Consider the following 54,998-nt stretch of genomic DNA (forward strand, 5'->3'; position numbering starts at 1 on the left):
TTCCATTGTTCATGGAGATTATCGATTAGATAATGTGGTTTTTGATAACAACGACAATAATATTGCGATTTTAGACTGGGAGCTTTCGACAATTGGAGATCCTCTTGCTGACTTTGGATATCATTGTCTGTTGTGGCATATAGGGAAAATTGATAATGATGTTGCCAAAGGGTTAGGAATACCAAATGAGGATGAATATCTGAAAAAATATCTTTCCAGAACGAAAATGCAGTGAATATTGATTTACTCTTAGACAAAATGTGGAAAATGTATACAAGCTATACTCCATCAGCGAACCAAATCTCAAAACTATTTAATGAAGAAGTTACAAATGATCACATAGCTTTCAGAACTTTCAATACCGAGCATCTCAGTATAAACAGACAAGCAAAATTTCTTGAACAATATGGTTATTATCATGGAGGTGACTATGACTTTAAAGTTAAAAAACTTAAGGCAATTCATCTTGAAAATGATGACGAGAATAGACCTAAAATATTCTTATCTGAGCTCTTATGTGAAGAGTTTTCTAATGAACTGCAAAACGTAGTAGTTGAAATTTCAGAAAAAACTAAGGATATATCTCCAGAAGAACTTTTGCTTGGTGGAAGAAAGTGGAATATTGATTTAGATACATATAATAGTTTGGCTAAAGAGTCAGAATATGCTTCTTGGCTATATATTTGGGGTTTTTGTCCAAATCATTTTACTATTTCAGTAAATCACCTAGAAAATTTCTCCAGTTTGATTGAAGTAAACAATCTTCTTAAAAAAAATAATTTCAAATTAAATATATCAGGAGGGGAAATAAAGGGATCAAAAGAGGAGCTTCTTGAGCAATCATCAATACTCGCAGATGAGATGCCAGTATTTTTTGGAAACTCAAAACAAATTCTTCCAAGCTGTTATTACGAATTTGCAAAAAGGTATCCTGGTAAAGATGGCAAAATCTATCAAGGTTTTGTAGCAAAGTCAGCTGATAAGATTTTTGAAAGTACGAATAAAAAAAATTAGTCTTTTATCTCTGAATAAGGAATTTTAATAAAATCATGATTCTTTATATCTGGGTCGGGCATTTGATACCCTTCAATTATCGCTTCTTCACTGTTCCAATCAATAATATCTAAATCTAGAGTTCTAGGTGTAAATTTATTATTGGGATCTCTTACCCTTCCGCAATGTAACTCTATTTTTTTTAATTCAGAAAGAGTTTCTCTAAATGATGATTTAGTTTTGCATTTGAGCACCATATTTATAAAGCTATTTCCGTCCATTCCAACCGGATCAGAATAATACTCTTTGCTCATTGAATCAATTTCAATAATCTTTGATTTATGAATTAAATCGATTCCTTTCTCAATATTTATTTGTGGCTTGATATTTGAACCAACTAATACATAAAACTTATTCATATGATTTAGAGTCTCTCTCTATAATCACTCCGACATCTTTTGAAAATCTTAATGCACCAGGTTTTGAAACTCTTAGCTTAATCCATTTAACTTTATACTGTTTAATGACCATCTCTGCTATTTTTTCAGCAAAAGTTTCAACAAGTTCAAATTTATTCTCTTCGACAAAGGAAATAATAGCTTTAGTTATAGATTTATAATCAGTGGCGGCTTCAATAGTATCTTTTTTAGCAGCAGCTGAGTTATCTTGGTTTATTTCATAGGAGATGCTAATTTTTTGTTTGATTTTTTTTTCCCAATCAAAAATTCCAATTGTGCCCATTACTTCTAAGTCTTTTACGTAAATTTTATCCATGGTTATTAAATTTCCTCCACTGCCCATCTTGGCCTAGGAAAAATATTCTTTTCAATTAATAGATTATATTTCTTTCTAATAAAACCTGCATATGCAATCATTGCTGCGTTATCGGTGCAATATTCGAATTTTGGATAAAAAACTTCAATACCCTCCTCATCTGCAATTTGTTTTAAAACTTGCCTAAGGTTTTTGTTTGCAGCAACACCCCCAGAGCAAATAATTTTTTTTATTCCTGTTTTCTTCGATGCTTTAAAAAGTTTAAAAGCTAAAATATCTATAACTGCTTCTTGAAATGATGCGGCTACATCAGGATAATCACTAACTTGTAATTCTTCTAGTTGATATAAGACTGAGGTTTTTAAACCACTAAAGCTAAAATCCAGATTATCTTCAGATTTTAATGCTCTTGGAAAGTTAAATCTTTTTGAATCACCGTTTTCAGCAAGTTTTGAAACTTTTGGACCGCCTGGATACTCTAAACCAAGCAATTTACCTACTTTATCAAATGCTTCTCCACATGCATCATCAATTGTTTCACCAATAACCTTATATGTCCCAAAACTTTCACAGACAATAATTTGTGTATGTCCTCCTGAAACTAAAAGACAGATATATGGTGGTTTCAGTTCACTATATTCCATACATGGAGCAAGTATATGTCCCTCCAGATGGTTTATAGGAATTAGACCGACATCTAATAACTTCGACAATGTCTTTGCTACAGTATCACCAATTAGAAGTGATCCAATTAACCCTGGCCCAGCGGTATATGAAATGAAATTTATATTTTTCAGCTTTTCACCAGACTCATTTAAGAGATTTTCTAAAAGTGGAATTATCTTTAAACTATGGTCTCTAGCAGCAATTTCAGGCACAACACCCCCATATTCTTTAAATAGATCTACTTGTGAGTGTACAGAATTAGCTACAAGTCCATTTTCCTCTGAGTAAATAGCAAGTGCAGTTTCATCACACGATGTTTCAATGCCTAATATATTCATTGTTGATTCTCATCAAATAACCCTTAAAATACTCTCTACATTATGCCAAGTATAAAAATTAAAGAAACTGAATCATTTGATGTTGGTTTAAGAAAATTCAGAAGAGCTTGCGAAAGAGCAGGTGTCGTTAATGAAATAAGAAAAAGAGAATTCTATGAAAAGCCAACAGAAGAGAGAAAAAGAAAAGCTGCTGCGGCTCTAAAAAGAAACTATAAAAGAGTTATGAAAGACTCCTTCTCTAAGCTTAAATAACTTGGAATCTTTAAAAGATAAAATCAATTCAAAATTAAAAGAAGCAATGTTGGCAAAAAACGTTTTTGTCCGCGACACGCTTAGACTCATAACTTCTGAAATTAAAAGATTTGAGGTAGATAACAGATCTGAAGTGAAAGACGAAGATGTAATCTCTATTCTTAAGAAAATGTCGAAGCAAAGAAAAGATTCAATAGAACAATATTCAAAAGGAGGTAGACCAGACCTTGAAAAAATTGAGTCTGATGAATTAAAAATAATCGATGAATATTTACCTGTGGCAGTTCAAGGTGAGGAACTTCAGGCAATCATTAAAGAAATTATTGCTGAAAAGGGTCTTGAAGGTATGCAAGGAATGGGCATCTTAATGAAAGAACTAAAAAGCTTGCATCCTAATGCTGACATGTCCCAAGCCAGCAATTATGCCAAAGAGTTTTTATCTTGATCTATAAGAATTAGGTAATTCCTCTTCTTTTGTATATCTCTCAGTCAATTCATCATACCTATTAGATAAATCTTGTTTTGAACCGTCTATAAAAACTGTTTCCACTTGTGTCATAAGTTCTAGTGGATCATTATCCCAAATAGCCAAATCAGCATCATAACCAATTGCTATAACTCCAACATTTTTAATATCAAAAATTTCTGCAGGGTTTGATGTTACTGATGCAAGCGCCTCATTATAACTAACTCCTAATGCAACTGCATTGCCTGCTGATTGTGTAGCTAAATATGCATTATGAGCACCTGATGATTGATCATAATAAAAGGCCAATTTAACTCCGGCACTATGAAGACGTGAAACATTTTCATAAGTAGCATTTAATGAATCAAATGACCCTGGTATGTTATTTAAAGGATCCATAATTACAGGAACTTCTGCTTTCGAAATTTCTTCAGCTACCATATGTCCCTCATTTGCTTCCCATAAGACAAGATTTATATTTTCTGATTTTGCCATTTCCAAAACTTTTAAAATATCTGTAGCTTTGTTAACTCGTACAACCAATGGCATCTCTTTATTAATAACTTTCTGAATTGCTTCTAAATCTCTTTTTGTAAATCTATATTCGTTATCAGTCCCATAAAAAAATTGGATTTGATCTGCTTTCGTAGAGTCATATCCATTTCTTACATAGGAAAATAAATCTTCTATAAACATTAAATTTGCAGCTCTAGAATCGTCGTATGACTGGCCATAACTTGTAAGCAACCCAAGAGGTCCTTGTTTTTTTTGTTTGAGGCCATTGTTTATTTTTGTATATGACAACAATCCAGCAAAGTATCCAGAAGCGCTTGGTATATTTACAGTTGACGTGACACCTTTTGATCTATTTAGTCTAATTGCTTGTGAAAAGGGATTGAAAGCATCGCTTGGATCAAACCCAGCATTATATGTTTCAGAACGTATATCAATAGTTTCTGGTAAAGCTCCAATTTCAATTAAACCTAATGCAGAAAAAACAATTAATCCAGGTGTAATGTATTTACCGTCAGAATTTATTACATTTTCTGAAACGCTTGAATCGATTTCATCCTCAATGGAAATTATTAAACCCTCATCAACTAAGATATCTTTTTTTACAAACCCTACGTTTGGAAGAAATACATTTCCTCCTTTTAATAAATACATATCATCAGCATGAGGAAAAAGAAAAAACGGAAATAAAATTAAAAATCTTATTAATCTCATTATTTTTCCTCCCACTCTTTTATACCAATATCAAAATCTGTATGCGGCATGAAATTAGATGCTTTATCGAATGTTAGAGCTCCATCGATATATACTTGTTCAGCTTTTGTGTAAACGCTAAATGGATTACCGCTCCAAATTACTAAATCAGCATCTTTTCCTAAATCCAAAGTTCCTGTCTTATCTAATATTCCAAGTGATTTCGCAGGATTTTTTGTGAGCCAAGTCATTGCTCTAGCTTCTGAAATTTCAAATCCTGCTCTTCTTCCTGCTGCTAATGCTTTAGCTGCTTCCTGATTAAGTCTTTGTATTCCGCTTGCACTATCTGAGTGCACTATTGCACAACCCGCACCACCTCGAGCCTGATCAACTATTGCAATGTTGGCGATAGTCATATCATATGCTTCATGTTTAAACCCCCACCAATCTGCCCAAAGAGCTGCACATATTCCCTCATCGGCAAGGAGATCAGCAATTTTATAGGCTTCTACACCATGGTGAAATGTTGAAACTTTGTATCCAAACTCTTGAGATATATTGATCATAGTAGCCATTTCGTCAGCTCTATAACAGTGATTATGAACAAGAATTTTCCCATCTAACACACCTACTAGAGTCTCGTTTTTTATATCTCTGTATTCTGGATCTCTTTCTAAACGTTTTTTATGATTTTCTGCTCCTATCCATGCTTTTCTATAACCAGCAACATTTCCCATTCTTGTTGATGGTCCTCTTGATCTATAAACTCTTTTGGGGTTTTCTCCACATGCCATTTTAAGTGAATGAGGTGCATCAGGAAATTTCATATCAGGAACAGTATTTGCGGAAACATTTTTAAGGGTAACCCCTCTTCCACCAAATAAATTTGCTGAGCCAGGCAAAACATGGAAAGTAGTTACTCCTCCAGCTAAAGCAAGTTTATATTGTGGATCTTGAGACCAAACACTATGCTCTGCCCAAACTTCAGCTGTTACTGGATTTGTTGCTTCATTACCATCACTACTAGTTCTTACACCTGGAGCAGGATAGACTCCCATATGCGAATGGTTATCAACTATTCCTGGAGTTACATATTTTCCAGTTGCATCAATCTCTCTCGCACCCTCTACCTCCAAATCAACTCCAAGATTTTTAATTTTTCCATCAGAAAAATGCACATCAAAATCAAGAAATTTGTTCCCGTTACCATCAAAAATGGTCGCATTTCTAATTACTACATTTTCAGATTTAAGGGGGGTATACGTGGAAGCATAGGTTCCATGAATATCATCTTCAAAATTTTTTGCTGAGCCCTCAATCTCAGATTTAAAAATTGATGGAGCATCGGAACCACATCCATATAAAACAGCTAATGTAAGCAGTACAATTAATTTTTTTATCATGACTTTTTCCTTAGATGTACCTCCAAATCAACTCCAAGATTTTTAATTTTTCCATCAGAAAAATGCACATCAAAATCAAGAAATTTGTTCCCGTTACCATCAAAAATGGTCGCATTTCTAATTACTACATTTTCAGATTTAAGGGGGGTATACGTGGAAGCATAGGTTCCATGAATATCATCTTCAAAATTTTTTGCTGAGCCCTCAATCTCAGATTTAAAAATTGATGGAGCATCGGAACCACATCCATATAAAACAGCTAATGTAAGCAGTACAATTAATTTTTTTATCATGACTTTTTCCTTAGATGTATAATAGTAAACAACTATTACACCTATGCAAAGAACTGATAAACGTAACTTTGATCAACTCAGAGAAATAAGCATAACTCCTACATTTAATATTCATGCAGAAGGTTCTGCTCTGACTAAATTTGGAAATACACATGTGATCTGTAATGCAACTATAGAAAAGGCAATTCCTAGATGGATGACAGATGTGAAAACAGGATGGGTTACTGCTGAATACGGGATGTTACCAAGATCAACTAATGAAAGAATGAACAGAGAAGCACAGAGAGGCAAGCAGTCTGGAAGGACTCTTGAAATACAAAGACTAATAGGCAGATCTCTGAGGCAAGTAGTAGATTTAAAAAAACTTACAGGCTACACAATAACTGTAGATTGTGATGTTATTCAGGCAGATGGTGGAACTAGAACAGCTTCTATAACTGGTGGCACCGTTGCATTATGTCTTGCTCTTAAAAAAATAAATATGGAAGATGCAATAAATAATTTAGTTGCAGCAGTAAGTGTTGGAGTAAATAATAAAACCTGTCTTCTAGATTTGAACTATGAGGAAGATAGTAGTGCAGATTCAGATATTAATATTGTCATGAATGAAAATCTTGATTTAATCGAAGTTCAAGGAACTGCTGAAGAAAAACCATTCTCTAAAGAAGAATTTAGTACTTTGATAAATTTAGCGGAAAATGGGATAAAAGATCTTATTTCCCTTCAAAGAGAGATCATAGAGGATAAGTGAAAAAATATCAGAAGAAATTCATCGAACTATCATTAAAAGCAAAAGCATTGAAATTCGGGGATTTTACGCTCAAATCTGGAAGACAAAGTCCATACTTTTTTAATGCAGCATCATTAATTGAATACGGAGAATTATCAATATTAGCTGATTGTTTAAAGGCAAAGGTTAAAGAAGATGGTCTTAAATTTGACATGATTTTTGGACCTGCATATAAGGGTATTTTTTTAGCTACTCTACTAGCAAATAAAATGAGTGAGAAAAAAAGAATGCCAGTTTGTTTCAATAGAAAGGAGATTAAGGATTATGGAGAGGGTGGAATGCTCATTGGAGCAAAACCAAAAGGCAAGGTTTTAATTATTGATGATGTCCTATCATCAGGACTAGCAATAAGTGAGAGTGTAAATTTTCTTTCCTTCTATGATGTGGAGATAGTAGGTGCTTTGGTAACCCTTAATAGACTTGAAAAAGGACTGAATACAGATAACACAGCCTCAGGCGAATTGGAGCTTAAAGGAATAAATATTTTCCAGATTATATCTTTGGACGACTTATTGGAAGCAGATGAATTGATTAGTAAAGAAAATGCAAAAAAAATGAAAGAATACAGAGAGAACTATAGAGGTAATGATGTTTAGTGGAATAGTTCAAACTGTAGGAAAGATTGAATCGATTAAGGATAAAAACCACATTAAAACAATAAGAATTGAAACACATGGCAACTATCCTGAAGATATTGCTATAGGGCAAAGTGTGTCAGTTGATGGGGTTTGCCTGTCTTTGGTTAAAAAAAATAAAGAATACTGTGAATTTGAAGCAGTTGAAGAAACAATAAATAGGACCACTTTAGGAAGTTATAAGCAAGGCACAAAAGTAAATTTAGAGAAATCTCTTAAATTCGGTGATACTGTTGGCGGACATTTTGTTTCAGGACATATTCATACCAAAGGCAGGATAGTTGAAGTAGAGTTAATTGGGGAATCTAAAAATATTCTTGTTGAAATCGAAGAAAAATGGATAAAGTATTTAACTGAAAAAGGTTACATTTCTGTTAACGGTGCCAGCATAACAATAGGAAAGGTTTCAAAAAACACCTTTTATGTTCATCTTATTCCTGAAACATTAAAGACAACAAATCTTGACGAACTTATTTACGACAACTATGTAAATTTAGAGTTTGATCAAACAACAATAGCTATTGTTGATACAACTGAGAGACTAATCAATCAAAAGAGATAAAATTCCTGCTCTAAGATAAAGACCATTTTCAACTTGATCCAAAATAATAGAATTATTTGAATTAGAAACTGATTTTGTTATTTCATAATCAAGATTTACAGGGCCAGGATGCATAATCTTTCCATCGAAATTGGTAAATTCAAGAAATTTATCATTAACTTGATAATTTTTTATGTAATTTTGTAAGTCTAAATTTTCGTCTTCGAGAAATCTTTCATTTTGAATTCTAAGCACATATAGAAAGTCAAAGCCCTCAAGACAATTTTCAGTAATATCATTTTTCTGAGGTGTAAAATTTGATGGTATTAATTCTTTTGGACCGAAAAATTCTATTTGTGTGCAGTCCATTTTTTTAAGTCCTGAAAAAAGAGACGGAATTACTCTGGAATGTTTAACATCTCCTATAATTGCTACTTTTGCATCAGATATATTCTTTAATTTTGAAATTGTAAATGCATCAAGAAGCCCCTGTGTTGGATGCGCATGATTACCATCTCCGGCATTTATAAAAAGAACTTCTTTTGGTAATAATTTTGCTATTTGTTCCGATATTTTATTTTCTGGGTGTCTCATCACAAGCCCATCAATCTTTAATGATATTAATGTATTTAATGTATCTTCTAATGACTCCCCTTTTTGAACTGATGAAAGGGATGGTGAAAAATCTAAAACATTAAAACCTAAAGCTTTAGCTGCATGTTCAAAGGAAAGTTTTGTTCTGGTACTAGGCTCCCAAAAAAAGAGACAAATTGTTTTGTTTTCTCCAACTTTTTTTAAATTAGGCCAAGTTTTTTCAATATTTAAAGCCTCAGAAAAAAAACCCTCAATTTGTTTTTTATCAAGCTTTTCAACTGTTGTTAATTTATTCATGCCATTCTTCTCTTTACTTCAGTAACAGTTTTGTTTTTTCTCAATAGGTTTGTAATTTTGCTGAGATGTTTAGTATTTTTTACTGTATATTTTATGTTAAGTTCAATAAAGTTCTCATCTAATTGTTGTGTAGCAACACCTTGAATATTTGAATCGTTCTGTGAAATAATTTTTGAAATCTCTGCAAGTACTCCTGGCTCGTTTTTGAGAGTAAGTTTGAGTGTTGATGTAAATTCTGCATCAGGATCTTGTTCCCAAATAACATCTGAACAGCTTCCTTGTTTGTTAATAAGAAATTTTAAATTTTTGCATCCGTTTCGATGAACAGATATTCCTAATTCATTATGTACGGCCAGGCATGGGTCTCCTGAGACTGGATAGCAACATTCTGGGAAGCTTATAGCGCCGTATTTTTTTGCGGAACCTATTTTTATTTTTGATGTAATTTCTGCTTGCCTTTTAAATCCTCTCAAACCCTCTGCAAAACTTTGCAAAACAATATTACTTGTTCTTTTTCCTGAACCAATATCAACCAAGAGTTGGTTAAGGTTTCTTACTCCTAAGAGCTTAAAAACTCCTTTTAGATTTTCATCAGGGTATTCTTTTAGTTCTATCCCAGCGTCTTCCAATGAATTTTCTAGCAAATCTTTCCCAAGAACTCTTAGATCAGCTAGCCGCATATTTTTTAACTGTCTTTTTATCGAATGAATTGCTTTTGGAGTAACTACATAGTTAAGCCAATCAGGATTAACCGTCTTCTTCTTGCCTTTGATGATCTCAATTGTTTGTCCACTTTCAAGGATTGTTGTAACAGGTGATAGTTTTTTATCTATTTCACATGATAAACAGTAATTTCCTAGCTCGTTGTGTATAGCATAGGCAAAATCGATTGGAGTTGCGCCCTGATTTAGGGAAAAGATTCTCCCATTTGGAGAGAAGACATAAACCTCTTTCCCTTTTAGATCAGTTTTTAGGTTTTGTAAAAATTCTTGAGATGAAGAACTACTCTTAGACATTTCTGTTAATCTTTGAACTAACTGTCTAGATTTTGCCTGTATCAAATCATCACTAACATTAGTTTTATAGAGCCCATGTGAAGCTATTCCATAGTTTGCGAAAGTTTCCATTGCTGAACTTTGAATTTGAACTTCCATAGGAACACCATCGAAAGTCATCACTACAGTATGTAATGCTTGATATCCATTAGCTTTTGGCACCGCAACATAATCTTTGAATTTCCCAACTAGTGGAGTAAAAATACTATGTATAAGGCCTAATGATCTGTAACAATCTCCAGCATTTTTCACAACGACTCTAAAAGCAAAAACATCATAAATATCTGAAAAAGATGTCTTTTTAGCTTTCATTTTTTGATAAATACTAAAAATTCTTTTTTCTCTTCCTGTAATTTTGACAACTATATTATTTTCACGAAATTTTGTCTTTAGAACTTTCTTGACTTTTGAAATCATACTTTTTCTACTTAGATCACTTTTCTTCAGCGCATCTTTTATTAGCTGATACCTAATTGGATGTAAGGTTTTAAAAGATATATCTTCAAGATCTGTAGCCATTTTGTGCATTCCAATCTGATGAGCTAGTGGTGCGTAAAGTTCTAAAGTCTCTTTGGATTTTTTTATTTGTTTATCTCTAGGTAAGTGCTCGATTGTTTTTAAGTTATGTAATCTATCTGCCAATTTGATTATTACTACTCTTACATCTTCTGCTGTAGCTAAAGCCATTTTTTGAAAATATTCTGCCTGTCCTTGATCAATTAATTTTTCATCTAACTGAAGGAGCTTTGTAACTCCATTCACTAAATTGCTTACATTTTTGCCAAATAATTTTTTTACTTCTTTAAGAGATATTTCGCAGTCTTCTACAACATCATGAAGAAGGCCTGCAACAATCGTATCCCCATCCATTTTTAACCCTGCTAGAATTATTCCTACATTTATAGGGTGTATGAGGAATGGCTCTCCACTTTTTCTGAATTGGCCGTCATGGGCCTTATCAGCAAAATCAACTGCCTTTTGTATATTTTTTCTTGCGCTTGTTGCTAGATATTTTTTGGATAAGTCGTCTAACTCATAGCTAAGCTTTGAGGTTTTAGGTTTTTTAAAGATATTTAAAGACTCAAGCAAATAAAACTCCTACTCATCATTTTCATTATCAAGAATTTCAGCTTCAGTGTCACTAACGTCTTCAGAAGAAATATTCTCCTCATCTAGCAACCCCTCTTCAATCTCTCTTAATGCAATGATAGTAGGTTTATCTTCTTCAGGATCTACCAAAGGTTCAGAACTTGTTGAAATAAGATCTCGCGCCCTTTGCGCAGCTTTGAGAACAAGTTCGAATCTACTTTCAACTTGTTTTAAACAATCTTCTACTGTAACTCTAGCCATGGTTTTCTCTGAAGATGATATTAATAAGCTTTTTAGTAGCTGTGTCAAGTGAAAAGTTAATAATTTCATGTTTGAAGTTTGTTTTTTGCAAAATTTCTTTTTCAGCTCCACTGACTCTTTGATTTATTACGTCTTCCGAATCTAATCCTCTATCAAGAAGTCTCTGTCTTAAATCCTCTATAGATGGAGGTGATATAAAAACACTTTCAGCCTTTGGATATGCTTTTAAAATATTTAAAGCTCCTTGCCAATCTATTTCCATTATCACAATAAAATCATCTTCTAAAAAAGAATCAATTGAGTCTTTTGGTGTGCCATATAAATTTCCATGAACCATTGCATATTCAACGTATATCTCATTATTTATGTTTTCTTTAAATGTATTCTCATCAATAAAACAATAATCAACACCATCTATTTCTCCTTCCCTTGGTGTTCTGGTTGTATGTGAGAGTGTTAAATGAACTTTATATCCATTACTTTCTGCATGGCTTAAAATGTTTTTAATTAAACTAGTTTTTCCAGCTCCTGATGGAGCAGTAATTATGAAGAGCTGATCTTGCTTATCACTCAACATTTTGTGCGTGCTCTTTAACTCTTTCAATATAACTTTTTAGCTCAACAGACTCGTTTTTAATATCGGCAATTAATGCTTTTGATGACATAGTGTTAGCCTCTCTCAATAACTCTTGAGTGTAGAAATCTAATTTTTTACCGATTGGTTGTTTCAAATGAATTAATTCTTTAACTAAATCTAAATGTGAAACAAACCTTACAACTTCCTCATTAATATCCGATTTATTAATATTTGAAAAAACCTCTGAAAAATTAATCTCTTTCCCCTCTGCATTTAACTCTTTTCTGTATTGTTTAAATTTTTTAAAGATTTGTTTTGAATTTACTTTTTCTAATTTCTTTACCCTTTTAATAATCTTCTCCATCTCTCCGATAAGCTTTACTAAATCTTTTTTAATATTTTTTCCTTCTTTGTCTCTTGTAACTTTTAAATTAAAAATTGCTTTTGAAACAAGATCTTTTAACCCAGATGGGCTTTCAGAAATTTGTCTCGAGGAAAAATCTTGAATTTTTATTAATTGGGCTAAAGAAGAAGGGCCAACATTAACACCTTTCGATTTCAAATCTAATTCACTTTTCTTTATGAGCTTAATAAAACTTTTATCTAAAGATAGGTTCTCTGTCTGTTTATTTGAACTGATAAGTTCAATCTCAATCTTTCCCCTAGAAAACTTACTATTTATTTTTTCTCGTACCCAACCCTCATTTTCTTTTAGCTCTGCTGGGAGTTTAATTGAAACCTCTAAAAACCTACTATTAAGTGATTTTAGAATACATTTATATTCAATTTTATCTTTAGTAAGTGTTTCAACACTAAAGCCTGTCATGCTTTTCATATATCAAACATTTTAAATAATTAAAATTTTCTCCACTATTATATAAATATAAACATAATAATAAGTAGCAAATGTCGGAAGGAAATAAAATAAATGCAACTTCTTTACCTATATCTTCATTAAAAGGGGTTGGTGAAAAACTTTCAAATTCTTTAATAAAACTTGGTATTAGAAACCTCGAAGACTTGCTATTTCACTTTCCAATTGATTATTTAGATAGAACTAAGCTGGAACAAATAGCTGACTTAACCCCTGAAAATGACTTTGTAATAAGAGGTGAAATAGAAAAGGTTTCACAAACTTTCGTTCCCAGAAAGATGTTGTTGGTAAAAGTCAAAGATAACAGTGGACATATCTTTTTAAGATTTTTTTATTATTTCCCAAGTTTAAGAAATATATTTAAAGAAGGAGCAAACATCCAAGTTGCTGGAAAAAGTAGATTAGGGAGATATGGTTTAGAAACAATTCATCCTGATTATGAGATTTTAAATAATGAAGATTTTATTCCAAAGATACTTCCAAAATATCGTTTAACGAAAGGAATAACACAGCAAAAAATAAGGAAAATAATATCTCAAACATGTGAACTTTTAAGAGATAAGAAAATTGAGATAGATGATTATATTAACCATCCAAATTTTCAATCCCTAAATGATGCAGTTGTAGGAATCCATCAACCAGATCATAAAAATCCGATAAATGACTATTTAATAGGAGGAGAATCAGAAGCAAGATTGAGAATTGGTTTAGAAGAAATCATTGCAAATAAAATAAGTTATCTGTCAATAAAAGAGCAGAATCAGAATAGGCCTGCTGAAAAATTTAAAAACAACACACTAGCAACAAATATTGAAGAAAATTTACCTTTCTCATTAACAACAGATCAAAAAAAGAGCTATCAAGAAATTGCTGAAGATATGGCATCAGGATCACCGATGTTAAGACTTCTTCAGGGAGATGTAGGGTCTGGTAAAACAATTGTTGCAGCACTTATTGCTGCGCATGTAGTAGAGGACCAAAAACAGGTAGTTATTCTTGCTCCTACCACTATTCTTGCAAACCAACATTATGAGAGTTTCTGTGAATGGTATGGGAATAATGAAAATATAGTTTTACTTACTTCAAAACTTCCAGTTAAAGAAAAAAGGGAGATTTATCAAAAAATAAGTGATGGAATAGTAAAAATAATAATAGGCACACATGCAGTATTTCAGGATGAGTTAATTTATCAAAATTTATCGCTTGTTATATATGATGAGCAACATAGATTTGGTGTAAATCAGAGACTAAAACTTAAAGAAAAAGCAAATGATTATCCCCATCAACTCCTTCTTTCGGCAACGCCAATACCAAGAACTATGGCAATGGGTGTTTTATCAGGTTTAGATATCTCTACAATCAAATCACTTCCACCTAACAGAATTCCGGTTACGACTTCAACCCTTACAAATTCAAAAAGAGATGCACTAATTAAAAGAATTCAAAATGCTATTGCGAACGATTCACAGGTTTACTGGGTTTGCCCTTTAATTGAAGAGAGTGAAAATGAGCTAACAGGCATAGAGGAACTAGAAAAAATTTTAAAAAAAGAATTTTCGAAAAATGATTATGAAATTATTCATGGAAAAATGAAGGATGATGAGAAGAAAGCAATTATAAAAAACTTTAAAGAATGTAAAACTAAAATTCTTCTTGCTACTACTGTAATAGAAGTTGGAATAGATGTACCTGATGCAAACATAATGGTAATTGAAAATGCAGAAAGATTTGGTCTTTCACAATTGCATCAATTAAGAGGAAGAGTAGGAAGAGGAACAAAAGAGAGTTTCTGTATATTAATGCATAGTGAAACTCTTTCGGAAATATCAAAGGAAAGATTAAGAATTATTACTGAAACTTCAGATGGATTTTCAATCGCAGAGTCAGATTTAAAATTACGTGGCCCTGGTGATATATTGGGACTTTCACAAACTGGGCTACCTAGTTTTACTTTTTACGATCTTTTATCTAATAAAGAATTGCAGAATGAAGCAGATAAATATGCAAAAGATATTATAAAACTACCAGTTGAATCCCAAAGAAAAATTATTGAGAGGTGGTTCCCAGCCCATCTTGAGTTATCTGATGTTTAGTTATGAGCAATTGAATAAATGGTATTAAATAAAATTCCTGTCCCAAGTGTTCCAAAAATTAAAATTAAATAATCTATAAGAGTTACTGCAAACAATTTTTTCCAACTCTGCTCAGGATTTACTTTTTTAAATGCAGCTATTTTAAAAAAAGTGAAAGCAAATAGAAATACAACTGCACCAAGAATAAAAATACTTGTCATTAAAGTAATGGAGCTATCACTAGGCTAACAATAGCCATAACATTAATTAATATATTCATTGAAGGTCCTGAAGTGTCTTTAAAAGGATCACCGACAGTATCACCTACAACGGTTGCTGAATGTGTATCAGTACCCTTTCCACCAAAGTTACCCTTCTCAACAAATTTCTTAGCATTATCCCAAGCGCCTCCAGCATTAGCCATCATCAGAGCCATTAAAACACATCCTAGTAATGCTCCAGCTAACATGCCGCCAAGATGAATTGGTCCTAAAACAAAACCTACAATTACTGGTGACAGTATTGCAATTGCTCCAGGCAATAACATTTTATTTAAAGCAGCTTTAGTTGCTATATCTACACACTTTGCATTATCTGGTTCGGCTTTTCCCTCCAGTAAGCCTGGAATTTCTCTAAATTGTCTTCTAATTTCTTCAATCATTTCAAATGCTGCATCCCCAACTGCTGTCATAGTAATTGATGAAACCAAGAATGGAATTGAGCCTCCAATAAACATGCCCATTAAAACTTTTGGATCATCTAATGAAAGCTGCTCTACATCAGCAGCTAACATGTAAGCTGCAATAATCGCTAATGCTGCAAGAGCTGCTGCTCCAATTGCAAACCCCTTTCCTATTGCTGCTGTAGTATTTCCAAGTTCATCTAATGAATCTGTTATTTCTCTAACTTCACTTTTCATACCGCTCATTTCTGCAATACCGCCAGCATTATCTGCAACAGGCCCATATGCATCTATTGCCATCGTAATTCCTACTGTTGACAACATTCCAACTGCTGCAATGCCTACGCCGTATAAACCTGAGAAATATGTAGATAATCCAACTATACCTGCAATTACAAATAAAGGCAGAACTACTGATTGCATCCCTACACTTAAACCAGTAATCATTACAGTTGCAGGCCCAGTTTCACCAGATTTTGCTATTTTGCCAACTGGAGAATTTTCTGTATCCCCCCCTGTGTAGTATTCAGTAATGAGTCCAATTAAAATTCCACCAACCGCTCCAGTAAGCACAGAATAGAAATATTTCATTTCTATAGGAGAGTAGTAAATACTTACACCAGCAAATATAAGGAAAATTACTGGTGACAAAAACGTTCCCCATCTAAGTGCAACTGCAGGTGATCTAGACACTTGTGTTCTTACAATACCTATACCAATCAAAGAACAAAATAACCCAGAAGCTGCAAGCCATAAAGGTAAAAACATCAAATTTGGATCTAACATTGTTGCTGCAATTGCGATTGATGCAATCATTGCACCGCAATAAGATTCAAAAATATCTGAACCCATTCCAGCAATATCGCCAACATTATCGCCAACATTATCTGCGATAACACCTGGATTTCTTGGATCATCTTCAGGTATTCCAGCCTCAATTTTTCCTACAAGGTCAGCACCAACATCTGCACTTTTTGTGTAAATTCCTCCACCAACTCTTGAAAATAAAGCTACTGCTGAAGCACCAACACCAAAACCTTCTAGGGCTTTTGCAATTTTATCGAGATCATCTATTGCTCCAGAGAAGTAGAAAAACAATCCACCTAAGCCAACTAACCCCATTGATGCAACACACAGTCCCATGATTGAACCACCAAAAAAAGATATTGATAAAGCTTGTTCTTGACCATGATTTTCTGCAGCTGTAGCTGTTCTTACATTAGCTTTTGTTGCTGAGTACATTCCTATGAATCCTGCAATTGCAGATGAAAGTGCGCCAACTGCGATCGCTAAGGCTGTGTACCAGCCTAGTGGTGAAAGTCCGCAAGCTAAAACTAAGGCTAGAACTACTGGAGCAAGGATTTTGTATTCAGTTATCATGAATACTTTAGCTCCTAGATGTATTTGATCTCCAATTTTTACGACTGATTGTTTACCAGCCGGAAATTTCATTATTAATCCATATAAAATAAATGCGAATATTAGCCCTATAAAGCCTGTTGCAAATGGTCCCCAAGGGTCCATTGGTCCAATTATTAAAGTCTCCATCATTATCCCAACTTGTTAAATGTTTTTTCTTCTAATTCACTTTCAGATTTAGCTACTATACATGAGACTGCGGCATCTCCGCAAACATTTACTGAGGTTCGGATCATATCTAAAATTCTGTCTACAGCTAAAATTAAACCAATTGCATCTAAAGGCAATCCTACTGATCCTAAGATAAGAGCGAGAGTCACTGTCCCTGCCGATGGTACTGCCGCAGTTCCAATTGAAGTTACCATTGCAAGTAAAACTATTTGACCATACTGAACAAGAGAGAGGTCTACTCCGACTGTGCTCGCAATAAACATTGTAGCTAGCCCCTGCATTATTGCTGTTCCATCCATATTTATGGTAGCGCCAACAGGGACAACAAAGGAGGCAACATCTTTTTTTACACCTAGATCATCTGATACGGTTTTCAAAGTTACTGGAATTGTTGCAGCACTTGATGATGTTGAAAAAGCGAATAAAGCTACGTTTCTCATTTTTCTAAAGAAAATAATTGGATTTAAATTTGCAAAAATTTTAAGTATTAACGAATAGGTAAAAAATAAATGAAAAAATAAGACAAACATTAAAATTAAAACATATTGAGCAAGGTCTCCAAAAACATTTAGTCCTTTTGCCATTACATAACTTCCGATTAAGCAAAATACTCCAAAAGGTGCAAAATTCATGATCAGTAAAACAATTTTTAAAAAGACAATATTCATTTTTTCAAAAGCTTTTGAAAGCCCTGAAGTCAAATCATCTGTGAGATTTAATGCAATACCAAATAAAATACTTATGAAAACAATACCTAACATATTATTCTCTACAAAAGCTCCAAAAATATTACTTGGAAATATTCTTAGTACAGTTTGATAAAGATCTGCACTTCCCTGCACAGGTTCATAAGATTCAACTTCACCCTCGTACCCAGATAAATTAAATACCCAACCAAAAAATAAAGCTAAAGAAACAGCTAATCCTGTAGTCAGTAGATATAAACCAATTGTTTTAGTTGCTATAGAGCCAAGCTTAACCATATTTGAAAGAGAGGATATACCTGAGACCAATGAGAAAAATACTAAAGGAACTACAATCAATAAAAGAAGATTCTTAAATACCTGTCCTCCAAGATTAAAAATATATTTTTCAACAGCTAGAAATACATCAACTGGTATTTGTGCTTGGAAATAGAAAAATATGGAAGCAATTATTACCCCGAGTGTCATTCCCAATAAGACATTTCTTGTTAAATTTTTTGGTGCATCTAATGTTTTCATATTTCTACCATATCAAAATCTTCTTTACCTACTCCACATTCCGGGCAAACCCAGTCTTCCGGTACATCTTCCCATCTAGTGCCAGGTTCCAGTCCATCCTCTGGATGCCCTTTTTCTTCATCATACACCCAACCGCAGACAATGCATTCCCATTTTTTAAATTCCATAAATATCTCTTTTCTAAGGATGGTATTATAATCAATCCTCACATATTTATGACACCTTTAATTGAAACAAACTGGGAGCTTTTCGATGAAAAAGAGAATGTTGATTTCAAACAAATGAATGGATGGATTAGTGAAGATAAATCACTAATTAATCGACTAGAAAATAAGTATGGAACAATTAATTTAGAAGTTCTTAATGAGGAAGAAACTGAATATTCAGATAAAGAATTAGGCTTTGAACGGGTAAAGGGGAACTTAAGAAAAGTTTTTCTCAAAGCACAAAAAGATATTGTTTATGCCGAATCTTTTTTTAGTTCAAAAGTTTATAAAAAATTTCCTAAATTTAAGCGGCTAGCTAATGAACCCTTAGGAAAATATCTTTTTAATAACCCTTTGATATCAAAAAAAGAAACTTATGTTGCAAAATATTCTTTAGGAAATAATAAATACTTAGGTAGAAAATGTATTTATGATTTAGATGGAGAAAGTTTTTTTGTAGTAGAAGTTTTTTTATTTCATGAATAAATTTAATGCATATTTGAATCTCATAAGATTCTATAATCCAATTGGTTTTTGGTTATTGTTGTGGCCTGGAATGTGGGGGCTCTTTATGAGTGAAAATTTTGAAATTAAGCACTTTGCTATAGTTTTGGTAGGAGCATTTCTAACAAGATCTCTAGGTTGTGCAATAAATGATTATTTTGACATTGGTTTTGATAGCCAGGTCAAAAGAACAAAGAATAGACCACTTGCAAATAAAACATTATCTAAAGTTGAAGCCTTAATTTGTATTATTTTTTTAGGAATGATGTGTCTATTTATTCTCTATTTAACAAACTTATTTGTGATCTTATTTGTTCTACTTGTGGCCGCACCATTAATAATTGTCTATCCACTTACAAAAAGATTTCTGCCAATACCGCAGCTATTTTTGGGGTTAACTTTCGGTTTATCTTTGCCTATTTCATATGCCATAGTCGAGCAAAATATTTCTTTTGATATTCTGTTGATGTATTTAGCATGTGTATGTTGGATTACTGCATATGATAGTCTCTATGCAATGAACGATATAGAGGATGATAAAAAAATTTCCATAAACTCACTTCCAATATTTTTCGGACAAAATAGATACATTGCTATACAAGTTTTCTTTGGAATCTTTTTGGCGATAATGTTTTTTATTTCTTTTAAAAACTCTTTGAGCATTTTATCGATAGGTATTTTTTTCATTATTTACCAAATTTATTTTCAAATTAAATTGTCAAAATCTGGTCAACATTTTGAAGCCTTTCAATCTAACAGCCATATAGGACTTGTTATTGCTACTTTAATATTTTTAGAAAATCATCATGACTTACTCTATTAAAAAAAATTGTAAGCAACTCAAAACGACAATAAGTCAAAACCAAAAAAGGGAAGACATATTTTTTTCATTTGAATTCTTAAGTGCCCTAGAGGAGTCAGACTGCTTAGATGCAGATTCTGGTTGGACACCAAATTATTTAGTTCATGAAACAGATGCAGTTATTCCATTCTATGAGAAAGAAAATAGTCATGGAGAATTTGTATTCGATTATGCCTGGGCAAATGCTTATTTTAGGTATGGTCAAAGGTATTATCCGAAACTTGTAATGAGTGTGCCTTTTACACCAGTAGATGGTAATAGAATTTTTTCTAAATCGAATAAAGATGGGATGTCTGCTCTTAATAGTCTTGTTGATTATACAAGGCAAAATGATTTCTCATCATTACATGCTTTATTTGTTGCGAAAGAACAAAGAGATATCTTTAGCTCTCAAGAATTTATTGAAAGAAATGATTGCAATTTTGTATGGAAAAACCAATCTTATAGTGATTTTGATGATTTTTTAGAGGCTCTCTCCTCTAGACACAGAAAGAATATTAAGAAAGAAAGAAAATATATTAATTCTCTAGGGATAGAGTTTGAGATTGTAAAAAATATTAAAAAGGAAGATTGGGATGATTTTTATCTTTTCTATGCTCTTACATATGTAAAGAGAGGTCAAAAACCATATTTAAATGAAAACTTTTTCTTAAAATTATCCAATCTAAAGCCTCAGATTATTTTTGCTCACAAAGGAGGTTACAGAATAGCAGCAGCTCTATTCTTTAATAATAAGGACACTCTTTATGGTAGGTACTGGGGTTCTAAAGAGGAAATTAATTATCTGCATTTTGAGATGTGCTACTACCAGGGAATTGAACTTGCTATTAATCAAAAAAACCAAAATTTTGATCCTGGGATACAGGGCCATCATAAGCTCAAAAGAGGTTTTGAGCCAATAATAAATACTTCATTCCATTGGATAAAAAATTCAGAATTTCGTAAAGCAATAAGAAAGTTCTGTGATGAAGAATCTAAAAATATCTTCCAGTATTTTGAGCAATCAAAAAAATATTTACCTTATAAAAATGCAGGAATATGAGAAAACAAATCATCATATTGTAATTTGTTCAGCAAATTATCTTAGATTAAAAAAAATTCTAAAAAATTTTTCTGAAACTAAGGTAGAACTTAATAGAAAAGAAAAAAAAAGTAGATTCAAAGCTAAATTTTTATTAAAAAAATTATCAAAACATACTACAGATTCAGTTCTTGAGTTTTCAAACCTTGATTCATCTTTTCTAAATGTCTTCAATATTGAAATAAATATTTATCATGATGTTGAACTTGCTGAGGTAAAATCTCTTAATGGTTTTCATCCGAATAAATTTCCATTCCAAAGTGAAAATATTCCTAAATCTGAAGACGAAAAGTCTCAACAAAATAGATTTTTAACGGAAGTTCTTGATACCATCTTAACAGGAGATTTTTATGAAGAATAAAAAACTAATTATTTACATTCATGGCTGGAATTCGCATAAGAAAGCACGTAAGGCAGTTCTTATTGCCGATGAGCTTAAATCGAATATAGATTTTGAGGTATGTTCTCTCACTCTTCATCACCATCCTAGAGAAGCAATAAGCCAACTTACAGAAATTATAGAAATGGAGAGAAAAAACAGAGAGGTTTGTCTTATTGGAAGCTCACTCGGGGGTTATTTTTCTGTTTACCTTGCAGAAAAGTACAATTTGAAAGCTGCAATGATTAATCCTGCAGTTTGGGCATACAAAATTTTTAAGAATAATATGGGTAAAAATATTAATGGTAATACTGGTGTAGAGTACATCGTTGATGACGAATGGGTTAATAGTCTCAAGGAAATATTTATTGAAAAAATAACTCATGAAAATTATTTGGTTTTACTTCAAACCGGAGATGAGACCCTTAATTATGAGTTTGCAGAAAAATACTTTAAAGGTTCAAAAATAGAAATTGATAAAGGTGGCAATCATAGTTTTGAAAATTTAGAATCAAAAATTCCAAATATTCTTGATCATTTCTCATAAAAACTCCTAATACTGAAATTTCCTTGCTTATAAAGACAAAAAGTTTTAAATTTAAATTGCATTTAGACTTTGCACCATACTCCTTATATTTGAGGAGCCCTATAGGGTAAAAGGTTAAAATCGTTCATCTTCGAAAGAAGACGGAAGTAAGCGAAAGCTGAAGGAACGCGGCGTTAAACCCGATCGAGTTTAACTTCATTACTCCTGCAGATAAAAATGCAAAAAATTTTATTTTAAGGAGACTTTATGAGTGATATTAAAACTTATGAATACATTTGGCTTGATGGTTTTAAACCTGAGCCTTCTATGAGGAGTAAAATTAAGGCAACAACCGAAGATTCTGCTCCTGAATGGTCCTTTGATGGATCTTCAACAGAACAAGCAGAGGGAAGCAGTTCAGACTGTTTACTTCTTCCAGTTCAAACGTACGATAATCCAACTTTTTCTGACTACCTAGTTATGTGTCAGGTACATGCTGCAGATCATACCGTTCATCCCTCAAACACAAGGGCAGCGGCTGAAGCAGTTGTGACTGATGATTGGTGGTTTGGCTTTGAGCAAGAATACTTTTTACCAATAAGGATGGATCACCTCTAGGTTGGGAAGAAGGTGAGCCTAGACCGCAAGGTGATTACTATTGTGGAGTAGGTGCAGATAATGTCTCAGGTAGAGAAGTATCTGAAGCACATCTTGAAGCATGTCTAGATGCTGGTATCACCTTGACCGGAACAAATGCGGAAGTTGCTCTTGGTCAATGGGAGTACCAATGCTTCGGGAAAGGTATCAAAGCGGCAGATGATCTTTGGGTATCAAGATACCTTCTTTATAAAATCGCTGAAGAATATGGAGTAGGAGTGAATATTCATCCTAAACCAAAAAAAGGTGATTGGAATGGTTCAGGCATGCATACAAACTTTTCTAATGAAGAGATGAGATCAAAGGGTTCGGAAGAACTTTTTTCATCAATATGTGAAAAGCTTGGAAAAGTGCATCAGGATGGTATTGCAGCTTATGGTTCTGATAATGATCAAAGGCTAACAGGACTGCATGAAACTCAAAAGATTACAGAGTTTTCATATGGTGTTAGTGACAGAGGGGCTAGTATACGTATACCTGTTTACACAGTTGAACATGATTGGAATGGTTACTTGGAAGACAGAAGACCCGCTTCAAATGCCGATCCATATAAAATTCTTGCTCATATAGTAGGAACTTTAACTAAGTAAACTTTTTAGCCTTCTACTTAACCAGTGGAAGGCTTTCTTCTTGCCAAGAAAGAAGACCGTGCTTGAGAAGGTAAACGTTTTCTATACCTAACTTTTTCAACTCAACCCCAGCACCGCCAGAATCAATACCATTTTCAGAGACTACAATAAGGGCTTTTTCTTTTTTTAATAAATGTTCCTGCTGTTTGAATGCATCTTTTAATATATTTAAAGACCCACTGATATGACCAGTTTCAAAATCTTCCTTCTTTCTAATATCCAAAAATTTTGCCTCACCACTGTTTATAAGCAAAACAGCTTCTGCTGGAGAAATTTTCTTCCCTCCTTTATTACTTTCATAAACCCACCAGCTTATTAAAGTTACGATGAGTGGAACTGAAAAATACCATCTAGAAATTAAGAAATCGAATAAATCCATATCAAATCAATCTTAAGCTTATACAATATATATTTAAATATACTCAAATGGAAACAAATTATCTTGTTCTAGTAAGGCATGGCCAAAGTGCTTGGAATCAAAAAAATTTATTTACTGGTTGGAAAGACCCAGGGTTAACAGAGATAGGTAAAGAAGAGGCATTTAAGGCTGGCCAACATATAAAAAAACAGAACATTAAATTTAATTTACTTTTCACTTCTGCATTAAAAAGAGCACAAGATACAGCTTCGATAATTCTCGAAGTAATTGAAGAAAGCAATATCAATATATTTAAAAATGAGGCACTAAACGAACGTGATTATGGTGACCTTACGGGATTAAATAAAGATATGGCTAGACAAGAGTTTGGTGAAGAACAAGTTCAAATTTGGCGCAGATCTTATTCAGATGGTCCGCCAAATGGTGAGAGTCTTGAAGATACATATAACAGAGTTATCCCCTACTTTGAAAATGAGATTATGCCTGCTTTACAAAAAAATAAGAATGTAATTATTTCTGCTCACGGTAATTCATTAAGAGCTTTAGTAAAATTTATTGAAGAAATCTCTAAAGAAGAAATAGTTAAGTTAGAAATTGCTACAGGGGAACCGATTTTTTATGAATTCAATGAAAAAAAATTGCAAAGAAAGCTCAACTGGTAGACAAATAACAAAATGGTACAAAACAAAGGGTCGTAATAATTTACCCTGGCGAGAAAATATTACTCCCTACAGAGTATGGATTTCTGAAATTATGTTACAGCAGACACAGGCTAAAACTGTTGTGAATTATTTTGAAAAATTTATCTCCTATTATCCTACATTTGAAGATTTTAAATCTGCTTCTGAAGAGGATGTGCTTTCTCTTTGGAAAGGTTTAGGTTTTTATAGAAGAGCTCGGAATTTATACAGAGCAAAAGAAATAATCCTCAAAAAGTTTAATGGAAAGTTGCCAAATTCTTTTAAAAATTTAATTACACTTCCGGGTATTGGTAAATCTACTGCTGGAGCTATTCTTTCAATAGCCTACAAACTACCATATCCAATACTTGATGCTAATGTAAAGAGAGTTCTAACACGATTATTCTTCAAAACTAATAGTAATGAAAAAGAACTCTGGGATCTTTCAAGTCAGATACTTGATAAAAAGAATGTCGATGATTTTCAGCAAGGAATAATGGATTTAGGAGCAACCGTATGTACACCAAAAAATGCCTTGTGTGAAGAGTGCCCATTGAACAAACAATGTATTTCGTTTTCCAAGGGAGAGCTGCCAACTGCAAATGTTAAAAAAATTAAGAAAAAAAATGTATATCTAGAATTTGAAATATATGAAAAAAATCAAAAAATATTTTTAGTTAAAAATAATCAACTTGGTTTTTGGGATGGTTTATGGATTATGCCTATCGCAAAGACTAAACAACTCAAGACTGAGATTATTCATAAACTCTCTCATAGAAATTTACATATTTCATTTGCAAATAGATCAAAAGATGAATTAAAGAGTGAAGGAAAGTGGTTTGATATTGCGCAGTTAAGTAAACTTCCCACACCAAAACCAATATCTGATAAATTATCTGTATATGTCCAAAATTTTTTGTAAAAAATATCAAACAGAACTTGATGCTTTAAATATTGCTCCAGTTCCTGGTGAGAAAGGTCAATATATAAAAGATAACTACTCTGCAAAAGCATGGTCTGATTGGTTAGATTTACAGACAATGCTTATCAACGAAAATCAACTAGATTTGTCTAATAAAGAGAATAGAAAATGGCTGAATGATCAGATGGAAAAGTATCTTAATAATTCTGACTATCAGAAGCCTTCAGGTTATATACCTCAATAGTTAAGAATTTTCGGCAAGTCTTAATGATGTTGAAGATATGTCGTCTCTAAATATCTGCTCATCAAATCCTGTAAAACGTTCTTTTATAAAGTCAGGTACATCAATATCAGCTAAAGTAATGAACTTATCATTTAGCTTCCTACCAAAAACTAAGAACTTATTATTATTCTCATTAAATATACTAAATTCACTAAGCATATCCTTGTAGCTAGGATAAAATCTCTCATCTAACATTCTAGTTAAAGTATCTGCTCCAATTACAAAAGTAGACCCTTTAAACATCTTGGCTTTGTCAGGAAATTTACCCGCTTTAGTTAAAACCCAGCAATCCTTGTCTGTAAATTGAGATAAGGTGTCTTTAATGTGGTGATAGCTAAGAGGTGGCTTGTCTGCATTCTGAATACAAATTTCAAAATAAGCTTTATCGCCAGTTTTTTTCTCAGCTAATTCTTGCATTTTTCTATGGCCCTCATGGATAGGATTAAATGTTCCAGGAAATATTAAATTTGGCATTTGGTCATCTGAAGAAACAAATAAAGAATCATCGCTCATAAGATCTATCCATTCCTTTTTGCCCTCAACTTTTTCAGCTTTAAACTCCTCTGAAATTTTTGGATATGGGTATTCAAGTGCAGAAGACTCGGCGAGTAGTGCAATGACAAATTCAGTGACAAGTGCTTCTTCTTCTTCTCTTGTTCTTTCGCCTTTTTTCAAAACACACGAAATACTTTTTGAATATGTTTCAGTCTGTAAGGCAATATGGAATCTGTGCTCTCCTCTTTTTTCATAAGTTGTTGATAATGTTGCTGTAATTGCCACCCCAAAAAGTTTACTAACATCAGAATTAGGATCTATTTTTTTAGCGGCACTATAAGCTCTTGCTGCCATACGCAAAGTTGTATCTTTAGAACAGTAAAAATCTGGTTTTCTAAGAAGATAAAAATCCAATGATTCTTTAGCGTAAGGAATATATGCTTCAAGAACAGAATTGCTAGCACCAGGAACTTTAAGCAAAGTTCCAACTGCATTGCTCCCACCTCCACTAGAAACAATTACAAATTTAAAATCTGTCTTATGCAGTTCTTGAATTATTTTTAAATTATCTTTCATTCTTCTACATTCACATTTTATCAGGAAGTTGTATTATATTGAGCTTGTTAATTTTTTTAAATTAATTTGGTTTGCCCAGATAGCTCAGTTGGTAGAGCAAAGGACTGAAAATCCTTGTGTCGGTAGTTCGATTCTACCTCTGGGCACCATTAATATTAAGTTCAATTAAACAGTCTTCGATTTTTAAAGAATTGTATCAGTAGAATATTCTACTTTGAATTCATCACATAAATTTCTAAGGTCTTCAACTGTAAATTTTTCCTCAAAATTAAATGCTTTCCAAAAACAACAAATAATAAACTTCGCCACATGTTTTTGATGAACTGTCATAAAATATTCATATTCATCGGTACCCCAAAATTCTTTTACGCCCTCTCCTAGATCGTGTTCGCAAAAATGTAGGTTACCTTGGTTATCAAAATCACAATGCACATTATGATTAATTTTTCCTAAATTACATTTAAATACTTGCATATTTTCCTCCATAAATTACATGCCCATAATTGGGCATATTGATGTGAGTAAAGGGATTTGAAATAAGGATATATTTCTATCGTTACACTTTAATATATAAGGATTTTATAAAGAAATTCAATGTTATTAGATATAATAATCATGCATGAAAAAGTTTAAAATTCATTTAGCTACTTACGCTTCAAAAATCCTAGTATTTATTATGAATATTTATATGAAACATAAGGCCAAAGCAAAATAAAACTATCTATGAATTACATAAATAATCGTTTTCTACTACAAAAAAGACCAACCGGAATGCCTGAAGATAATTGTTGGATTATGGATTCACAGAACATTACTGAACTACAAAAACAAGAGATTCTAATCAGGGCTGAGTATCTCTCAATTGATCCCTATATGAGAGGCAAGATGAACGATAGCATCTCATATACTCCTCCACTAAAAATTGGAGAAGTTATGGTTGGTGAAAGTGTAGGAACAGTAATTGAATCAAAATCAAAAAATTATGCAGTTGGAGATTTAGTAACAGTACATCAGGGTTGGCAAACTTATATAAAAACTAAAGATTCAGATCCTTCCGTTCTTAAAGTGCCTGAAAGTAAATTAAATAGCAGTATATTTCTAGGAACATTAGGTATGCCAGGTAGAACAGCATATTTTGGATTAAATTATGTTGGCAAACCTCAACCTGGAGAAACCCTTGTAGTATCTGCAGCATCAGGAGCAGTTGGAAGTGTAGTTGGACAACTTGGTAAACTTATTGGCTGTGAAGTTATTGGAATTGCTGGTGGACCAGAGAAATCAAAATACGTTACTGAAGAATTGAAGTTTGATCAGTGTATTGATTATAAAAACGAAAATGTTGTAGAAAAGCTGGAAAAATATTGTCCCAATGGAATTGATATCTATTTTGAAAATGTTGGTGGTGAGATTACAAAAATGGTGTCTAAATTCTTAAATAAAAATGCTCGAGTTCCAATATGTGGTTTTATCTCAAAATATAATTCAACAAATATTGCTGGTGAGGAAACACCTTTTCATGTTCTTGGTGCTTTGAACCTAAAACCAAAACATAGATTTTTTGTTGTGACTGAGTGGTTAAATCAGTTTGAAAAAGCAACATCAATTCTTCATGAGCATGTTAAAAATGGTGATATTAAATTTAGAGAAACTATTACACCTGGATTTGAGAATGCACCACAAGGCTTAAGAGATGTTTTAAGTGGCAAAAACTTTGGTAAGCAAATTATTAAAATTATTTAATAGTTACTATTCTTGATTAGATAAAAACCTATTAAGGCTGAAAAAATCTCAATGCCTGTATAGAAAAGAAATATTGGATAGGGAAAGCCATCAATTATGATGCTTAGTATTCGTCCAAGAGCAATACCTGTCATAAAAATTGTCATACTCCAAAGCGCTGCTAACCTTAAAGATTTCTTAAAAGCACCAACTACCCAAAACATTGATAAAGCAATATATAGACCCATAATTGCTCGAAAAATATTGGCAAGATTTGCACTGTTAACTTCTATATCGTAAAGATACTTTAATGTTATCTCGGGGTATAAACCATAACTAAGTGAAACAGCTAACACACCGGGTGCAATTAATAACAAACAAAGTGATTCTCTAGTCATAATCTTTAAAAGTTTTCTTTTATCCACTTCTCAATGGCAAGATTAGCTTCCTGTGGTTTTTCTCTTTGCATCCAATGACCACATGCAATTTCATCTTCAGTTAAATTTGTGCACACCATTTTATTATGTGTATTCAGATTCCTAGTTAAAACACTATCATAGGTTGCTTGAATGAATAAAACTGGGCAATCAATAGTTGTAAAATTTTTTAACTCTTTTGCATACTCATCATTGGCTTTACCATTTACATACCAAGAATTTGGCCCAAAGAAACCATTGGTCTTAAGAAAATCACCATAAATTTTTATTTCTTCAGGTGAGATTACATCTTCATCGACTGGGACTTCAGGTATTGTGTTAAGACCTTTGAAACCATAATGTCTAAACCAACCACCATTTTTAATTATCGATGCAGTCATAGATCTTGCACCTCCTTTTGTATTAAAAACTCCTCTAAATTCATCAGTTGGCTGAGTAAAATTTAATGTAAGCATTTTATGGGGATCTTCTTCCATTTGTTGGCAAGCTAAATCAAAATTTTCGTAGTAGAAATATTGATAGTCCCATTGACCATATGGGTATTCATCCTCTGGATAGAGATTTCTATCAATATGATCTAAGTAGCTGTCTGGATGGCCTCCCCAGCCAAAAGGCACACATAAGCTTGCTATTCCTTTGACAATTTCTGGATGATGAAGACCAATATTCCAAACTACTGGTGAGCCCCAATCATGGCCAATCCATATAGCTTCTTTTATATTTAAGCTATCAAATAATTCCACCATATCTGCAACAATTTCTTTTTGACAATACGCCGATTTATCTTGGTGGATTGTGCTCTTACCATATCCCCGCATGTCAGGTGCAATAGCGTGAAACCCTAAACTTCCAAGATGTTTTAGTTGATGATGCCATCCTAAAGATAAATCTGGCCAACCATGTATAAAAAATATCTTTGGACCTTCAGACGGCCCACAGGACAAATAATTAGATGTATGTCTTTTTGATATAAATTTACTCTCTGTAATTCTCATATTTATTTATAATAAACTTTTTCCTAGCTTAATCATTTGCAGCTAGATTTGCAGGTAGTTTTCTTGCAAAAATTATAGAATTTCTTATATTTAAAGTTTGGGGGCTTTATGAAAAATTTTTTAAAAATCACGTTATCAATACTCTTTTTATTACTTGTAAGCGCATGCCAGTCTACACAAAAGACTTACGGAGAGGGGTTAGTATCTGTTGTATCACAAAATGTGGTAAAACTTGCAGGAAATTCTGCAATTACTCAAGCAGATTTCTCTTCAATTAAAGGAAAAAAAATTCTTGTTGAATTAACAGGATTTGTTGAAGAAAGAACAAAAGGTTTTATTGATAATCTCGTTTCCTCAAATGCCGAAAAAGAAGGTGCACGTTTAATAAGATCGGGAGATCCTGATATTTTAGTTGAAGTGGTTGTTAATAGTGCTGGAAATGATCAGGGTACCTCAAGAATCCCAGTGATAAATAGAGCTTTAAGAACAGAATCTGTTGTTGATTTAACACTTATTTTTAGAGACCCTTCTACTGGCTCAAGAATTTCAACTCAAGATATTAGGGGTGAAGCAAAATATGAGCAAAAGAGATGGGTTGGCATTATAGATGAATCAGGAAAATATTATATTAAAAGCAGTTCTGTGAGTAATGGTAATCTTGCGGATAAAGTTCGATCAGACATTACAAATGACGAATGGATATTAGTAGATAGGCCTTAGTAAATTAATTCAATTTAATTTCAATTTTTGCTTTATTTAATCCTCAAGTGATGTATTGTAGAGCACTAAGATTCTCTTTTAAGGGAATCTAAGAGGAGAAAGTATGCAAAAAGGAGTTGTAAAATTTTTTAACAATTCTAAGGGTTTTGGTTTCATTGCACCTGAAGATGGATCAAAAGATGTTTTTGTTCACATAAGTGCATTACAAAAATGTGGAATCGATACTCTGAACGAAAACGATGCAGTTGAATTTACTCTTGAAGAATATAAGGGTAGAGAAGGCGTCGGTGAAATTAAATTAGTCTAGTTTAAATTCCCAATTAATTTTGAGCGCTGTTTTCAAAAACAGAGGATATCTCTTGCTCGATTTCTTCTTGGGTTTCATAGGGCTTTGAAATCTCTGCCCAATCTACATTGAAGTTATCTTCAAGTTCTTGATAGCTTAAAACACCAAGTTTTTCATATTTTGGTTTTACCTTATCAGTAATTAAGCCAATTCTTGTGAGATTTGGAATTATCTTAGTGAAAAGCAAATTCTTAAAATTTTCACCTTGTTCAGATTCTTCAGCTATCTTATGTGCTTCTTCTGGAGTGTAATCAAGAAATCTAGATATTACTTCGCCTGAAATGAGTCTGTCTCTCATTACAACACAAGCTTCAAAGGCAAATTGTGCTCTATCTTCAATTTCGCTTTTACTTAAAGTCTTTAAATAATCTTCAAGGTAATTTACTCCAAAAGTAACATGTCGCGCTTCATCCCTTATCACGTAGTGAAGAAGTTGTTTTAGAAGGCCATCATTTAGAATTAATTTCAAATTATTGAAAGCTGCAAGAGCAAGGCCCTCAATAATAATTTGCATACCTATAAACTTCAGATCCCATCTTTCATCTGTGAGGATTTTATCCATTAAAGATTTCAGGCCATCAGTTGAAGGATACTGGAAACCAATTTTCTCTTTTAAATATCTGTTGAAACAATTTACATGTCTTGCCTCATCAAAAGTTTGTGAAGCTGCATAAAGTTTTGCATTAAAAGTGGGCGCACATGAAACAAGCTGAGAAGCTACTAATAATGCTCCTTGTTCGCCATGAAGAAATTGACTTAAATTCCAAGACACCCTGTGTCTGTCCATTTCAATTTTTTTCTCAAAGGAGAGATCATCGTAGCCATCAAGTTCAACTTCTGGTGTTTTAAAAATATCTGAATTAATGAGAAACTGGTCTTTAGGAAAGTCTTGAGACCAATCTAAATCGAAGTCTTCATTCCAATTGAGTTTTTTGCCTAACTCATAAAGTTTTTTTATTCTGTCATCAACTACAATATAGTCCCAATTATATGCACCTGTTAAAGGTGTTTTAAATATTTCATTTACACTTTCTACTGCATCCTGTTCTTTTGGGTCTATTTCAGGATACTTAGTGATTTGTTTTGGTTGATTTTTAACTTTTTTAATTTTCATATTTTTTTACTATAAAACAGCTGCTTCCTTAATTCTAGTCTCTAAATATGGTTTGTTTTTTCTTTAAATTTGCCCTGTGAGTAAAAATTGCTAGTAATAAAAAGAAGATGCTTAGTAAAATTCTGAAATCGAAATTTACTCCATGTACAAATTCAAGAATTAAAAATGCAAATATCTCAAAAAAAACACATGCATAAAAAAATATTACAACTGGGCCCAATGAAGATATAGGTCTTTTATCATTGAGATAATTTATAATGAGTGCACAAAATGTCACATGAGCAGACGATCTCATCACATGTAAGTACATGAGCCTTGAGTCCTCAAGATCAACTTTCTCAAAACTTAATGGGAAATACCAAGCTAGTCCAGAATATGGAAAAAATGATGAAATTAAACCGTAAATGACGATTAAAATTAAAACTATTTTGATTTTTACTCTCCCTGCATTTCATTAACTATGTGATAAAATTCACTGAATGCGCTATATCTTTTTTTTATTAGCCTTATTTTTTACCAATTTAGAAGCTAAAAATCAACCAAACTTTGTATTGATACTAATCGATGACCTGGGTCTGACTGATCTTGAAGCTTTTGGTGGTGAAATAGATACACCAAATATTAATTTCTTAGCTGAAAAAGGTTTAATGTTCACAAACTACCATACTTCGCCTGAATGTGCGCCATCCAGAGCAATGCTTCTCACAGGTATGGATAATCATAAAACAGGAATTCCAATGATTCCTGAAGTGTTGCCTAGAAATCTAAGGAAAAATAAAGGCTACGAAGGGTATCTTTTGCCAGAAGCTTTAACAATTGCAGAAGTTTTAAAGAAGTCAGGTTATAGAACTTACATGACTGGTAAATGGCATTTGGGTTTTGGTGGAGAGCATTTTCCTTCGTTACCGGTAAATAGAGGCTTCGATAAAACTTTTATTCTTGATGCAACAGGAGGTGATAATTACAGCAATCATTCTTATCTTCCCTACTATCTTGAGGCTCCTTGGTTTAAGAATGGTGAAGAGGTCGAATTACCAGAAGATTTTTATTCATCAGAATTTTTCATTGATCAAATGATTGATTTCATAGATGAAGACGGTTCAAAATCACCTTTTTTTGCTTATGTTTCTTTTCAAGCACAACACATACCAGTACAAGCTCCTAAGGAATTTACCGAGAAATATTTAGATCTTTATAAAGATGGTTGGAGTGCCTTAAGGGAGAGAAGAATCAAACGAGCACAGGAATTAGGAATTTTTCCTGAAGATAAAAATGCTGTCAATTCTTTAGAGAATTACCCATGGGAAGAAGAGACTCAAGAAGAAAAAGAGCTTTTAATTAAGAGTATGGCTGTCTTCGCTGGCATGTTAAATGCAATGGATTTTCATATAGGAAGATTGATAGAGTATTTAAAAAATAATGGATTGTATGAGGATACAATTTTTATTATTACTTCAGATAATGGACCAGAAGGTAATGACCCTAGAGATCATGCTACCTGGCGAGCTTGGTATGAAACATCACGCTGGAATAACAATCTTGAAACATTGGGTGAAGAAGATAGTTATGTTTTCATTGGAACTGAATTTGCACAAGCAATGGCAAGTCCAAGTCATCTTTATAAATTTCATATGTCTGAGGGCGGCCTGAGAGTTCCTCTCATAATTTCTGGAAAAGGTATTCCCTCAGGAAAATATAAAGGTTTAACATTTGTAACAGATGTAGCTCCTACAATTGCTGATCTAGCGTCTAGAGAAAAAGAGGATCAAATGATAGGAAAGTCACTTAAAGCTATATTTAATGACTTTAATACCGATTTATATAAAGAAAACGAGCCAGTAGGTCTTGAGGTTTCTGGAAATTCAGCGCTTTTTCTTGGAGATTATAAAATCGTAAAAAATAAACCTCCTGTTGGTGATAGTAAATGGAGATTATACAATTTAAAAAATGATCCTGGAGAAACGCAAGATTTACAACTAATTGAACCTGAAATTTTTAAAACCTTAATTCAAAAATACTCAGAATATGTTGAAAAAAATGGTGTAATTGAACTTGGCGAATCTTATAGATGGTACGATGAAATGACAATTAATACTGCTAAAAGGCACTTCATGCCATATATATACGCTGGATCAGCTTTCTTTTTTATTTTAATAGCAACTTTAATTTATTTCTTTAGAAGGAAATTATGAAAAAAATATTACTTTTTTTATTAGTAGCAGGATTATTGCTCGCTGTTTTTTGGAAAGAACTTTTTCTTAGTTTTGTAGTTATAACAGGGAAATCTAATGTTTCTGAAAATAAAGAAATTATTTGGGAAAAAGGTCCTGAAAATAGAATAGATGATAGACCTAACTTTATTGTTTTTGTTGCTGATGATTTAGGGATTAATGACTTAACATCATTTGGAAGTGGCATTGCAAATGGTAAATTACCAACACCTAATATAGATTTCATAGCAAATACAGGAATTAAGTTTTCAAATGCCTATGCAGGAACAGGAATGTGTGCTCCGTCTAGAGCAATGATTGTTACTGGAAGATATGCTACTTCAACTGGCTATGAATTCACTCCTTTACCAGATGGTATGGGGAGAAGTCTACAGTTATTTGCTCCATTCCAAAGTGTTGAGGTGAATACAGAAGCTTTAAGATCTAACCCAAGATTTGAGCTCCAAGGTCTACCAAGCGAAGAGATTACATTTGCTGATCAATTAAGCAAGGCTGGGTATCACACTACACACATTGGTAAATGGCATTTAGGTCGCGGTGAAGGTGAACATCCAAATGCCCAAGGGTTTAAAGAGAGTCTTTTAATGGCAAGTGGATTATTTCTTCCAGTAAATGATCCTAATGTTGTGAATGCATATCTTGATCATGATCCTGTAGATAAATTTTTATGGGCAAGAATGCAATATGCTGCATCTTTTAACCAAGTGAAAATAGGAGAAAATTGGTTTGAACCAAAAGGATATTTAACTGATTACTATACAAACGAAGCCAGAAAAGTAATTAGAGCTAATAAAAATAGACCATTTCTTCTGTATCTAGCTCACTGGGGGGTGCATACCCCTTTGCAAGCCTTAAAATCTGATTATGACGCACTTTCAAATATTGAGGATCATACAGAAAGAGTTTATGCGGCTATGATCAAAGCCTTAGATAGGAGTATTGAAGGGATTTTAGATGAGCTGAATATTCAAGGATTAGCTGATAACACATGGATTATTTTTACAAGTGACAATGGAGGAGCTGGCTATCTTGGATTGAGATATATTAATGCTCCTTATAGGGGATGGAAGTTAAGTCTTTTTGAAGGAGGAATTAAAGTCCCCCTTATCTTTTGGAAAGAGGGGATATCTGAAAAAGAGATTTTTGAAAGAGCAGCACATATTGATATAGCCCCAACAATTTATGCTTTAGCCAAAGAGGCACCAGAACATAACGTTGATGGAATAGACTTATTTAGCAACTCATCTGAGGCAAAAGATAGGGCCCTCTTTTGGAGAACTGGACATAATAAAGTTGTTATTAAAGATGGATGGAAACTTCAATTATCTGATCATCCAAAGAATGAGTGGTTGTTCAATTTAAATAATGATCCAACTGAAAAAGTCGATTTATCTAAAGAAAATTTAACGAAAGTAGCCGAACTAAAAACAATATTAAATGAACATCTTAAAAATTCTAAAGAACCTCTTTTTCAATCAAGTCTGAAAGCTAAAATCTCTATAGACAGAACTCTTAAAGAAGTAGTTGAGGATGGTTGGGAGGAAGATGAAGACTATGTTATGTGGCCTAACTAACTTAATGGCTTTAGCTACCTAATCTTGAGATACTAAATGATAAAATAAAGATATGAAAGTTGATTTTTATTTCTCGTACAGAAGTCCGTATTCTTACTTTATTCTTCCTAGATTAAAAAAATTAATAGAAGAATATGATGTGGATGTGAACTTTAGATTGGTTTATCCACTAGCTATAAGAAAACCCAGTTTTTTTAAGAATAAAAATATGCTGACCTACTTCTTTTGGCGTCTACTGGACTATCGTAAAGTTGCAAATAGACATGAAATGCCATTTTTTAGACCTAAACCGGACCCAATTGTGCAAAATATACTCACAGGAAAAATATCATCAGAGCAACCTTATATATTTTATATTTGTCATTTAGGTCAAGCGGCTCATTATCATGGCCAAGGAATCAACTTTGCACAAGCTTTGTCCAATAAAATATTTGGCAGCAAAGAAGGATGGTTTGAAAGAAAAAACCTAAGTAAAGTATGTGATTCTGTTGGTTTAAATTTAGATGTTCTTGAAAAAGAGGCTAATGAGCAAGAAGCAAAAATAATTTCTGATATTAAATATAACCAAGAGCAGCAGTTAGCTGCAGGTCATCACGGAGTGCCCTTATTAGTACATGGTGATCAGTATTTTTTTGGGCAAGATAAATTTGATGAATTCATAAACTTTATGCATAAAAATGGAATGCAAAGAAAGTGAACAAAGGTGTTTATGACGAGGGAGTTAAGCACCTTCTTAAAGTTGAACCTAATTTTAAAAAAATCCTTCCAGAAGAAGAAATAAACTTCTTTGTTCGTCCTCAAGGTTTTGCTGGTATTTTGCACCTTGTAATTGAACAACAAGTTTCAGTCCAATCTGCTAATGCAATTAAAAAAAAGGTGCAGGCATTAATGAGCAATGTTAATTCTCAAAGCTTTATGAAGTTGTCTGTAAGTAAATTAAGAAATGCGGGCCTAAGTAGACCAAAAATTTCGTATTTAAAGGGTATTGCAACTGAAGAAATAAATGGCAATTTGAATTACTCCAATATTGCAAAAATGGAGGATGAGGAGGCAAGAATTTATTTATGCCAGTTTAAAGGTATAGGGAAATGGACAGCTGATTGCTATCTTATGGCCTCTTTAGATCGACCAGATGTTTGGCCAGAAAATGATATTGGTCTTCAAGAAGGGGTAAAAAGACTAAAAGATCTGAAAGAACGGCCAAGCATTGAGGATATGACTTCGATAGCAAGAGATTGGCGTCCTTTCAGATCGGTTGCTGCTAACCTTATATGGGCAGACTACGATTGAACTCTTATCTTCCTGTCATCTTCTTAGACTGGTAGAAATAAAATTAGTTCAATTTTTTTACGACTTTTGAAAATATTTCCATACATCTCTCTAAATTTTCGAGGTTAGGAAATGTTGGAGCAATTCTAATATTGCTATTTTTAGGATCTTTTTGATAAGGAAAGCAAGAACCTATTGGCAAAAGCTTTAGACCTAACTTTGAACAGTGTTCAATTATTTGCTCAGCATTAGAGTTTGATGATTCATATGAGATAAAGTAGCCACCAGATGGCTGAATATAATCGCAGAAACCGTCTTTTTTTAGTTCATCAAGGTATTTTTCAACTAATTCAAATTTTGGCAGTATAACCTCTTTTAAACTCTCCATTTGACTTTGTAGAGAGCTTTTTTTGAAATAATTTACATGCATTCCCTGATTTAATTTATTTGGACCTGGAGTTAATGAATTTCTATATTCTATAAACTTTGAAATATTTAATTCACTACTTGCAAAAAAAGCCAGCCCTGAACCTGCAAGTGTAATCTTTGATGTCGAACCAACAATAAATAAATTATCTTTTAAATCATACTCATCTGCCAACTTCATCACAGGTGTTTGGTTTATAGTATCTCTGAAATCATGACAAGCATAAGCATTATCCCAAAGAACCATAAAATTTCTTTTTTTGTTAGCAATTAACTCAAAGATTTCTTTTACATTTTGATCAGAGTAAACATGTCCAGTAGGATTTGAGTGTCTTGGGACACAGACTATTCCACTAATATCATCGTCTTTGGAAATAAGGCCACTAATCACATTAAGATCAGGGCCATCGTCTTGAAATGGCATTGGAATCATTTCAACACCAAAATTTTCAAGAAGTTTGAAGTGTCTGTCATATCCAGGTACGGGACACAAAAACTTAGTTTTTTCTGACAATTTACTCTTAGGAAATCCAAGATGGTAAGCGCATGAAACTAACTGTTGCATTATAGTTAGAGACGAATTGTCTAGAGCTATTGTTTCGTCAAACTCTGTTGAAAGAATTTGTGCACCAAGTTTTCTTGCAGAAGGTATGCCTTCTGGATTTCCATAATTTCTAAGATCAATTCCATCCATTTCAAAGGGAATTTCAATATGCTTAAAATTCTTTTGAGTAACATTAAGCTGATCAGCAGATGGCTTTCCTCTTGTTAAATCAAAAGAAACTTTATCATCAAGCCAAGGGAGTTCAGACTTAATTTGTTCTAAAATACTCATATGGAATCTGGTTTTTTAATTGCTGCGGTAATACTTTTTGTATTTTCCACATTAGTACTTACTATTTTACTTGTACTACAGAGAAATTCTAACCTCAAACCAGAAGAGTTTTCAGAAACAATTGAAAATATTTACAAAAAAAGAGAAGAAGAATTTAAAGTCTCATCAAAAGAAAGTATTGAAAAGATTATAGACCCGCTTAGAGAACGGATGAAAGAGTATGAGACAGAAATTAGAAAAAATTCTGAGCAACAGATAAAAATTCATGCTCAAACAAAAACAACTATTGACGGGTTAATAGAACAAACAAATCAAATAACATCAGATACTACAAATCTTGCAAATGCTTTGAGAGGTGACAGCAAAACTCAAGGGGATTACGGCGAAATGACTTTAAAACTCTTATTTGATAAATCAGGGTTAGAGGAAGATTTACATTATGTTCTGCAAGAAAACTATAAGGTCAGCGATGGTGAGGGTTTAAAAGATCAAAGACCAGACGCAATAGTATACCTTCCTCATGAAAGACACTTGGTAATTGATTCAAAGTTTTCATTTCGAGCATATTATGACTATTGTTCAGTGGGCGACGAGAAAGAAAGAGATAAATTTGGCAAACTTCATTCACAAAGAGTAAAAGAGAGAATAAAAGAGTTAAGCGAGAAAAAATACAGCGATATAAAAGAATTAAAAACACCTGGAATGACTTTTTTATTCATTGGAATTGATGATGCATTAAATATAGCTCTTAAATATGATAATTCCTTACTTTCCTTTGCAACTCAGAAAAATATTGCCCTTCTAAGTCCTACTCAACTACATATGGCATTACATATGTTTGAAAATTTATGGAGGATCGACAAACAAAGTGAACAAGCATTCAAAATTTATGAAGAAGCTAGAAAGTTAGTAGAAAAATTAGCTGGATTTGTAGATTCTATGGATAGTCTTGGAAATACAATCGCATTAAGTCAGAAGAAATTTACAGACGCTAAGAATAAGCTAGTAGATGGAACAGGATCAATAAGTTCAAGAATAAATAAACTTATTTCACTCGGAGAAAAAGAAACAAAAAAAATTAAAAATGATGATTGAATTTCTTATTTATCCTCTAATAGGTATAGTTGCTGGTTTTTTAGCTGGTTTTTTTGGGGTTGGTGGAGGTTTAGTAATTGTTCCATCATTGCATTTTCTCTACTCCTCAATGGGTTACTCTGATGAAATTAGTATCCCTCTATCTTTAGGTACAGCATTAGCTTGTATTGTAATTAATTCACTTTCAGCAATAAGCGTGCATTTGAAAAATAAAACTATTTTGTGGGAAAGCTTTCTTAAAATATTCTTTGGTCTGGTTATAGGTTCTTTGTTTGGAGCATTAATTTCAACCAATGCTGACAAAGAAGTTTTTAAGAAAGTTTTTGCTTTGTTTATCTTTCTGGTATCTATGAGAATGTTTTTTAAAATTAAAGATTCTGAAAAAGATGCACAAATTAATGTTTTTATTGCTGCGCCTTACGGAGGAGCAGTTGGACTAATTTCAACAATGTTTGCTGTAGGAGGAGGAATCTTTATTGGCCCTTTTTTAAGGCTTATGGGAAAAAAAATGAAAAATGCAGTAGCAACATCTGTGGCCCTTACCCTACCAGTTGGTATTTTTGGTTCAATTTCCTATGTTCTTTTAGGTTTGGATGCTAAAGACCTTCCAGATTTTTCTTTTGGTTATGTTAATTATTTAAGTTTGTTTGCAATAGCAATCTTTAGTTCCTTTGCTTCTAGATTTGGAGCAAAAATGACTCAAAAAGTTGATGATAAAATTTTTCAGAGGCTATATGCTTTTCAACTAGTTCCTATTTTTATTTACTGGGTATTTGCTTAATGATTAATTATCCTGATATAAATCCAGTAGCAATTTCAATTCCATTTTCAGGGTTCTGGGGCAATTCAATAGATATCCATTGGTATGCTTTGGCATATGTTGTTGGAGCTTACTTAATTTATTTTCATATGCTTAGCACTAGAGAAAAGTTTGGCATTAACCTAGATAACGAAAAGGTATCAGATTTAGTTATTACTTACGGCCTTTTTTTTGGTGCTGTTATAGGCGGAAGATTGGGTCATGTGTTGTTCTATGATTTTCATCTTCAATTGCAAGATCCAATTTATTTTTTAAAAATTTGGGAAGGAGGTATGTCCTTTCATGGTGGTTTAATTGGGGTGATGGTAGCAATCTATTTTTTTGCAAAATCTAATGGATATAAATTTTTTCAAATATCAGATTGGTTATGTGTTTCAGTCCCAATAGCACTTTTTTTAGGAAGGATAGCTAACTTTATTAATGCTGAGCTTTACGGTCGTCCCACTGATATATCTTGGGGAATGATTTTCCCCTCTGATCCTGAACAACTTGTTCGTCATCCTTCTCAGATCTATGAAGCAATATTAGAGGGATTTTTATTATTTTTAATTTTAAATTTTTTTATTAAAAGTAAAAAAATTGGAAACTATTCAGCCTTCTTTTTGATTGGCTATGCAGTGGCTAGATTTATCGCAGAAATATTTAAACAACCAGATTACGTATGGGGAGGAGAATTTTTACTCTTAAGTTTCTTAACACAAGGCCAATTATTATCTATTCCTATGTTAATATTAGGACTCATAATTCTTTACAGAAATAATGAATCAATATCTAGATTTACTAAAAAAAGTTAGACAAGAGGGAAAGGAGAAAGGTGACAGAACAGGCACTGGAACCATCTCAGTTTTTGGATACCAAATGAGATATGATTTATCTCAAAACTTCCCATTACTTACAACCAAAAAAGTTCATTTTAAGTCTATGGCCTATGAACTTTTATGGTTTTTAAAGGGTGATACAAATATTAATTTTCTTAAAGATAATGGGGTTTCCATTTGGGATGAATGGGCTGATGATAATGGTGATTTAGGTCCTGTCTACGGTAAGCAGTGGAGAAAATGGGAAGGTCTGAATGGCGCTCATGATCAAATCAAACAAGTGATAGAACAAATAAAATCTAACCCTAACAGCAGAAGACATATTGTGAGTGCATGGAATGTAAGTGATATACAGAGCATGGCTTTAGCTCCATGTCATATATTATTTCAATTTTATGTTGTTGAAGGAAAGTTATCTTGCCAACTTTATCAGAGAAGTGCTGATATTTTCTTGGGAGTCCCGTTTAATATTGCATCATATGCACTGCTTACACATATGGTTGCTAAAGTATGTAATCTTGAAGTGGGAGAATTTATTCACACCCTTGGCGATGCTCATTTGTATAAGAATCATCTTGAACAAGCAGATGAACAGCTATCAAGGACCCCTCTTACGCCACCACAAATAAAAATTAAATCAAGAAATAATATTGATGATTTTGTTTATGAGGACTTTGAACTTATAAATTATGAGCATCATCCTCATATAGCTGCAAAAGTTGCAGTATGATTATTTCAATTCTCGTTGCTATGAACGAAGAGCTTCTCATAGGGGTCAATAATGATTTGCCATGGAAATTACAAGACGATCTGGAACACTTTAAAAATTATTCGCTTAATAAACCAATAATTATGGGGAGAAAGACGTTTGAATCAATCGGAAGACCATTGCCAAATAGAAAAAATATCGTTGTTTCTTCGTCAATGAACGAACAAGACGGCATTAAGATTTTTAACAATCTAAATGATGCTATAGCTTTTTCAAAAAAATATAACGAAGAAAATGATATTGATGAGATTATTTTAATTGGGGGTGCTAAAGTCTTTGCTGAAGGCCTTAAGCAAACCACAAAACTTGTTATTAGCTGGGTAGATGCAAACAGCATTAAAGGAGATGTTTACTTTCCTGAATTTAATAAACAAGAATGGAGGGAAGTTGATTCAAAAAAATTCTTTAAATCAGAAAAAAATCAGTATGATTTTGAAATAAAAGAATATTTAAGAAAGTGATTGTTTTCTTAATTCTAGATTTCTAACTCTTTCTTGTTCCGCATCAGTGTAACGCAGCCAAGCCTTAGCAGATTTCTTTACACTTTCTTTGTCACTTTCTCTTATTTGCTTAAATATCTCTCTTGCCTCATCAAATCTTTGTAGTTCAAAATATGCTTGGCCTAAAGTAAGCTGTGCAAAATCTACGTTTTTAAGATTCCCTTTTTTGATTCCTTTATTAATTGCCTCAACAGCTTTATCAATTCTATTCTGTTGATAATGTAGGTTTCCAATAGCGATAAAAGCTTCACCATCATCGGTAATTTTCGCTAACTTTTCATAAACTTCAATAGCTGCATCTCGTTCTTTTGCTGCTCTTAGTGCTTGAGCTAAGATAGTTAAATTTCTTTTGTCTTCCTCTAAAAAAGGCTTATCTTCAGGATCGTTTGCCATATCAGTTCCAGGCCTTACAAAACCAGGTCCATAAACATCTAAACAAACCATCTCTTCGATAAAATTACCCCTTCTATCTTTCTTAAATTCACCATTTTCATCTAACACCTTTCCAATAGCACAGTCCTGTTCGACTACTACAGTCCCCTCAACTGATGTTAGGCCAGTTAAAATTACTTCTGCCCCCCAATATGGATTGTCAGAGCCAATTAACATTTGAGCTAATGATTGAAATTCACCTGGTTTGTTAAGAAGCTGCTTAGTATATGCAGTTTTAAGCAAATAAACGTAATCCTCTTGTCTATCTAAGTCATTATATAGACCTGCTAAATTGATGAAATATTTCTTCTTAGGATACAGCTCTAATGCTTCCTCATAAAAAGGCACCTGCTCATATCGAAGTCCAAGATCGGTATGTGTGGCAAATAAAATATTGAACCAATTTTCTCTAAATGTAATACCAGTTTCATCAGCAAGACGTTTAGCCTCCATGATTACGTTAAATGACTTTTGAGTGTCCCCTTTTATGTAATATGCCTGAGATAAGAATACATAAGCTTGAGGAGTCGGCTCAGGAGTTGTTTTAAACCATATTTTTAAATATCTAATTCCGCCATCAACGTCTTCTTCAGATAGGGCTAACTGCGCTAACGTATAGTAAGCTGCAAGTTTAATTTGTGGAGTTGCATCTTCCTCTTTAACTAATTTTAAATAGTTACTTCTTGCAGCTGACATATTATCGTTATAAGCAAGATTTAGATAAGCTTGATAATACCAAACCATAGATCTGTCATAACTTTTCATATCAGCTAAACCTTTCTTCAAAACATCAACTTCTTGTTGTGCGATTTTTACAAATTTCGCAATATCTTTATCAAGTGCTTTAGCTTGCTCTTCTTTTTTCTCTTTTCGTAAAATAGTTTGAGCTTCTTCGTATTGTCCAGCTAAGTCTAAATTTTCAACTACTTTTGTAACCCTTCTTGCAACAGAAGTTGCTAGAACTTTTGATCTTCTAACTTGCATCTTTCTTTTTTCTTTCTCACTCGCTAATTCTGGTAAACCATCGACCTCATCAGCATAAAAATCAAAAGAAAATGCAAAAACAATTAATAAAAGTAACCTGCTAAACATTAAGCTTCATCCTCCAATTCAAAAGTAAACTTGTGAGGGACATCATCGACTGCAACTGCTCTGCCATCTCTCACTGTTGGTTTATATTTTAACTTACTTGCTGCTCTCATCGCAGCACTATTGAACATTGAACATTCTCTAAAATCACCATCACGATTGTTTGCAGATCGACATTTACCCTCAATTATATATGGGTTTTCTATGGTACCTGATTCTGTAATCGTGAAAGCTAAAATAACATATCCTTCTGTTCCTCTTTCTTGTGCTCTTCTAGGATAAACAGGCTGGACCTTAAAAAGAGGAATATATTCACCGTCTCTAAATAGTGTGCCTGAACCTGAATTGAAATTGATTTGAGGTTTAGTTGAAACAGCAGAAATTGCAAGCGGCTCAACATCCATTTGAGGAGGAGCTATATCAGGTGGTGCAACTTCCGGGTCCTCTGGTGGCTCCATTAATTCTTCAAGCAAGGTATCTATTTCTCTATCAGGCATAATTACATCAGTAATTTTTCTGCCTTTAACAATGTCTCCAGCATCACCTGTGTAAATAAGTGCGACCATAAAAAGAAATAAGAAGAATCCAACAAAAGGAGCACCCGCAATGAAAAGGTGTTTTTTTGTTAGATAAATGCCGTATTTTTCTAATTCTGCAACTAGACTAGCCATAATTTATTACTTTGGATCAGCAGCTAAAGATATATCATAGACACCCGCATCTCGAGCTCCATCCATAGCTTTAATAATGGCATCTGCACTAGCTTCTTCATCAGCTTGTATAACAACAGTGCCTTGTGGATTATCTGCCAACAATTTAATTACATTTGCTTTTACTTGCCTCACGTCAATTCTTCTACCGTCCATATATATTTCGTCATTAGAGCCAATAGCTATAAGAATTGCAGCATTCTCTTGTATTTCTGAAGTGTCTGAATCGGGCCTATTTACTTCAAGACCTGGTTCTTTAATAAAGTTTGCAGTCACGATAAAGAATATAAGCATAATGAAAACAACATCTAACATTGGTGTTAAATTAATTTCGCTTTCTTCTTCTCTAGCAGCTGCTGATATTGCGCTTCTTCTCATTTAACTTACTCCTTTCTTAATATTATGAGTTACATACTCACCCATTAGCAACTCATTTTCTTCAACCTTATTTTTTAACCATATCATTACTAAAACACCTGACAATGCAGAAACCATTCCAGCCATAGTTGGAAGTGTTGCTTTTGAGACACCTCCTGCCATTGATCTTGCATCACCACCACCAGTGAATGCCATAATTTGAAAAACCTCAATCATTCCTGTAACAGTTCCCATAAGACCAAACAAAGGACATAAAGCAATACAAACTTGTATCAACTGCATGTTTTTATTAATGGAAATCTTACCCTCAGAAATTAATCTAGTTTTGATTTGGAATTTATGCCAAGGAGATTTGAAATTCATAGCTAGATATTTCTTTTGAATTCCGTTTGCTATCTCATCATGAACAAAAAGAAAATAATAAACTCTCTCAAGAATTAAAGCCCACATAAAAGTGACAAGCAAGGCTATGTACCATAGGACCGTGCCACCTGATTCCATAAAATCACGTAGAGCTATATAAACTTCAGAGAGCCAGTACATCTTACTTTGCTTTTTCTGCAACCATGCCAGTTGCTTGCTCTTCTAATACATCAACAACTGATCTAGCTGATGACTGTAAGAAAGAGTGGGCTAAAGTTGTAGGGATTGCCACAACTAGTCCTAGTACTGTAGTTACAAGAGCTTGTGAAATACCGCCAGCCATAATCTTTGGATCACCAGTTCCGAACAAGGTAATTTGTTGGAAGGTAATAATCATACCTGTAACTGTACCTAACAGACCTGCTAATGGAGCAACAACTGAAACAATTTTTACGAAACTAATTCCCTGTTCAATTTTTGGTCGTTCCGCCATAATTTGCTCTGCTAATTTAAGCTCCAATCTATCAATAGCATCTTTCATATGCGCTTCTCCAACTTTAAGAACTCTGCCAAGAGGATTATTACCATATGAGCTTGATCCCATTTGTGCTACAACAGATCTATTTAACATAAAGAGCACATAATATTTATATATAGCAAATGCCATGGTTATAGAACCAAGACCAAGGATTATGTAACCAATTAATCCACCCTGTTGGATTCGTTCCCAGAGCGATGGATTCTGAATAAGGTTAGCTAATAATGCTCCACCTGAAGGACCACTTGGATCAACAGCGAAACTTACATATCCGCCACCAAAACTTGAGTTCGATATTCTTCCTGCTGAACCAGTATATCTACCTGCAGGTTGTCTGGCTAAAAACTGGTATTGTCCTTTTGTAGGCACATATTCTAAATATCTTTTTCCACATACTGCGTTGTATACCCCTACTCTTACAACTTCACATTCTGATTGTGAACCGTCTACATTAATAACATTTGTTTTAAATTTTGATACAGAACCAGTAGCAACCATTTCCTCTGTGATAAGAGACATTACTCTTTCAAGTTCAGAAATAGTTGGTAATTCTGTTGATTCACCCATTTTTCTTGTTAAGTTATCTAGGAAAACTTCACGCGCTTTACCAAACTCTGCTGCTGTTAAAGAAGACTCAAAAGTCACCCTTGAGTCTGTACTGATGCTTGTAATATGACCAAATAATTCATTTAAAGAACCTAAAGCTTTTAGATAAACTTCTTCAGCAACTCTTAATAACTCCTGATTCTCTTTAAAAATTTTATCTAATCTATCAGCAATTTCCTCTTGCCTAGCTAATTCTGCTAGCTCCTCATTAAGTAATACTTGCTGTCTATCTCTATTTGACAAAAATTCACTCTCTCGTTTTTGGTTTTCAGCTTTTTCTTTCGAACGACCTTCTCTAACAACTTCAAGAAGCTTATCCATATTGGTTGGCTGAACCTCTTCATCACTTTGAGCAATGCTTTGAAGTGAGATTGATGAGAAAATAAGTAATAAAATTATTCTAAAATTTTTCATTACTCACCTCCTTCGTTTGTAACTTTAACTGGTAAGAAAAGTAAATCTAAAGGTGCTGTTTTATTTGCCATTCTTATTCCATCTCTGACAGGAATTCTGTAACCACTTACCTCTTCCCACTCTGTACCATTCCATACACCTGTTTCACTCTGATCTTTGAGTTGGTACATAAGAGCTAATCTTCCAATTCTTAGAATGTTTACAACCTTTTCTTCCCCGTCTAAAACAATACTATCTTCGTATGTTTCAATTGTTCTGCCGTATTCTCTTTCTATGTTGTAGGCTTCAAGCACTTGTCTCACATTCTCTGAGGCTGTAACTTTTGGATTGTCGAAAGTTGCTAAGACTTGCGCGATTCTTTTATTTCTTTCATCCATTAAAAAAGGTACATCATCGTTTATGAAAACAAGTAAATCTTCAAGGGCTGTTTTCATAACTGGTGGCACCTGTCTCTGCATTTTTTCAACTGCTATTGTCTGCTCATCTAGAAGTACAAGTCTCTCTTCTTGAGCTTTTATTTGTCTTCTTTTTTGGGCATTATAGATTTTTAAACCCTCAACTTGTTTTACTGTTACTTTCCATTCAGCAAGAAGAGAATCTTTCTCTAATTGAAGATCATCAATTGTGTCTTGTGACTGTCCTGAGTCAGTGATTGTCTCACTATTTTCATTTAAAATTTGTTCCAGTTCCGCATTATTTGCATGTGCAAATATGGAAAGCAGAACAAGGATGTAAACGTATAATCTCATATTACTTACACTCCGTTAATTTACTTGGCTGTTAATAATAAAAATATAATCGAATAACTTCAACTTTTATAGCCAACTTATTTAATAAAGTCCTTTATTTAGGGATTTTTGGGAAAAAAATAGGCGTATTTCTTTTATACTCCTGATATTTCTCATTATTACCCCATTTTTTGTTAGCGCGAGCTTCAAGCATTCTTACGCCACTAACATAATAGATTAGCAAAAATGAGAACAAAGGAGAAATTAAAGAGCCGTACTGATAACCTGTTAAGACTGGTAAAGCCATAATAGAAATTCCAATCCATAACATTATCTCTCCGACGTAGTTAGGATGTCTTGAAAGGTTCCATAATCCTGTTGTAATAAATTTATCTTTATTTTTGGGATCAGATCTAAACTTAGTTTTTTGGTTGTCAGCGACAACTTCCACAGAAAATCCCATTACCCAAATAATTAAACCTAAAGCTCCAAGCAAACCAAAATCTGCTTTATTAAGAGTAGTGATAGCTACAAGTGCTGTAAGTGACTGAATAAATACCCAAGTTGCAGAAAGCATCCATGTCATAAATAATTGAGAGAAATTTGGAAGGATTGATCTGAACCTTTTATCCTCTCCATCTTTGAGAACTCTCCAAAATAAAAAACTACCTAATCTAAATGTCCATATCATTACACATGCGAATATTAATATTGACCTTAATTCAAGATTTGAGCTTACTGCTAGATATTTAAGATAAAGTACAGCGCTCAGTGTTAAAAGATATGTAAAGGATCCAGTTAAATCATAAAATTTTTCAGTTTGAAAAATATAAGAAGGGATGTAGAGAACAATATGAACCGCGAATGAAATGAACATTGCAATCATTACTAGCGATGTTTGGCCTTGGCCAATTGTATTCTCGTCAACTAGTGAACCGATTAAATAACAAAAAACAAAACATAAAATAGAAAAGAATATATTTCTGAAATGTCCTAAAAGTGTACTGCCCATAACTGATTACTTCTGCCTTATAATACATAATTATCATAAAGTATGAAATTTACAACGAATCAATTAAAACAAGGTCTAAAAATTTTAATTGATGGAGAGCCGTGTTCAGTAATATCTCACGAATTTCACAAACCTGGAAAGGGACAAGCAGTTGTAAGAACAAAATTATATAACCTGAGAACTGAAAAGGTTTGGGAAAGAACATTTAAATCAGGGGAAACAATAGAAAGTGCTGATATTTCTGAAAAAAGTTTTCAATTTTTATATAAAGAAGGACAAACCTATATTTTCATGAACTCAGATACTTTTGATCAAATTGAAATTGACTCCACTATTCTAGGATCTGTAAGTGATTGGCTTGATGGCGAAGAAGAATGCAAAATTTTATTTTGGAACGACTCAGTTTTAAGAGTTGAGCCTCCAACTTTTGTTTTTAAAGAAATTATTGACACTGAGCCAGGGCTAAAAGGTGATACAGTTTCTAACACTTTGAAGCCAGCAAAGATAGTGAGCGGTAAAGAGATTCAAGTTCCAATTTTCATAAATATTGGTGACACTATAAAAATTGATACAAGAGATGGAAGTTATGTATCACGTAATAATGAATAATGATTATTGAAGAACTAAATCAAAAGTTAAGAGAAGCAGTAAAAAAGTTCAGTAAAGAAAAGGGCTTAGATATCATTCCTAAAGATAAAGATATTGAGTTTGAGATAAGCGATGATATTAATAGAGCTCACTTTTCATCAAGCTCTCCATTAAAACTTGCTAAATTTTTTAAAACAAATCCGGTAGAGTTAGCAAAAGATATTAGTGAAAAAATAAATCATAAAGCTATTTCAAAATCCTCCGTGGAAGGTGCTGGTTTTATAAATATATTTATTAATAAAAATTACATATCTGATGAAGTTGAAAAAGTACTAAAGTACAACGAAGAGTGGGGAAAGAAAAAATTAAAAAAAGAGAGAGTTTTAGTGGAGTTTGTTTCCTCTAATCCGACTGGACCTCTTCATATTGGGCATGCAAGAGGGGCTGTTCTGGGAAATATAATTTCGAATTTACTTAGCAATCAAGGCTACGAAGTGACTAAAGAATATTACGTTAACGATGCTGGTCGACAAATTAATATTTTAGCTCTGAGCATAATGCTTGAAACTTTCCAAAATAACATAAATAAAGAGGGCTTGTATCAAGGTGACTACATTAAAGATTTAGCTAAGAAATTTATGGCAGTAAAATTGGTTAATGAAGTTAATAATCCTCTAGAAAAATTTTCTGATGATCCTGATGAAAGAATTGACCAGCTCATCTCACACTATAAAAATGATTCACCAGAAACCTGGAATTTAATAAGAGATTTTTCTGTTAATGAGATGATCAAATTGATAAAGGATGACCTATCAAGAATGGAAATTCTTCATGATGAGTGGTTTTATGAAAGCTCACTTGGTTCAATTGAAAAAAAAGATTCAAGTGTTGCTAAAGCATTGGATGAAATTGTTAAATCAAAAAATACTTTTGAGAAAGATGGCGCCATATGGTTTGAGGGCACAAAATATGGGGATGATAAAGACAGAGTTTTATTAAGAGCCAATAAGGAACCTACTTATTACCTTACAGATGTTGGCTATCATAAAGATAAAATTGATAGAAACTATGATCATTACATAAATATTTTTGGTGCTGATCATCACGGATATGTTGCTAGGCTAACTTCAGCATTTAATTTAATAAAAAAACCAAAACAGAATATTGAGCATATTCTTTATCAACTAGTTAATCTTTACGAGGATGGAAGAAAAAACACTATGTCTACTAGAAAGGGGAAATTTTTATCTTTAAATGATTTGTTGAATGAATTTAATTCAGATCTTATAAAATTCTTTTTTCTTGAAAAGAAATATGACCATGAAATAGATTTTGATACCAAACTTGCAAAAGAAAATAGTAAAAATAACCCCTATTTCTACACAATGTACGCATATGTAAGATGTTGTTCAATTTTAGAAAAGAAAAAACCAAATTTAGACAATAATTCAGATAAAAATGAGTTAGTAAAAAATTATGATCTAATCTCAAAAATAATAAATTTTCCAATTTATTTAGAAAAGTTTAGTTCGGAGAGATCTCCTCACTCTCTTGTTCATTTTACAAAAGAACTTGCGGCAAATTATCACTCGTTCTACGAGCAAAACTCAGTAATAACAGATAATCAGGAAGAGTCTAATGCAAGACTCCTAATTACAAAGGCAACAAGTATAGTCTTAAAAAATAGCTTTAAAATAATCGGAGTTACTCCTTTGGAGAAAATGTAAAATGGCTAGAATAGATTACAAATCCAATAAATTTCCTTTGAAACTTGCTCCAACTCTATTTGTTACTGCGGTGGCTACATTCACTATGTCTTTACTAGTAATTTTTGTTTTAGATGGAAGAAAAGATTATTTAGATTTAAGCAAATTTAAAGTCCAAGAAATAAATTATGAATTTCAAACTGTTTTGGAAAACGACTCTTTCGAAGAGATCAATTTTATAAAGGAATCATCAAATGAGATTTGTGAATTTTTTGCTCAATCTGGAAGTTTTAAAACATACGAAGCAGCTCAGAGTCAGATTGTTCAATTAGGTAAGATTGGTTATGAAGCATTTCCTGAAAAGGTAAGAAGTTCAAATGATTTTAATTACAGAGTAAGAGTGGGTCCATTCGAAAATAGATCAGCAATGAATAATGCTAGAGAGGACTTTCGAAGATTAAATATGGATTCTATGGAAATTAAATATTGTAAGAAAATATCAGATGACTCTGATTAATTACCAGAAAATTAAACAAGAACTCAATAACAGACAAGAACTAATTGCTGTCTCAAAAGGTCAAGATGTTTCAAAGATTAAAAAATTATATGACTTGGGACATCGAGACTTTGGAGAAAATTACCTACAAGAGTTAATAAAAAAAAGCACCGCATTGCCTGCAGATATTAATTGGCATTTTTTAGGGAAGATTCAAACAAATAAAATTAAAAACATAATTAAGTTTTCTAATTTGATACATTCAGTTTCGCGAGAAAAGGTCTATCAAAAAATTTTAAATACTGATGTTAAAGAAAAATGTAATTTTCTTCTTCAATTAAAACTTGGTAATGAAGATTCTAAAGATGGTCTATCTCCAGAGGAGCTTATTAATATTGTTGAAAATCATGACAATGAATCATTGTTTTGTATAAAGGGCATCATGGGAATTGCGCAGAATAATATTTCTGAAAAAGAAAAAAATAATCAATTTCAAATATGCAGAGAATTATTTTTTAAATTAAAAGAAAATTATAAAAATATTGATACACTTTCTTTAGGTATGTCTAATGACTATTCTTTAGCTATGTCCTATGGCTCAACTATGGTTAGGATTGGAACAAAGATTTTTGGAGAAAGAAAATAGTGTTGGTTCAGTTTATAAATATTTTTATATATTTAATCCTAATATTATTTCTTTCTGAATTAGCAAGAGCTGATAGTTACAACAAGATCTCTAGGGTAATAAAGATTTTGCTTTATCCTTTCCTACTTATTTTTAATATCCATTACAAAAAAATTAATATAGGGCTACTTATTCTTGCTTCGCTTCTAGCTTTTATTTTCTACTATATTTCTTTTCCAAATATTGGTTTTGCTGCTCAAGCTAACTTAGCCATTTTTAAAGTATCCATGTCGCTTTTAGGAATTCTTAAATTTGTGATAATTGCTGGTGTAATAATTAGTTGGATTTATGCTTTTGGGATTAACTTTAGTAATTCTTTTACTTCTCTTATTCAGCAACTGTATGAGGTTACAGTTTCTGTATTTAGAAATATCATTCCTCCAGCGGGAGGCTTTGATCTTAGTCCTTTAATTGCTTTTTTTGCATTTCAATTGGCAGAGAGACTGCTTTCTATTCTTTTATTTGAAATACTGCCAAACTTAACCTGATTTTTGCAAAATAAATTCTTTAATATTATTTTTTTTTATTAAAGCTTTTTTGTAAAAACTTGATTCATTGTATTTTATAGGAAATAGTTTCTTACTTAGCGAAAGTTTATTTTGTAATTTTATTTCTTCTTCTATATGGTCCTGATACTTTTGTGAATCAGTAATAATTTGTACAAGCCCATTATCAGATAATTTATTTGATAAGTAGATTAAAAATTCTTTGGTAACCAATCTTCTCTTAATATGTTTTTTTTTAGGCCACGGATCTGGGAAATGAATGCGAATAAAATCAAAACAAAATTTAACTTTCTCCAAAAGGTCTCTTACATCTCCATTAAATAAGATCATATTTTCAACATTATTTTTCTCGTAAAATTCTACGGCTCTTGAAAAGCCTTTTTTATATGGTTCAGCTCCAAAAAAGAGAAAATCGTCATTTTCAATAATATCCTTACAAAAGGAATCGCTATCCCCAAAACCAACATCAAGAACTTTTTGTTCATGAATTATTAATTTTTTCTCAGAAAAAATGCATTTTGATTTTTTATGTAAATAAAATTTATTTGTTTCAGATAGTCGCCCTGCTCTAGAGCTAAAAGTTTTTATCATTTTAAAAACTTTGTTGGAGAACTAGCAATAGAGCTTTTTGAACTTGACATTCTTCCTGCTAAAAAAGTTTTCCTTCCTGACTTCACTCCATTTTTAAATGCCGATGCCATAAGAATTGGTTCTTTAGCATATGCAATTGCACTATTCACTAAAACCGCATCATACCCTAGCTCCATGACTCTCGCTGCCTCTGATGGAACTCCTATACCTGCATCAACAATTAAAATTTGTTCAATTTTATTTCTAAGCAAAATTAGGTCTTCGAGATCATCAAACCCTCTGCCAGAGCCAATTGATGATCCAAGTGGCATAATTGCAACACAACCTAAATCTTCAAGTTTTAGACAATTATTTAAATCTCTATCGCAATAAACATAGACCTCAAAATTATCTTTGACCATCATTTCTGCAGCTTTTATTGTTTCTGGCATATTTGGATCTAAATTTTCAGAGGAGGTAATTATTTCCAGCTTTATTAAATTTGTCTTAAATAACTCCCTTGATAATTGTGCAGACCTAAGAGCTTCTTTTGCATTGAGAGTGCCAGCAGTATTAGGAAGAAGTTTCTTATTCCCAATAACCTCTAAAATATTACTTCTAGCATCCTGTTGAGAAAAACGCTTTATAGCCAGGGTGACTAATTCAGCACCAGAAGAATTAATAGCATTTGAAGCTATATCCTCTGAGGGATATTTTCCTGTTCCAACTATTAGTCTCGATGAATAAACGTGTGAACCAATTTTTAAGTTATCCACCGCCAACTGCTGAGATAATTTCGATTTTGTCATTTTCTTGAATACTATAATCAGAAAATTTTGCACTAGGAACTATTTCTCCATTTATTTCAACTGCAAAGGGTCTGTCTTTTGGAGCAAAAGTATTCAAAATAATTTCTAGATTTGTGGATTCTATTTGTTCAATTGTTCCGTTTAATTGAATTTTGATACTAGACATGCACTAAAGCTGTTTTGAGTTTCTTAAACGCAGTAGCTTCAATCTGTCTAATTCTTTCAGCGGAAACAGAGTATTTATCCGCTAGTTCATTTAAAGTAATTTTATTATCATCTAGCCATCTAGCTCTGATGATGTCTTGTGACCTTTTATCAAGCGCTGAAATATTTTTAAGTAGCGCTGTGTGATTTACTTCTTCATAATTTTTTTGTTCAGTAATATCTTCTGGGTTAAAACTATTATCTTCAAGGTATTGACTTGGTGAAAATGCTTTTTCATTGTCTTCTTCGTCAGTAGGGACATCGAAAGAAGAATCTGCTGAATTTAATCTATTTTCCATGTGCATTACTTCTTTAACTGAAACATCTAGTTCTTTTGCGATTCTTTTAGCCTCTTCGTCTGTAAGCCAGCCAGTGTTCTTTTTCTTGCTTCTAAGATTGAAGAAGAGTTTTCTTTGTGCTTTGGTAGTAGCAATTTTAACTATTCTCCAGTTTTTTAGAATAAATTCATGAATTTCAGCTTTGATCCAATGGACTGCAAAAGAAACTAGTCTAACGCCTTTATTTGGATCAAATTTTGTAACTGCTTTAAGCAATCCAACATTTCCCTCTTGAATAATATCAGCAAGAGGTAATCCATAACCAGCATAACTCTTGGCAATATGAACAACAAATCTAAGATGTGCAA

67 protein-coding genes, 1 tRNA gene, 1 pseudogene and 1 riboswitch (2 of these 70 only partly in view) are annotated in these 54,998 nt (G+C 32.8%); of the genes and pseudogenes, 35 read left to right on the top strand and 34 right to left on the bottom strand.

The genetic code is table 11. The annotated features are described in order from the left end of the window. Both M9B42_05045 and M9B42_05050 read left to right on the top strand, forming a co-directional pair. Positions 1-235 carry the end of a phosphotransferase family protein gene (locus M9B42_05045; GenBank protein URQ64136.1) on the top strand. Its footprint begins 623 nt before the window's first position, so the window shows 235 of its 858 coding nt (coding positions 624-858); the start codon falls outside the window, past its left edge; the stop codon is at positions 233-235. Positions 236-267: 32 nt separating this feature from the next. Further along, on the top strand, positions 268-1,014 hold the full coding sequence (locus tag M9B42_05050; protein URQ64137.1) for a DUF1338 domain-containing protein: 747 nt from the start codon (positions 268-270) through the stop codon (positions 1,012-1,014). Here the strand turns inward: M9B42_05050 and folK are convergent. Genes folK through tsaD form a run of 3 tightly spaced genes read right to left on the bottom strand, consistent with a single transcriptional unit; the run spans position 1,011 to position 2,771 of the window. Beyond that, positions 1,011-1,412, bottom strand: coding sequence for a 2-amino-4-hydroxy-6-hydroxymethyldihydropteridine diphosphokinase (gene folK / locus M9B42_05055; protein ID URQ64138.1), 402 nt, complete (start codon positions 1,410-1,412; stop codon positions 1,011-1,013). The two genes, M9B42_05050 and folK, sit on opposite strands and share 4 nt — an antisense overlap. After that, positions 1,405-1,767: a dihydroneopterin aldolase gene (gene folB / locus M9B42_05060; GenBank protein URQ64139.1), complete on the bottom strand. Its 363-nt coding sequence runs from the start codon at positions 1,765-1,767 to the stop codon at positions 1,405-1,407. The genes folK and folB overlap by 8 nt, the downstream gene beginning before the upstream one ends. A 5-nt stretch (positions 1,768-1,772) precedes the next feature. Further along, on the bottom strand, positions 1,773-2,771 hold the full coding sequence (gene tsaD / locus M9B42_05065; protein URQ64140.1) for a tRNA (adenosine(37)-N6)-threonylcarbamoyltransferase complex transferase subunit TsaD: 999 nt from the start codon (positions 2,769-2,771) through the stop codon (positions 1,773-1,775). 42 nt (positions 2,772-2,813) lie between these two features. On the opposite strand from tsaD, the gene rpsU reads away from it, so the two are divergent. Then, positions 2,814-3,023, top strand: a complete 210-nt coding sequence (rpsU, locus tag M9B42_05070) for a 30S ribosomal protein S21 (protein URQ64141.1) — start codon at positions 2,814-2,816, stop codon at positions 3,021-3,023. Between the two features lies 1 nt (position 3,024). After that, the gene (locus M9B42_05075; protein URQ64142.1) at positions 3,025-3,468 is read left to right on the top strand and encodes a GatB/YqeY domain-containing protein; all 444 of its coding nucleotides are present in this window, start codon (positions 3,025-3,027) and stop codon (positions 3,466-3,468) included. Here the strand turns inward: M9B42_05075 and M9B42_05080 are convergent. Genes M9B42_05080 through M9B42_05090 form a run of 3 tightly spaced genes read right to left on the bottom strand, consistent with a single transcriptional unit; the run spans position 3,460 to position 6,391 of the window. After that, on the bottom strand, positions 3,460-4,716 hold the full coding sequence (locus M9B42_05080) for an amidohydrolase family protein (GenBank protein ID URQ64143.1): 1,257 nt from the start codon (positions 4,714-4,716) through the stop codon (positions 3,460-3,462). The genes M9B42_05075 and M9B42_05080 overlap by 9 nt on opposite strands. Further along, on the bottom strand, positions 4,716-6,098 hold the full coding sequence (locus M9B42_05085; GenBank protein URQ64144.1) for an amidohydrolase: 1,383 nt from the start codon (positions 6,096-6,098) through the stop codon (positions 4,716-4,718). Before M9B42_05085 ends, M9B42_05080 begins: the two co-directional genes overlap by 1 nt. Further along, positions 6,095-6,391, bottom strand: coding sequence for a hypothetical protein (locus M9B42_05090; protein ID URQ64145.1), 297 nt, complete (start codon positions 6,389-6,391; stop codon positions 6,095-6,097). The genes M9B42_05085 and M9B42_05090 overlap by 4 nt, the downstream gene beginning before the upstream one ends. A 43-nt stretch (positions 6,392-6,434) precedes the next feature. On the opposite strand from M9B42_05090, the gene rph reads away from it, so the two are divergent. From rph to M9B42_05105, 3 genes are read left to right on the top strand one after another with little or no spacing between them, the layout of a single operon-like run. Then, positions 6,435-7,142, top strand: coding sequence for a ribonuclease PH (gene rph / locus M9B42_05095; protein ID URQ64146.1), 708 nt, complete (start codon positions 6,435-6,437; stop codon positions 7,140-7,142). Further along, entirely contained in the window at positions 7,139-7,777 is a 639-nt protein-coding gene (pyrE, locus tag M9B42_05100; GenBank protein ID URQ64147.1) for an orotate phosphoribosyltransferase, read from the top strand. Before rph ends, pyrE begins: the two co-directional genes overlap by 4 nt. Next, positions 7,770-8,378, top strand: a complete 609-nt coding sequence (locus M9B42_05105) for a riboflavin synthase subunit alpha (GenBank protein URQ64148.1) — start codon at positions 7,770-7,772, stop codon at positions 8,376-8,378. The genes pyrE and M9B42_05105 overlap by 8 nt, the downstream gene beginning before the upstream one ends. Here the strand turns inward: M9B42_05105 and M9B42_05110 are convergent. Genes M9B42_05110 through M9B42_05130 form a run of 5 tightly spaced genes read right to left on the bottom strand, consistent with a single transcriptional unit; the run spans position 8,358 to position 13,065 of the window. Next, entirely contained in the window at positions 8,358-9,248 is an 891-nt protein-coding gene (locus M9B42_05110) for an aspartate carbamoyltransferase catalytic subunit (GenBank protein URQ64149.1), read from the bottom strand. The genes M9B42_05105 and M9B42_05110 overlap by 21 nt on opposite strands. Continuing rightward, complete coding sequence (locus M9B42_05115; protein URQ64150.1) at positions 9,245-11,392, bottom strand: bifunctional (p)ppGpp synthetase/guanosine-3',5'-bis(diphosphate) 3'-pyrophosphohydrolase; 2,148 nt, start codon at positions 11,390-11,392, stop codon at positions 9,245-9,247. The genes M9B42_05110 and M9B42_05115 overlap by 4 nt, the downstream gene beginning before the upstream one ends. Before the next feature lie 9 nt (positions 11,393-11,401). Then, complete coding sequence (gene rpoZ / locus M9B42_05120; protein ID URQ64151.1) at positions 11,402-11,653, bottom strand: DNA-directed RNA polymerase subunit omega; 252 nt, start codon at positions 11,651-11,653, stop codon at positions 11,402-11,404. Beyond that, complete coding sequence (gmk, locus tag M9B42_05125) at positions 11,646-12,230, bottom strand: guanylate kinase (GenBank protein URQ64152.1); 585 nt, start codon at positions 12,228-12,230, stop codon at positions 11,646-11,648. Before gmk ends, rpoZ begins: the two co-directional genes overlap by 8 nt. Next, a complete protein-coding gene (locus tag M9B42_05130; GenBank protein ID URQ64153.1) occupies positions 12,220-13,065 on the bottom strand; it encodes a DUF1732 domain-containing protein in 846 nt (281 codons plus the stop codon). Before M9B42_05130 ends, gmk begins: the two co-directional genes overlap by 11 nt. A gap of 71 nt (positions 13,066-13,136) precedes the next feature. On the opposite strand from M9B42_05130, the gene M9B42_05135 reads away from it, so the two are divergent. Next, the gene (locus tag M9B42_05135) at positions 13,137-15,197 is read left to right on the top strand and encodes an ATP-dependent DNA helicase RecG (protein ID URQ64154.1); all 2,061 of its coding nucleotides are present in this window, start codon (positions 13,137-13,139) and stop codon (positions 15,195-15,197) included. Here M9B42_05135 and M9B42_05140 read toward each other — a convergent pair. From M9B42_05140 to M9B42_05155, 4 genes are read right to left on the bottom strand one after another with little or no spacing between them, the layout of a single operon-like run. Continuing rightward, positions 15,194-15,397, bottom strand: a complete 204-nt coding sequence (locus M9B42_05140) for a hypothetical protein (protein ID URQ64155.1) — start codon at positions 15,395-15,397, stop codon at positions 15,194-15,196. The genes M9B42_05135 and M9B42_05140 overlap by 4 nt on opposite strands. Next, positions 15,397-17,406: a sodium-translocating pyrophosphatase gene (locus tag M9B42_05145; protein URQ64800.1), complete on the bottom strand. Its 2,010-nt coding sequence runs from the start codon at positions 17,404-17,406 to the stop codon at positions 15,397-15,399. Before M9B42_05145 ends, M9B42_05140 begins: the two co-directional genes overlap by 1 nt. A gap of 2 nt (positions 17,407-17,408) precedes the next feature. Beyond that, positions 17,409-18,671, bottom strand: coding sequence for a dicarboxylate/amino acid:cation symporter (locus M9B42_05150; protein ID URQ64156.1), 1,263 nt, complete (start codon positions 18,669-18,671; stop codon positions 17,409-17,411). Next, the gene (locus M9B42_05155; GenBank protein URQ64157.1) at positions 18,668-18,838 is read right to left on the bottom strand and encodes a rubredoxin; all 171 of its coding nucleotides are present in this window, start codon (positions 18,836-18,838) and stop codon (positions 18,668-18,670) included. The genes M9B42_05150 and M9B42_05155 overlap by 4 nt, the downstream gene beginning before the upstream one ends. A gap of 48 nt (positions 18,839-18,886) precedes the next feature. Here M9B42_05155 and M9B42_05160 point away from each other — a divergent pair, with 48 nt between their 5' ends. The 6 genes and pseudogenes from M9B42_05160 to M9B42_05185 all read left to right on the top strand — a co-directional run bounded on the left by M9B42_05160 (position 18,887) and on the right by M9B42_05185 (position 23,476). Further along, on the top strand, positions 18,887-19,363 hold the full coding sequence (locus M9B42_05160) for a chorismate lyase (protein ID URQ64158.1): 477 nt from the start codon (positions 18,887-18,889) through the stop codon (positions 19,361-19,363). Further along, complete coding sequence (locus tag M9B42_05165) at positions 19,356-20,204, top strand: 4-hydroxybenzoate octaprenyltransferase (GenBank protein URQ64159.1); 849 nt, start codon at positions 19,356-19,358, stop codon at positions 20,202-20,204. Before M9B42_05160 ends, M9B42_05165 begins: the two co-directional genes overlap by 8 nt. Then, on the top strand, positions 20,188-21,285 hold the full coding sequence (locus tag M9B42_05170; protein URQ64160.1) for a GNAT family N-acetyltransferase: 1,098 nt from the start codon (positions 20,188-20,190) through the stop codon (positions 21,283-21,285). Before M9B42_05165 ends, M9B42_05170 begins: the two co-directional genes overlap by 17 nt. After that, positions 21,272-21,685 carry a DUF1249 domain-containing protein gene (locus M9B42_05175; protein URQ64161.1) on the top strand — a complete coding sequence of 138 codons (414 nt, stop codon included), beginning with the start codon at positions 21,272-21,274 and terminating at the stop codon, positions 21,683-21,685. The genes M9B42_05170 and M9B42_05175 overlap by 14 nt, the downstream gene beginning before the upstream one ends. Further along, positions 21,675-22,250: an esterase gene (locus M9B42_05180; protein ID URQ64162.1), complete on the top strand. Its 576-nt coding sequence runs from the start codon at positions 21,675-21,677 to the stop codon at positions 22,248-22,250. The genes M9B42_05175 and M9B42_05180 overlap by 11 nt, the downstream gene beginning before the upstream one ends. Positions 22,251-22,369: 119 nt before the next feature. Then, a riboswitch (Glutamine riboswitch) is annotated at positions 22,370-22,422 on the top strand. Positions 22,423-22,496: 74 nt separating this feature from the next. Next, positions 22,497-23,476, top strand: a pseudogene (locus M9B42_05185) (glutamine synthetase beta-grasp domain-containing protein). 13 nt (positions 23,477-23,489) lie between these two features. On the opposite strand, the gene M9B42_05190 reads toward M9B42_05185, so the two are convergent. Beyond that, complete coding sequence (locus tag M9B42_05190) at positions 23,490-23,894, bottom strand: rhodanese-like domain-containing protein (protein ID URQ64163.1); 405 nt, start codon at positions 23,892-23,894, stop codon at positions 23,490-23,492. A gap of 47 nt (positions 23,895-23,941) precedes the next feature. On the opposite strand from M9B42_05190, the gene M9B42_05195 reads away from it, so the two are divergent. From M9B42_05195 to M9B42_05205, 3 genes are read left to right on the top strand one after another with little or no spacing between them, the layout of a single operon-like run. Beyond that, complete coding sequence (locus M9B42_05195) at positions 23,942-24,556, top strand: 2,3-bisphosphoglycerate-dependent phosphoglycerate mutase (protein URQ64164.1); 615 nt, start codon at positions 23,942-23,944, stop codon at positions 24,554-24,556. Continuing rightward, on the top strand, positions 24,513-25,496 hold the full coding sequence (gene mutY / locus M9B42_05200; GenBank protein URQ64165.1) for an A/G-specific adenine glycosylase: 984 nt from the start codon (positions 24,513-24,515) through the stop codon (positions 25,494-25,496). Before M9B42_05195 ends, mutY begins: the two co-directional genes overlap by 44 nt. Beyond that, positions 25,477-25,740 carry an oxidative damage protection protein gene (locus M9B42_05205; GenBank protein ID URQ64166.1) on the top strand — a complete coding sequence of 88 codons (264 nt, stop codon included), beginning with the start codon at positions 25,477-25,479 and terminating at the stop codon, positions 25,738-25,740. The genes mutY and M9B42_05205 overlap by 20 nt, the downstream gene beginning before the upstream one ends. Here M9B42_05205 and M9B42_05210 read toward each other — a convergent pair whose 3' ends face one another. Further along, positions 25,741-26,850, bottom strand: coding sequence for a cytidylyltransferase (locus M9B42_05210; protein ID URQ64167.1), 1,110 nt, complete (start codon positions 26,848-26,850; stop codon positions 25,741-25,743). It abuts the gene before it with no gap. A 73-nt stretch (positions 26,851-26,923) separates the two neighbouring features. On the opposite strand from M9B42_05210, the gene M9B42_05215 reads away from it, so the two are divergent. After that, a tRNA-Phe gene (locus M9B42_05215) sits at positions 26,924-26,999 on the top strand. Positions 27,000-27,033: 34 nt separating this feature from the next. Here the strand turns inward: M9B42_05215 and M9B42_05220 are convergent. Beyond that, on the bottom strand, positions 27,034-27,324 hold the full coding sequence (locus tag M9B42_05220) for a hypothetical protein (GenBank protein ID URQ64168.1): 291 nt from the start codon (positions 27,322-27,324) through the stop codon (positions 27,034-27,036). 249 nt (positions 27,325-27,573) lie between these two features. On the opposite strand from M9B42_05220, the gene M9B42_05225 reads away from it, so the two are divergent. Continuing rightward, entirely contained in the window at positions 27,574-28,590 is a 1,017-nt protein-coding gene (locus tag M9B42_05225) for an NADP-dependent oxidoreductase (protein ID URQ64169.1), read from the top strand. Here the strand turns inward: M9B42_05225 and M9B42_05230 are convergent. Continuing rightward, on the bottom strand, positions 28,587-28,994 hold the full coding sequence (locus tag M9B42_05230) for a DUF4345 domain-containing protein (protein ID URQ64170.1): 408 nt from the start codon (positions 28,992-28,994) through the stop codon (positions 28,587-28,589). The two genes, M9B42_05225 and M9B42_05230, sit on opposite strands and share 4 nt — an antisense overlap. Next, positions 28,973-30,001: an alpha/beta hydrolase gene (locus tag M9B42_05235; GenBank protein ID URQ64171.1), complete on the bottom strand. Its 1,029-nt coding sequence runs from the start codon at positions 29,999-30,001 to the stop codon at positions 28,973-28,975. Before M9B42_05235 ends, M9B42_05230 begins: the two co-directional genes overlap by 22 nt. Before the next feature lie 108 nt (positions 30,002-30,109). Between M9B42_05235 and M9B42_05240 the strand changes: the two genes are divergently transcribed. Both M9B42_05240 and M9B42_05245 read left to right on the top strand, forming a co-directional pair. Next, complete coding sequence (locus M9B42_05240; GenBank protein URQ64172.1) at positions 30,110-30,721, top strand: hypothetical protein; 612 nt, start codon at positions 30,110-30,112, stop codon at positions 30,719-30,721. 103 nt (positions 30,722-30,824) lie between these two features. Continuing rightward, complete coding sequence (locus M9B42_05245; GenBank protein ID URQ64173.1) at positions 30,825-31,028, top strand: cold shock domain-containing protein; 204 nt, start codon at positions 30,825-30,827, stop codon at positions 31,026-31,028. 13 nt (positions 31,029-31,041) lie between these two features. Here the strand turns inward: M9B42_05245 and M9B42_05250 are convergent, their stop codons facing one another. Together M9B42_05250 and M9B42_05255 are read right to left on the bottom strand one after the other, a co-directional pair. Further along, positions 31,042-32,181: a ferritin-like domain-containing protein gene (locus M9B42_05250; protein URQ64174.1), complete on the bottom strand. Its 1,140-nt coding sequence runs from the start codon at positions 32,179-32,181 to the stop codon at positions 31,042-31,044. A gap of 34 nt (positions 32,182-32,215) precedes the next feature. Next, positions 32,216-32,476, bottom strand: a complete 261-nt coding sequence (locus M9B42_05255; protein ID URQ64175.1) for a hypothetical protein — start codon at positions 32,474-32,476, stop codon at positions 32,216-32,218. A gap of 184 nt (positions 32,477-32,660) precedes the next feature. Here M9B42_05255 and M9B42_05260 point away from each other — a divergent pair, with 184 nt between their 5' ends. The 4 genes from M9B42_05260 to M9B42_05275 are packed head-to-tail and all read left to right on the top strand — an operon-like array spanning position 32,661 to position 37,276. Beyond that, complete coding sequence (locus tag M9B42_05260) at positions 32,661-34,373, top strand: sulfatase-like hydrolase/transferase (GenBank protein ID URQ64176.1); 1,713 nt, start codon at positions 32,661-32,663, stop codon at positions 34,371-34,373. Continuing rightward, positions 34,370-35,986, top strand: coding sequence for a sulfatase-like hydrolase/transferase (locus M9B42_05265; protein URQ64177.1), 1,617 nt, complete (start codon positions 34,370-34,372; stop codon positions 35,984-35,986). The genes M9B42_05260 and M9B42_05265 overlap by 4 nt, the downstream gene beginning before the upstream one ends. 52 nt (positions 35,987-36,038) lie before the next feature. Continuing rightward, positions 36,039-36,683: a DsbA family protein gene (locus M9B42_05270; GenBank protein ID URQ64178.1), complete on the top strand. Its 645-nt coding sequence runs from the start codon at positions 36,039-36,041 to the stop codon at positions 36,681-36,683. Continuing rightward, the gene (locus tag M9B42_05275; GenBank protein ID URQ64179.1) at positions 36,680-37,276 is read left to right on the top strand and encodes a DNA-3-methyladenine glycosylase 2 family protein; all 597 of its coding nucleotides are present in this window, start codon (positions 36,680-36,682) and stop codon (positions 37,274-37,276) included. Before M9B42_05270 ends, M9B42_05275 begins: the two co-directional genes overlap by 4 nt. A gap of 43 nt (positions 37,277-37,319) precedes the next feature. Here M9B42_05275 and M9B42_05280 read toward each other — a convergent pair whose 3' ends face one another. Continuing rightward, positions 37,320-38,516: an aminotransferase class I/II-fold pyridoxal phosphate-dependent enzyme gene (locus M9B42_05280; protein URQ64180.1), complete on the bottom strand. Its 1,197-nt coding sequence runs from the start codon at positions 38,514-38,516 to the stop codon at positions 37,320-37,322. On the opposite strand from M9B42_05280, the gene M9B42_05285 reads away from it, so the two are divergent. The 5 genes from M9B42_05285 to M9B42_05305 are packed head-to-tail and all read left to right on the top strand — an operon-like array spanning position 38,517 to position 42,479. Further along, positions 38,517-39,611, top strand: a complete 1,095-nt coding sequence (locus M9B42_05285; protein URQ64181.1) for a DNA recombination protein RmuC — start codon at positions 38,517-38,519, stop codon at positions 39,609-39,611. Beyond that, positions 39,604-40,392: a sulfite exporter TauE/SafE family protein gene (locus M9B42_05290; GenBank protein URQ64182.1), complete on the top strand. Its 789-nt coding sequence runs from the start codon at positions 39,604-39,606 to the stop codon at positions 40,390-40,392. The genes M9B42_05285 and M9B42_05290 overlap by 8 nt, the downstream gene beginning before the upstream one ends. Next, positions 40,392-41,225 carry a prolipoprotein diacylglyceryl transferase gene (gene lgt, locus M9B42_05295; protein URQ64183.1) on the top strand — a complete coding sequence of 278 codons (834 nt, stop codon included), beginning with the start codon at positions 40,392-40,394 and terminating at the stop codon, positions 41,223-41,225. Before M9B42_05290 ends, lgt begins: the two co-directional genes overlap by 1 nt. Continuing rightward, positions 41,191-41,979, top strand: coding sequence for a thymidylate synthase (locus tag M9B42_05300; GenBank protein ID URQ64184.1), 789 nt, complete (start codon positions 41,191-41,193; stop codon positions 41,977-41,979). The genes lgt and M9B42_05300 overlap by 35 nt, the downstream gene beginning before the upstream one ends. Then, positions 41,976-42,479 carry a dihydrofolate reductase gene (locus tag M9B42_05305; GenBank protein ID URQ64185.1) on the top strand — a complete coding sequence of 168 codons (504 nt, stop codon included), beginning with the start codon at positions 41,976-41,978 and terminating at the stop codon, positions 42,477-42,479. The genes M9B42_05300 and M9B42_05305 overlap by 4 nt, the downstream gene beginning before the upstream one ends. Here the strand turns inward: M9B42_05305 and M9B42_05310 are convergent. The 7 genes from M9B42_05310 to M9B42_05340 all read right to left on the bottom strand — a co-directional run bounded on the left by M9B42_05310 (position 42,468) and on the right by M9B42_05340 (position 48,788). Further along, entirely contained in the window at positions 42,468-44,042 is a 1,575-nt protein-coding gene (locus M9B42_05310) for a tetratricopeptide repeat protein (protein URQ64186.1), read from the bottom strand. The genes M9B42_05305 and M9B42_05310 overlap by 12 nt on opposite strands. Beyond that, a complete protein-coding gene (locus M9B42_05315; protein URQ64187.1) occupies positions 44,042-44,710 on the bottom strand; it encodes a TonB family protein in 669 nt (222 codons plus the stop codon). The genes M9B42_05310 and M9B42_05315 overlap by 1 nt, the downstream gene beginning before the upstream one ends. Positions 44,711-44,716: 6 nt before the next feature. Next, entirely contained in the window at positions 44,717-45,127 is a 411-nt protein-coding gene (locus M9B42_05320) for a biopolymer transporter ExbD (protein URQ64188.1), read from the bottom strand. Beyond that, positions 45,128-45,670 (bottom strand): MotA/TolQ/ExbB proton channel family protein, encoded by a 543-nt coding sequence (locus M9B42_05325; protein ID URQ64189.1) that lies wholly within the window; start codon positions 45,668-45,670, stop codon positions 45,128-45,130. It lies immediately after the preceding gene. Between the two features lies 1 nt (position 45,671). Further along, positions 45,672-47,048 (bottom strand): MotA/TolQ/ExbB proton channel family protein, encoded by a 1,377-nt coding sequence (locus M9B42_05330; protein URQ64190.1) that lies wholly within the window; start codon positions 47,046-47,048, stop codon positions 45,672-45,674. Beyond that, the gene (locus M9B42_05335; GenBank protein URQ64191.1) at positions 47,048-47,797 is read right to left on the bottom strand and encodes a DUF3450 domain-containing protein; all 750 of its coding nucleotides are present in this window, start codon (positions 47,795-47,797) and stop codon (positions 47,048-47,050) included. Before M9B42_05335 ends, M9B42_05330 begins: the two co-directional genes overlap by 1 nt. 94 nt (positions 47,798-47,891) lie before the next feature. Then, positions 47,892-48,788 (bottom strand): DUF1295 domain-containing protein, encoded by an 897-nt coding sequence (locus tag M9B42_05340; GenBank protein ID URQ64192.1) that lies wholly within the window; start codon positions 48,786-48,788, stop codon positions 47,892-47,894. 42 nt (positions 48,789-48,830) lie between these two features. Here M9B42_05340 and efp point away from each other — a divergent pair, with 42 nt between their 5' ends. Genes efp through M9B42_05365 form a run of 5 tightly spaced genes read left to right on the top strand, consistent with a single transcriptional unit; the run spans position 48,831 to position 52,751 of the window. Beyond that, complete coding sequence (efp, locus tag M9B42_05345) at positions 48,831-49,397, top strand: elongation factor P (GenBank protein URQ64193.1); 567 nt, start codon at positions 48,831-48,833, stop codon at positions 49,395-49,397. Then, positions 49,397-51,103 carry an arginine--tRNA ligase gene (gene argS, locus M9B42_05350; protein URQ64194.1) on the top strand — a complete coding sequence of 569 codons (1,707 nt, stop codon included), beginning with the start codon at positions 49,397-49,399 and terminating at the stop codon, positions 51,101-51,103. Before efp ends, argS begins: the two co-directional genes overlap by 1 nt. A 1-nt stretch (position 51,104) precedes the next feature. Next, positions 51,105-51,599: an SPOR domain-containing protein gene (locus M9B42_05355; protein ID URQ64195.1), complete on the top strand. Its 495-nt coding sequence runs from the start codon at positions 51,105-51,107 to the stop codon at positions 51,597-51,599. Further along, positions 51,586-52,224, top strand: a complete 639-nt coding sequence (locus M9B42_05360; GenBank protein URQ64196.1) for a YggS family pyridoxal phosphate-dependent enzyme — start codon at positions 51,586-51,588, stop codon at positions 52,222-52,224. Before M9B42_05355 ends, M9B42_05360 begins: the two co-directional genes overlap by 14 nt. Beyond that, positions 52,224-52,751 carry a YggT family protein gene (locus M9B42_05365; protein ID URQ64197.1) on the top strand — a complete coding sequence of 176 codons (528 nt, stop codon included), beginning with the start codon at positions 52,224-52,226 and terminating at the stop codon, positions 52,749-52,751. Before M9B42_05360 ends, M9B42_05365 begins: the two co-directional genes overlap by 1 nt. Here the strand turns inward: M9B42_05365 and M9B42_05370 are convergent. The 4 genes in view from M9B42_05370 to rpoH are tightly spaced (each overlapping or abutting the next) and all read right to left on the bottom strand, a layout consistent with a single transcriptional unit that may run on beyond the window. Further along, a complete protein-coding gene (locus tag M9B42_05370; protein URQ64198.1) occupies positions 52,743-53,360 on the bottom strand; it encodes a hypothetical protein in 618 nt (205 codons plus the stop codon). The genes M9B42_05365 and M9B42_05370 overlap by 9 nt on opposite strands. Then, complete coding sequence (locus M9B42_05375) at positions 53,357-54,148, bottom strand: thiazole synthase (GenBank protein ID URQ64199.1); 792 nt, start codon at positions 54,146-54,148, stop codon at positions 53,357-53,359. The genes M9B42_05370 and M9B42_05375 overlap by 4 nt, the downstream gene beginning before the upstream one ends. After that, positions 54,108-54,314 (bottom strand): sulfur carrier protein ThiS, encoded by a 207-nt coding sequence (gene thiS / locus M9B42_05380; GenBank protein ID URQ64200.1) that lies wholly within the window; start codon positions 54,312-54,314, stop codon positions 54,108-54,110. Before thiS ends, M9B42_05375 begins: the two co-directional genes overlap by 41 nt. Continuing rightward, a protein-coding gene (gene rpoH / locus M9B42_05385; GenBank protein ID URQ64201.1) for an RNA polymerase sigma factor RpoH crosses the window boundary here: on the bottom strand, positions 54,307-54,998 show its 3' portion. Its footprint extends 157 nt past the window's final position; only the last 692 of its 849 coding nucleotides appear in the window; its start codon lies off the right edge, out of view; the stop codon is at positions 54,307-54,309. The genes thiS and rpoH overlap by 8 nt, the downstream gene beginning before the upstream one ends.

This window comes from SAR86 cluster bacterium, from assembly GCA_023703535.1.
GTDB lineage: Bacteria > Pseudomonadota > Gammaproteobacteria > Magnimaribacterales > TMED112 > TMED112.

Bases quoted from the DNA above. Each gene is read 5' to 3' on its own strand.
- M9B42_05280 (URQ64180.1), bottom strand. From the start codon at position 38,516: ATGAGTATTTTAGAACAAATTAAGTCTGAACTCCCTTGGCTTGATGAT.
- M9B42_05235 (URQ64171.1), bottom strand. From the start codon at position 30,001: ATGAGAATTACAGAGAGTAAATTTATATCAAAAAGACATACATCTAAT.
- M9B42_05165 (URQ64159.1), top strand. From the start codon at position 19,356: ATGAATAAATTTAATGCATATTTGAATCTCATAAGATTCTATAATCCA.
- M9B42_05110 (URQ64149.1), bottom strand. From the start codon at position 9,248: ATGAATAAATTAACAACAGTTGAAAAGCTTGATAAAAAACAAATTGAG.
- folK (URQ64138.1), bottom strand. From the start codon at position 1,412: ATGAATAAGTTTTATGTATTAGTTGGTTCAAATATCAAGCCACAAATA.
- M9B42_05255 (URQ64175.1), bottom strand. From the start codon at position 32,476: ATGAGATCGTCTGCTCATGTGACATTTTGTGCACTCATTATAAATTAT.
- M9B42_05130 (URQ64153.1), bottom strand. From the start codon at position 13,065: ATGAAAAGCATGACAGGCTTTAGTGTTGAAACACTTACTAAAGATAAA.
- M9B42_05175 (URQ64161.1), top strand. From the start codon at position 21,272: ATGCAGGAATATGAGAAAACAAATCATCATATTGTAATTTGTTCAGCA.
- M9B42_05265 (URQ64177.1), top strand. From the start codon at position 34,370: ATGAAAAAAATATTACTTTTTTTATTAGTAGCAGGATTATTGCTCGCT.
- M9B42_05290 (URQ64182.1), top strand. From the start codon at position 39,604: ATGATTGAATTTCTTATTTATCCTCTAATAGGTATAGTTGCTGGTTTT.
- M9B42_05240 (URQ64172.1), top strand. From the start codon at position 30,110: ATGAAAAATTTTTTAAAAATCACGTTATCAATACTCTTTTTATTACTT.
- gmk (URQ64152.1), bottom strand. From the start codon at position 12,230: ATGTTGAGTGATAAGCAAGATCAGCTCTTCATAATTACTGCTCCATCA.
- M9B42_05225 (URQ64169.1), top strand. From the start codon at position 27,574: ATGAATTACATAAATAATCGTTTTCTACTACAAAAAAGACCAACCGGA.
- M9B42_05300 (URQ64184.1), top strand. From the start codon at position 41,191: ATGAATCAATATCTAGATTTACTAAAAAAAGTTAGACAAGAGGGAAAG.
- M9B42_05210 (URQ64167.1), bottom strand. From the start codon at position 26,850: ATGAAAGATAATTTAAAAATAATTCAAGAACTGCATAAGACAGATTTT.
- M9B42_05360 (URQ64196.1), top strand. From the start codon at position 51,586: ATGACTCTGATTAATTACCAGAAAATTAAACAAGAACTCAATAACAGA.
- M9B42_05315 (URQ64187.1), bottom strand. From the start codon at position 44,710: ATGGCTAGTCTAGTTGCAGAATTAGAAAAATACGGCATTTATCTAACA.
- M9B42_05080 (URQ64143.1), bottom strand. From the start codon at position 4,716: ATGAGATTAATAAGATTTTTAATTTTATTTCCGTTTTTTCTTTTTCCT.
- tsaD (URQ64140.1), bottom strand. From the start codon at position 2,771: ATGAATATATTAGGCATTGAAACATCGTGTGATGAAACTGCACTTGCT.
- M9B42_05310 (URQ64186.1), bottom strand. From the start codon at position 44,042: ATGTTTAGCAGGTTACTTTTATTAATTGTTTTTGCATTTTCTTTTGAT.
- M9B42_05150 (URQ64156.1), bottom strand. From the start codon at position 18,671: ATGAAAACATTAGATGCACCAAAAAATTTAACAAGAAATGTCTTATTG.
- M9B42_05370 (URQ64198.1), bottom strand. From the start codon at position 53,360: ATGATAAAAACTTTTAGCTCTAGAGCAGGGCGACTATCTGAAACAAAT.
- efp (URQ64193.1), top strand. From the start codon at position 48,831: ATGAAATTTACAACGAATCAATTAAAACAAGGTCTAAAAATTTTAATT.
- mutY (URQ64165.1), top strand. From the start codon at position 24,513: ATGAATTCAATGAAAAAAAATTGCAAAGAAAGCTCAACTGGTAGACAA.
- rph (URQ64146.1), top strand. From the start codon at position 6,435: ATGCAAAGAACTGATAAACGTAACTTTGATCAACTCAGAGAAATAAGC.
- M9B42_05140 (URQ64155.1), bottom strand. From the start codon at position 15,397: ATGACAAGTATTTTTATTCTTGGTGCAGTTGTATTTCTATTTGCTTTC.
- lgt (URQ64183.1), top strand. From the start codon at position 40,392: ATGATTAATTATCCTGATATAAATCCAGTAGCAATTTCAATTCCATTT.
- M9B42_05085 (URQ64144.1), bottom strand. From the start codon at position 6,098: ATGATAAAAAAATTAATTGTACTGCTTACATTAGCTGTTTTATATGGA.
- M9B42_05135 (URQ64154.1), top strand. From the start codon at position 13,137: ATGTCGGAAGGAAATAAAATAAATGCAACTTCTTTACCTATATCTTCA.
- M9B42_05190 (URQ64163.1), bottom strand. From the start codon at position 23,894: ATGGATTTATTCGATTTCTTAATTTCTAGATGGTATTTTTCAGTTCCA.
- M9B42_05355 (URQ64195.1), top strand. From the start codon at position 51,105: ATGGCTAGAATAGATTACAAATCCAATAAATTTCCTTTGAAACTTGCT.
- M9B42_05270 (URQ64178.1), top strand. From the start codon at position 36,039: ATGAAAGTTGATTTTTATTTCTCGTACAGAAGTCCGTATTCTTACTTT.
- M9B42_05195 (URQ64164.1), top strand. From the start codon at position 23,942: ATGGAAACAAATTATCTTGTTCTAGTAAGGCATGGCCAAAGTGCTTGG.
- M9B42_05245 (URQ64173.1), top strand. From the start codon at position 30,825: ATGCAAAAAGGAGTTGTAAAATTTTTTAACAATTCTAAGGGTTTTGGT.
- M9B42_05340 (URQ64192.1), bottom strand. From the start codon at position 48,788: ATGGGCAGTACACTTTTAGGACATTTCAGAAATATATTCTTTTCTATT.
- M9B42_05220 (URQ64168.1), bottom strand. From the start codon at position 27,324: ATGCAAGTATTTAAATGTAATTTAGGAAAAATTAATCATAATGTGCAT.
- rpoZ (URQ64151.1), bottom strand. From the start codon at position 11,653: ATGGCTAGAGTTACAGTAGAAGATTGTTTAAAACAAGTTGAAAGTAGA.
- M9B42_05090 (URQ64145.1), bottom strand. From the start codon at position 6,391: ATGATAAAAAAATTAATTGTACTGCTTACATTAGCTGTTTTATATGGA.
- M9B42_05160 (URQ64158.1), top strand. From the start codon at position 18,887: ATGACACCTTTAATTGAAACAAACTGGGAGCTTTTCGATGAAAAAGAG.
- M9B42_05260 (URQ64176.1), top strand. From the start codon at position 32,661: ATGCGCTATATCTTTTTTTTATTAGCCTTATTTTTTACCAATTTAGAA.
- M9B42_05330 (URQ64190.1), bottom strand. From the start codon at position 47,048: ATGAAAAATTTTAGAATAATTTTATTACTTATTTTCTCATCAATCTCA.
- M9B42_05250 (URQ64174.1), bottom strand. From the start codon at position 32,181: ATGAAAATTAAAAAAGTTAAAAATCAACCAAAACAAATCACTAAGTAT.
- M9B42_05170 (URQ64160.1), top strand. From the start codon at position 20,188: ATGACTTACTCTATTAAAAAAAATTGTAAGCAACTCAAAACGACAATA.
- M9B42_05155 (URQ64157.1), bottom strand. From the start codon at position 18,838: ATGGAATTTAAAAAATGGGAATGCATTGTCTGCGGTTGGGTGTATGAT.
- M9B42_05305 (URQ64185.1), top strand. From the start codon at position 41,976: ATGATTATTTCAATTCTCGTTGCTATGAACGAAGAGCTTCTCATAGGG.
- M9B42_05375 (URQ64199.1), bottom strand. From the start codon at position 54,148: ATGACAAAATCGAAATTATCTCAGCAGTTGGCGGTGGATAACTTAAAA.
- thiS (URQ64200.1), bottom strand. From the start codon at position 54,314: ATGTCTAGTATCAAAATTCAATTAAACGGAACAATTGAACAAATAGAA.
- M9B42_05180 (URQ64162.1), top strand. From the start codon at position 21,675: ATGAAGAATAAAAAACTAATTATTTACATTCATGGCTGGAATTCGCAT.
- M9B42_05205 (URQ64166.1), top strand. From the start codon at position 25,477: ATGTCCAAAATTTTTTGTAAAAAATATCAAACAGAACTTGATGCTTTA.
- M9B42_05105 (URQ64148.1), top strand. From the start codon at position 7,770: ATGTTTAGTGGAATAGTTCAAACTGTAGGAAAGATTGAATCGATTAAG.
- M9B42_05285 (URQ64181.1), top strand. From the start codon at position 38,517: ATGGAATCTGGTTTTTTAATTGCTGCGGTAATACTTTTTGTATTTTCC.
- M9B42_05335 (URQ64191.1), bottom strand. From the start codon at position 47,797: ATGAGATTATACGTTTACATCCTTGTTCTGCTTTCCATATTTGCACAT.
- M9B42_05320 (URQ64188.1), bottom strand. From the start codon at position 45,127: ATGAGAAGAAGCGCAATATCAGCAGCTGCTAGAGAAGAAGAAAGCGAA.
- argS (URQ64194.1), top strand. From the start codon at position 49,397: ATGATTATTGAAGAACTAAATCAAAAGTTAAGAGAAGCAGTAAAAAAG.
- rpsU (URQ64141.1), top strand. From the start codon at position 2,814: ATGCCAAGTATAAAAATTAAAGAAACTGAATCATTTGATGTTGGTTTA.
- folB (URQ64139.1), bottom strand. From the start codon at position 1,767: ATGGATAAAATTTACGTAAAAGACTTAGAAGTAATGGGCACAATTGGA.
- M9B42_05050 (URQ64137.1), top strand. From the start codon at position 268: ATGTATACAAGCTATACTCCATCAGCGAACCAAATCTCAAAACTATTT.
- M9B42_05145 (URQ64800.1), bottom strand. From the start codon at position 17,406: ATGGAGACTTTAATAATTGGACCAATGGACCCTTGGGGACCATTTGCA.
- M9B42_05325 (URQ64189.1), bottom strand. From the start codon at position 45,670: ATGTACTGGCTCTCTGAAGTTTATATAGCTCTACGTGATTTTATGGAA.